The sequence below is a fragment of the Acinetobacter sp. NIPH1876 genome (assembly GCF_022808535.1).
In the GTDB taxonomy this organism is placed as follows: Bacteria; Pseudomonadota; Gammaproteobacteria; order Pseudomonadales; family Moraxellaceae; genus Acinetobacter; species Acinetobacter higginsii.
The window spans coordinates 1-57,671 of record NZ_JALGBR010000014.1 but is presented as its reverse complement, the minus strand read 5'-3'; the positions used below and the strand labels follow the sequence as shown (position 1 = coordinate 57,671).

Sequence of the window (57,671 nt, the reverse complement as noted above, 5' to 3'; positions counted from 1 at the left end):
ATGTCTTGCAAGATATTGGCTATGCAACACCCAAAATCGATGTGCGTGCTGTTGTCTTTAAGGACAATAAACTGCTATTAGCCAAAGAGACACAGGATGGCTTATGGTCTATTCCTGGAGGTTGGGCAGATGTTGGCTATTCCGCTGCTGAAAATGCTGAAAAAGAAGTCCTTGAGGAAACAGGATTAGTGGTGAAGGCGGTTAAACTCCTCGCACTCACAGATCGTAGAAAACACCCTCACCCCGCCATGTTCTTGCACGTATATAAAGCCTTTTTTTGGTGTGAACTGATTGGTGGTGAACTCAAGCCAAGCATCGAAACCTCTGAGGTGGGTTTCTTTGGCAAGGATGAATTACCTCCAATTTCGACGGCGCGTGTTACAGAAGCACAAATCCACCAATTTTTTGAGTTATTACAAGGACTACCCGAGAATACCTATTTTGACTAAGCCCTAACTCAATAAGCTTATAAAAAAAACAAAAACTTAAAAATGACACTTGTATCATCTAAAGATGAGCAAATACCAGTCATCTCCCATCTTTAAATTTGACATGACAAATTGTCAAAATTGCAGCACTATACAGATTCTTGCAATCCCACTAAGAAATAGCATAACTGGAGTACAGGAAGTGAAAATACTGATTACAGGTGCCAATACAGGCATTGGTTTTGCCACAGCAGAACAGTTGGTTAAACAAGGGCAACACGTCATTCTAGCCTGCCGAAATCCACAGAAAGCGCAACAAGCACAAAACAAATTACGTGCACTCGATCAAGGTCAAGTTGACCTCATCTCCCTCGACCTCAACAGCCTTGAACTCACCCGAAAAGCCGCAGATGAAATTGCAGATCGTTATGGCAATCTGGATGTGTTGATCAACAATGCAGGCTTATTTGCCAAAACCAAACAACTGACTGCGGATGGTTTTGAGCAACAGTTTGGCGTCAATTATTTGGGTCATTTTTTATTAACCCAAAAATTACTTCCTGTTTTAAAACAATCGCCTCAAGCACGTATTGTCCATTTGGCTTCGATTGCACATTGGGTAGGTTCAATCAAACCCAATAAATTCCGCGCAGAAGGCTTTTACAATCCGTTGTTTTATTATGGACAATCCAAGCTTGCCAATTTACTGCTCAGCAATGCATTGGCAGAACAACTCGCTGATAGCTCAATCACCAATAATGCCCTACACCCTGGGGGTGTCGCTTCGGATATTTATCGCGATCTGCCTAAGCCTGTCTATGCGGCAATGAAACTAGGTCTCGTCCCAACCTCTGTTCCTGCAAACCTGATTACCCAAATGGCAATTGGAGACGAATGGAAAAATCGCAACGGAAAATATGTCAGCGCCCATATGCCTGACTGGAAATCTTCGCATGCCAAAAATCAGCAATTGGCACGGGATCTATATCAACAATCTATGCAATTGGTTGAAAAGTTTATTTAAAACAAATCACCCCAAATAAAAAAGCCACCCAAGGGTGGCTTTTACAATCTTAAGTAGGGTCAGATTAGTGACCACCACCATTGATTGCTTTAGTCATATCTTCCACAACTTTCTTAGCATCACCAAAGATCATCATGGTTTTTTCATTGTAGAACAAGTCATTGTCTAAGCCAGCATAACCTGTCGCCATAGAGCGCTTGATCACCATGATCGTACGTGCTTTATGCGCCTCAAGAATCGGCATACCATAAATCGGTGAGGTCGGATCATCTTTCGCCGCAGGGTTCACCACGTCGTTTGCACCAATCACCAGTACCACATCTGTTGCAGGGAAATCTGAGTTAATCTCATCCATTTCCAAGATGTCTTCATAGGCAACATCTGCTTCTGCTAACAATACGTTCATGTGACCAGGCATACGACCAGCAACTGGGTGAATTGCAAAGCGAACTTTTACGCCCTGCTCTTTCAAGATTTCACACAATTCTTTCACCGCATTCTGTGCACGGCCTTGCGCCATACCATAACCCGGTACAATCACAACGCTGTCTGCATTTGACATCAGGAAGCCTGCGTCATCTGCTGAACCAGAACGATGGTTACGTTGAACTTGCTCACCCTTATCTGCCGATGCAACTGCTGCACCACCCATTGCACCACCAAACAAAACGTTGATGATTGAACGGTTCATCGCCTTACACATGATGTAAGACAGAATCGCACCAGAAGAACCTACAAGCGAACCTGCAACGATCAACATATTGTTTTCAAGTGTGAAACCAATACCTGCCGCAGCCCAACCAGAGAATGAGTTCAAAAGTGATACCACAACTGGCATATCACCACCACCGACTGGTGCAATCCATACCCAGCCAAATGCAAGTGCAAGTGCTGTCATTGCCCAGAATGCAGTCATATTATTCGTTAAGAAGAACATGATGCCTGCTGCAAGCATTGCAATAAAGATAAGCGCTTGAACAGGTTTAACCCATGCACCAGAAATGGTTTTTGCCCATTTCTTCGCAGCTAATTTACCGTAAGCAAATACAGATGCAGTAAATGTGATCGCACCCACGAAGCAGCCAACAAACAATTCAAATAAATGAACCTTACTCATATGAGCATGTTGTACGCCAGCAGCAGTTAAAGCAGCTTCATTTTCAGCAAATAATGCCGTCAATTGGTTGTTATGCAAAATTGCAGCAATTGCAATTAATACCGCAGCCAAACCGACCAATGAGTGCATCAATGCAACTGTTTCAGGCATTTGCGTCATTGGAACTGTTCTCGCACGAGCGATACCAACAATACCACCTAACACCATTGCACCAACGATCATCCAAACGACAGGATGTTCTGCAACAAAGAACGTTGTTGCTACAGCAATCGCCATAGCGATCATACCGTAACGGTTACCTGCAATCGCAGTCTTAGGACCTGACAAACCACGTAAGGTTAAGATAAAAAGGACGGCACCGATCAGGTAGAACCATTCCGCATAGTCTCGAATAAATTCCATCGATTAGCCCTCTTTTTTCTTTTGCTTTGGCTTGAACATTTCAAGCATACGCGCAGTTACAGCAAAGCCACCAAAGATATTGATACTTGCCAAGAACACAGCAATCGCACCAAGGACACTGACTACGTTTACGCTTTGAAATGCAACATTTGCATCTAATCCAATCACTGGCATACCCACAGTTTGGATCATTGCTCCAACAACAATAATTGAAGACAACGCATTGGTTACTGCCATAAGTGGTGTATGTAACGCAGGTGTTACACCCCAAACCACGTAATAACCCACGAAGATGGCAAGGACGAAAATTGTAATCGTTTCAACCATGAGAACTCTCCCTTAACCGCGCTTGAGCAGTACTTGACCGCCATGTGTCACAAGTAACGCTTTTTGGATTTCTTCTTCTTGATTGATCGCAAAAGCTTTATCTTTGTCGAATAATGTCTCAAGGAAGTTAAAAACGTTACGTGCATACAATGCAGATGCTTCAGTTGCAACTGTGCCTGGAATATTTGGAATACCCAAAATCTTCACGCCATTTTCAGTTGTGACTGTTTCGCCTTCTTTAGAACCTTCAACGTTACCGCCCGTTTCAACTGCCATATCTAAAATGACAGAACCCGGTTTCATTTTGGCAACGGTTTCAGCTTTAATTAAACGCGGAGCATTACGACCTGGAATCAATGCAGTGGTGATTACGATGTCAGCATTTGATACCGCTTTATCTACAATCGCAGCTTGATCTTTAATGTATTGCTCACCCGGCTGCCAACCATAGCCGCTTTTCGCAGCTTCAGCAGCACGTTGTTTTTCTTCATCGGACATTGGCACATCAAGCCATTTACCGCCTAAAGACTCAACCTGCTCTTTAGCTGTTGGACGTAAGTCAGTTGCTTCAACCACTGCACCCAAACGTTTTGCAGTCGCAATCGCTTGAAGACCCGCAACACCAACACCCATAATCACAACACGCGCAGGTTTCACAGTACCTGCAGCCGTCATTAACATTGGGAACATACGTTGATATTCAGCCGCAGCTAACAATACAGACTTATAACCCGCCAAGTTTGCTTGAGAAGAAAGTACGTCCATGTTTTGTGCGCGTGATAGCGTACGTGGCAGTAATTCCAACGCAAAAGCAGACACTTGCTGAGTTGCAAACTGGTCTAATTCTGGATTGCGGTAAGGGTCAAACATTGCAATTACAGTCGTATTTGCCGCAAGCTTTTGAATTTCATCGCCTTTAGGGGCACGTACCTTCAAAATAATTTGGCTGCCTGTATAAGCATCGTCCGTAATGGTTGCGCCAACTTGTTCATAAGCACTGTCAATGTACGCAGCTTTAACACCAGCACCACGTTGAATGACAATACTATGACCTGCGTTAATCAACTTCTTAACTGTCTCTGGTGTTGCCGCTACGCGACTTTCACCGAGGATAGTTTCGGTTGGGATTCCGATCTGCATGAGCGTTCCTCAAGCTAGTTTTTCTTAAGTAAACATCGCCAAGAGCAATGTTTCCCCCAGGAGTATTCTTTGTAGAAATTTGGATTCTAATGGAACTTTTTTAAATTTCCACCCAATATTTATTTAATAAATACCTATATTTTGAACTGATGATTCACATTTATATTTAGAGCTTGTATGATCCGCAGGTTTGCCTTTTGATCGAACAAGGCAGATCTTTCATCTCTTCTTCACATACAAATCTAACCGCTTACGCACTGAATCGGTTCATTTCTATACTGTACCCTTCCTGATTTGGACGGTCACAGGGGTATCTATTCAACCTATCTACTTCTCATCCGGATCATCAGGAGCGTTTAACCAAATCCATTTTCATCAACATTGGTTATTTTTTGACGCTCTACCGATGTATTGGTTGAATCGGCATCATAATCATGCCGTTGTAGCGAGGGATTGGCTTCTCTGAACTTTTATTGGTCTTTTCGGCGAGTTTTTATCTAACAATTTATAACAAAGCATCAAAGAGCGAGAATGAAAGATGATTTTTGTTTATCAGTAAATCTGAATTAGATGAAGTTAGTTGCTCAGAAAAATTTAAAAGAATGAAAAAAACTTAAATAGGCATTTTTTCAAGTGATATTTGTATGGTTTTGTCTAGCAAAAGCCGCTTTATTGCACAATATTGGTGCAAATATTAAACACTCACTCAATTCACCGCTTCAATTTAATTTTTAAAAAACCCAAATACGGAAAAATCGCTCATTTATTCTGACTTCTACTGGCTTTAGGTTCAAAATATTCTTGACCTCAAGTTAGATTGAGCTTTGATACTGAGTCATCTCCATCTTCAATGTGATGTGTCACGATGAAACCGACCTTTAAAATGATCAATCCCAGTGAACTTTATGATCCACGCAGTAATGGCTATAGTCATGTGAGCATTGTTCCACCCAATATGCGGATCATTCATATTGCAGGTCAGGGCGGTGAAAATAAAAATGGTGAGCTCTCTAAAGATTTTGACCAACAGGTACAACAAGTCTTCTATAATATTCAACACGCTTTAACTTCAGCCCAAGCACAACTATCAGATATTGCGGTTTTACGTATGCTCGTGGTTGACCATAATGCGGAGAAACTTCAAATCTTGGCTCAAACCATACAACACTTATGGCCGCAGCATGCCTTTCCTGTCTGTACCCTTATTCCTGTATCACACTTGGCATTAACAGGGATGCAAATTGAAGTTGAAGCAACCGCCTATACCGCATAAACCAGTAATAGAGAAAATTATGTCTGCCCCTCAAGATATTAGTCAAAATAAAACCTTACTTTGGTTTATGGCTGCAGCATGTGGTTTATGTGCGGGTGCCAACTATTATAGTCAGCCTTTGATTCACTCGATTCAGCAGTATTTTGCAGTGACTGAAGGTCAAGCGGCACTTACGGTAACTTTTGCGCAAGTCTCTTATGCACTTGGCCTGCTGTTTATTGTCCCAATGGGCGATGTGGTGAACAAAACCAAATTCATTCCGTTACTGATGGTATTTTGTGCTGTAGGTTTATTTATTAGTGCTTTCTCGGTCAACTTACCTATGCTTTGGTTCGGTACTGTCATGGCAGGGCTATTCTCCGTGGCGGCACAGGTATTAATTCCACTTGCCACCATGACCGTGAAACCCGAAAAGACGGGTGAGGTCATTGGTTTCTTGATGAGCGGATTACTGGTGGGTATTTTACTTTCCACCAGTCTTGCTGGCTTGTTTTCTAATCTGTTTCATTGGAAAGTGATTTATGTGGTCAGCGGCGTGCTCATGCTGATCTTGGCCTATGCCCTGAAAAGCCGCTTACCTTATGCCATGCGCATGAAAATGAATTATGGGCAAGTATTTGTCTCCATGGCGCAGTTACTCAAACAAGAGAAACGTTTGCTCTTGCGTGCACTGGCAGGTGGCTTCGCCTTTGCTGCGGTCAGTATCCTATATTCAACAATTGCGCTACTGTTGACCTCGGCCCACCATCTGCAAGATCTGTTGATTGGTATGGTGCCTTTGGTCGGGATCTTTGGTGCCCTCTCTACGCAATATATCGGTAAATATGCAGATCAGGGTTATACCAGCCAATTGACTTGGATAGGTTGTGCTTTATTTATCTTGAGTTGGGTCTGCTTCTATTTTGGGCAAAGCTTTTTATTCAGTTATATCCTCGGCTTTGCCTTGATTCAGTTGGCATTGGCCTTAGTGCATACTAGCAATCAGAGTGTGATTTTCCGTTTACGTCCTGATGCAAAATCCCGTATCAATGCCATTTATATGACCGCCTACTTTACTGGTGGTGCTTGTGGTTCAGCACTCGGTATTTTTGCATGGAATCATGGTGGTTGGAGTATGACTTGTTTATCGGGAATCAGTCTGGTCTTTGCTTGTATGTTGTTTAGTTTCTTCGACTATCTTTTGACGAAGAAATCAACATGATCACCTCCTAGATACTCATCCACATAGTGAAAATTGAAGTGACGGGGATCGGCATTGGTGAATTGATCACAAAACTCGTATAATGCTGCCCTTTCTTTGCTTGTCCACATCCGAGATCTGTTTTATGCAATCACTTGAATCATTACAGCCACGTATTTCCGTCGCACCGATGATGGATGGGACACTTTAAACAAATTTAGTAAATTAAATCAAAAATTTAATGAAATAACATTTTTAGAATGGCGTAAAAATGGCGTAAATTTTCTGTTAAAAATATTTACATTCTTTTTAGTCTATATCTTTGTTTAGGACTTTTAGGCTTATCAGGGATAGTACGTTCAATCAGCTCCGCTTCTATCGCTGGGTTAAGATAATTCTGCTGGAATGTCGGACGATGAGACAAGCCTAGTAAAGACATTAACTCTGTTAAATTATATTCCCTATGTTCCATGACTGAAATCAAACGCTGAACATGATCGCAGTCTTGTACGGTAGCTTGATCGGTATCATGTACGGTGACTTGATCGGTGGTTGATGAGCTTTGAATCGCATCAAAAATCATCTGCAAAATAAATTCTATAAATGGTGCTGAATCAGTCTGATCTGTACTCGCCTGTAAAGCATCGTAATATGCTCTTTGATTTTGATAAATCAAACTTTCAACAGGAATATTGGCAAAAATTGGATTCCACTTGGTCAGGATTAAGGTTTGCCACAGTCGCCCCATCCGACCATTACCATCAGCAAATGGATGTATAAATTCAAACTCATAATGAAATACAGAACTGGTAATTAAAGGATGTTCATCACTTTGCTCTAACCATTGCAATAAATCATTCATCAACCGTACAACTTGGCTTGGTGGTGGAGCTAAATGTGCAACTTGATCACCAGACATCACCCTCAGACCACCTTGACGGTACTGTCCAACCTCATCAATTAATCCAGCCATTAATACTTGGTGAGCCTTTAATAAGTCCTGTTCACTGGCGGGCTGCCATTGCTGAAACTGTTCATAGGCTTTAATTGCGTTACGGACTTCCTGAATTTCTTTAGGAGGTGCAATCACAGGCTTACCATTTAAAATTGCTGTGATCTGTTCTTCGCTAAGGGTATTTCCCTCAATCGCAAGTGAACCCTGAATTGTTCTAATTCGATTGGCTTTTCTAAGTTTGAGCTCATCCTGAATCTGAGCAAGTGCCGTTAAACGTCCTAAAGCTTCACTAATCTGGGCAATCAAGTGAATAATTTTAGAGTTAATCTTGTAAGATGGTTGATATTTCATTTTAGCGAGTACTCACCATCAAGAGATTCATCATATATAACAAAATACGATTATACCTCCTTTTTAACCAACCAATACCCCCGTGTTCCACCCACACGCTCAAGCCAACCAGCATCTTTTAGAACCTCTAAATGCTTTTGTATTGCAGACTTATTAATACCCAATTGATCAATCATTTCACGATAAGATATTTTCGGCTGTTTTTGTATCAATTCTAAAATCTGTATTTGGCGTTCAGTCAAAGTATTGCTTTCAATTATACCACTGATTGTACCACCTAATTCATCTATTGTACCACCTATTATACCACCATCAGAATTCTGATCAGGACGATATAACTTCACATCAAAAAAATCACCAGTTTCCAAAAATTCAGGTGTGGTTAAATGTTCTGCTTCACAGATTTGTTTTATCCGTTGCAGACCACTACCCCAATGCTCAATATAACCTAGCTCTCTAAACACACGAGCCAATACCCGATTACGAATTTCTGAACGTCCTTGCAACAAATCTGCTTCAGTTAAACCATTCGGTAATCCACCTGGAGATACAATATTGATCAAATCATCATAAACAGCAACTTTAATATTGCGTCCAAAATTACTATAGTCCCGATGAACATAAGCATTGACTAAGGCTTCACGGATGGCATTTTCTGGAATTTCCAAATAATCGTAACGCTTTAAGCCACGAATTTCGGCACGTAAAGACAAATGATTTTTAATAAAAATTTCTGTTTGTTCAATTTGTGAAAACAAATCCCCTGTATATTCTTTACGATCTAAAAATACGCTCATGTTCGTACCTTTAAATCTGGCACACTGGGTCATGACATGCTCATATTTACCCAATAAAATCAATAAGCCATGACTAGCATAATGCTGCCCTTGTTCCTCTATAACCAACTTTAGGTTCAGCATTTTTTCTAAGGTAAGTGCCTTATCAGCAGCTTTAAAAGCCGTTTCCAATAATGTTAAATCTAGTTTTTCTAAAGGGTATTGATAGTTTGCTAACGAATCAAAACTAACATTGAGCCGTTGTAATTCCAGTTGTTGAATGTTTTCAGGTGATGCAACACGATTACTTGCACCTAAGCGGATATATGTACCTTGCTCACGCCCCACAGATTTAAGGTGATATGGAAATAAACTTCCACGAGCCACTTCCACAACCAATAATTCTACGCCTGCAATATTTTCAATATAGATTTGTGTTGCCAGTTGAGGGCTACACAACTCATAAATCATTGAGGTAATTTTATCTTGCAGGTCAAAAATATCTTCTTGAATCCCAACTAATTGCCGATCATCCGAAACCCCAACAATCAACTTACCGCCACTACTATTTGCAAAGGCGATTAAAGTCTTGGCGATTTGCTGCCCTTTGGGTAACTGCTGTTTAAATTCTAGCGTCTTGCTTTCGCCTTTTTGAATCTCTAGCAGTAGTGGATGTTCAGCATTCATTAGCTATCTTTGGGTTCTCTTCTGTATGGGTTTTCAATACGACATTACTGGCAATAAATTAAGTAGATACCACAACAAAATTTTACCTGTACCATGATCGCTACTTTACTAGATGAAGCTCATTTTTTACAGCAAACGCCGTAGATAATGTCAGATAAAATCAATTTGGCTTATCCCACTTGCCTGAGTTCCTCACCATTCTGTTCAAAAATAATCTGTAAGACTTGGTACAAATATTCCACAGCAATCACGTTCATAGACTCTATAGGCTGTTTAGGCTGATTCACTTTAGGGATAACTACAGTTTTAAATCCGTTCTTTTGGGCTTCCTTGATACGCTCCTGTGCATTGGGTACAGACCGAATCTCACCAGATAAACCAATTTCACCAAACACAGCCATATTGTGAGGTAAGGGTTGATTTTTTAGGCTCGATACACAAGCCAATAGCACGGCTAAATCTGACGCTGTTTCTGTAATTTTCAATCCACCCACAATATTGACATAGACATTATGTTCAAGAATATCCACGTTGGCTTGTTCTTTCATAATGGTCAACAGCAAAGTAAGGCGATTATGCTCCAGACCTAAAATAAGTTGTCTAGGTGTAGTTTTTGTTTCACTCACTAAAGCCTGTACTTCGACTAAAAATGGTCGTACACCATTTCGACTAACCATGACAACAGACCCTGCGACTGCTTCGCCATAACGATCCAAAAAAATCGTTGCTGGGTTTATAACTTCCCTCAGCCCCTGATCAGTCATCTCAAAAACACTTAATTCATTTACAGCCCCAAAGCGGTTTTTTACAGCTCTCATCATTCGATACTGTAAGTCACCTTGTCCCTCAAAATGCAAGACACAATCAACCATATGCTCAAGTACTTTTGGTCCTGCCAATTCTTTCTCTTTGGTGACGTGCCCAACAATCAGTAAAGATATTCCTGCATGCTTGGCAAATCGGGTTAAAATTGAGGCTGATTCTTTAATTTGTGATGTACTGCCTGATGCAGCAGGAATAGCCTCCGTATATAAGGTTTGAATGGAATCCAAAATCACCATAGATGTTTTTTGTTCCGTTAATATTTCGCAAATGCGTTCTACTTTCGTTTCTGCCATGACATCCAGTCTGTCCATTGGCAAACCTAATCGTTTAGCCCGCATAGCAACTTGTGACAGTGATTCCTCCCCTGTGATATATAAAACCGATTGATTTTTTGCAATATGGGTTGCTGTTTGTAAAAGTAAAGTTGATTTGCCGATGCCAGGATCACCGCCAATCAACACCACTGATCCAGTGACCAGCCCACCACCTAATACACGATCAAATTCTCCTATACCTGTTGAACACCTAAGTTCCTGACTCATCTTCACCATATTTAATTTGGTAATATGATGTTGTTGTCCTGCATAGCCAGAATGACTTAAACCTGCCGTAGCCCGATGTTGAGCCTTTCGTTCAACTGTTGTTTTGCTGAAACTATTGTATGCTCCACATTGAAGACACTGTTTAATCCAAATATCCTCCTCCTTGCCACAATCACGACATACATAAACTGTAATTTTAGCCACTGTAAAAACTCTAGTTTTTAATTACCTAAAGCACCTTATCAAGTTGATTTTTCAATCTCAAGTAAGGCGGTGAAATAAGGGGGAATTAGTTGAAAATGGAGGGGAAATGTTCTTTTAAAAATGAATTGAAGGGTAAATGACTACAAAGAGATTCAAAATGCCGTGATTTGTTCTGTACTTAAAGTATTTCCGTCAATCGCAAGTGAACCTTGAATGGTACAGATACGATTAGCTTTGCGTAGTTTCAGACTATCTTGGATTTCCTCTAAAACAGTTAAACGCCCTATATTCTCACTAATTCGTGCAATCAAATAGATGATTTTAGAAGTGATGGTATAGGGCGGTTGGTATTTCATATTTTCAATTTATCCCATACTTTATTGAACAAAAATTTTCTTCAACATTTGCCCAAGATAAGCTGTACCATTACCCACCATAAATAAGACATTCTTTTCAGCAAACTCTTCTTCAGAAAGAGAGTTATTCAGAATATCTTTCATTGGGGTAATAGACAAAATAAAGCTATTCAAAATCAAGTCAGAATGATCGAGTTTTGCCTCAATACTTTTTATCTCTTTATAGAACTCAATTTTGGCATCATCGTGATTCATGTTTCGAATGCCTTTTGGATCTACCAAAGTTAAATATTGTTGTCCTGTCTCCTTATTCACTAACCATAATAAAAAGTCTGGATAAAAGTTACCTGCCAAAGCAAAACCTAATCCACGATATTTATTATCTGCATTTCGTAATAAGTAAAGTTCATAATCCTTGAGTAATTCAGCAGCAGCTGGAGTATTAATATAACTTTGCAAATCTAGAACAAACTTCACTTCACTACTTTGGGTATGACTAGTGTAGTCAAATAGCATTGGTGACCATGTAAATGGTAAGCTTTCATCCTTCTTATCCAACAACGGATAGAACAAATGACGATCAAACGTAATCGCTCTAAAGCTACCATCTTCTTTCCAAGGTGCTAATTTTTCTACATCACCTTTGGCAACCAAATCTTTCAGTGTTTCCAAACGATCAAATACTTCTTGTGCCTCGTTATTTTGACCGTCTTTAGCAGTAAGGGTATATTGCTCACAAATCTGTACAGGCAAATCCTTATCATCTAAGCTAAATTCTGTCACTGCATAAAACTGCCCTTCATAGGCATTCTTAATCGCATGATAGAACTTATCCATATAGGACTGTAACAACTCAGTTAATATCGCTTGCTGTTTCTTAATTCCACTCACGTCATTGGTTAATTCAGATGAGTCAACTAAAAGCTTGTACCAGTCTTCTGTAGAGGTCTTAATATCTCTTAAGCAAAACTCCTGTAAATCATCAACGTTCAACTGTAAGTTGCTATATCCTCGTTGGAACTTATATTGCTGAAGTTGCAAGTAAATTTCATCAAAATCAAACATACACATGATTTTTGGTGAAATCTCATGCTCTTGACGCTTGTCTTTAACATCTGTTTGACGCTTTGACTTATCGGTATGAAAGGCTTGCAAGCGAGGATACAAATCCAAAACAACAAAAGGTTTTTTGATTTTACCTTCGTATTGTTTTGGAATCTTAAACATCGAAAGCTTTAACTGAGCCTTAAAACCATTAGCTTGATTATCTTTGTAGCCATCTTTTAAGGTCAGTGTTTTTAAGCGAGGCGCTTGAATTTTATTGGTTGGAAAATCCAATGTGACTAAATCCTGATTCAGGATAATGCCTTCATCATTTAGATAATCGCGGAATTTTTCCATGTAGTCAGCACGTAAACCAAAAATATTAATAGTTTGCATCAAATCTAAATGCAGACCTTTATATTCAGCCTTACTATAAATTTCTCTTGGTGTTCGTTTTAAAGAGAAGTTCTCACCTTTTAAACGTACGCCACGACCAAAGAGCTGAATAATCTGAGCACCTTCACCTGAACCCATGTTCAACAAGCCCATGGTCGAGACACGCCAACTACTCCAACCTTCGGTAAATTTACGTGAACCGATTAGAAGATGTGTTTCACTATCATCATTATTTAATGTAGGAAATAATGACTCTGCAAAATCATCGGTACGTGCATTGATGTAATGCGTTTGACTTGAGTTATCACAATTATCGTATAGGCCTTTTTCATCACCCACGTTAATCACTGCAAAAGGAGTATTTTCTCCGACCTGTAAACGTAACTCACCTTTATTCGCTGTAATGCGTACTACGTTCAAACGTTGATTGGTTGTCGCATTGAAAAAACTTTTTAAAATATCTTGGTAAAGCTCAGTTGCATTTTGACCGTATAAAGGTGCAAAACGATTGGCAAAAATATTGTTTCCTTTAGGATCAACCAAACGAGATGTATTAGTAATTAAGTCATGCAGCCAACTGATCACCTTACTCTTACGAGAAGCATCTAAGAAATCCGCCAAGAATTTCACAATGGCTAAAATGTCAGAGTCATCATCATTGACTTTATTTCCGACAAATACCCACAGTGGCTTTTCAATATTAAATTTTGCTAGCTTTGCCTGATTCTTTTTAAATAGATATTGCTGTTGATAGAACGATAGTAAACAAGCTGTAAGATAAAGATTACGCTCATCATCCTCGTGATATTCCTTCATGTTAAGGATATTAACTTCTTTGCCATAACCATCCGCATAGAAATATTTGTACGAATAATCGAACAAAATACTTTTAGCATAGACCTCTCTAAGCGCTTCACGACGGTATTTTTGCTGATCTAAATCATCCAACTGAATATTTTTTTGCTGTTCTTCTGTCAGCTTACCAATCGCTGTCGATCCATATAGCATTTTGGCTTTTTGTTTTTTTGCATCTTCAAAGCGTTTATAAACGTTGTCTGCCTTACTTACAGCTTGACCAAAGGTAGCCGAATATTCAAAACTAAAACCATCTTTAGTAAGAATATCACGACGCTCCATCCAAGCACCTGCGCTACTACTCGTACCACGGTGCCCTTCGTCGATCAGAACAAGGTTTCTACCTTCCAAGCTCATTGTCGCAACGGTTTTATCACCATCCGTATCACTCAGCTTATTCATATCGATGATTTGAATTTCATCTCGATACAAGCTATTACGACTCTTTTGCTTATCAAATAAAGTTGCTTGAAAACCAGAGTCTGTCAGCTCTTGTAAATGCTGTTCACTCAAACCTTCATTCGGTGTAAGTAAAATGATTTGGTCTGGGTAAGTGCTGCCGCCATTTTGATGTTGGAAATAGTCTAAATACTGCAAAATATTGACATGCATAAGCAATGTTTTACCACTGCCCGTCGCATTCCAATAGCCGATTTTATTTAGGTCATCAGGTAAATACTGCTGAAATTGCTCTGCATCACTTTTCTGATCATGGTTATATTGTTCAAGCTCAACATTCAGCTCATTGAGCATGTCCGCTTGATGATTAAAATATTGATCTAAATACAGTTCTGTAAACAGCAATGAAAGGTATTGGAAATATTTTAGATTTAAAACATGCCCTTCTATTTCATTACGTTTTTCAGTGATCTTTTGCCAGTGCTTCACAATGTTTAAGTCATAGCGACGTAGCACATCGATATCAACAACTTGTTTGTTAAACAAAGTATTGCTGATCACACTAAAGAATTTCGTTTGTCCTGCATTATCACCTTCATGCTCGATTCCCTCAAATTGTGGATGATCAAGCTGTTGTTTCATGCCTTCCAAGCGATTTGGATTAAATTTCGACCACAACCATTTATTTAAAATTAATTGCTCGTGGAAATTAACAGTAACCACTTTCGTTTTAGCTTTAGGAGCTTTTGCCACAGTGCATTACTCCTCAAACATATTTTTTAAGAAGGTTTGTTCAATCGAACGAACTTTGAGCTGTTTTTCCTCACCCTCTTTGGTGGTGTATTTGCTTGCCACATTGTGATCACCATTGATATAAATCAACTGGTACTCACCATCGTTTGGATTAATTTTAAGTTTTGCCAGTAATTGATCGAGTTCTGCATAGCCAATCTTTTCACAGTCACGCCATAGAACAGTTGTGTATTCACCTGTACGCAATTTACCTGTGATTTGTACATAGCCTTTGTCTAACTGATAATCTACTTCTTGAACATTCAGCCCAATGAGATAATTAAAAGTTTCAACCAAATCAATATTTTTACGTTCGAACGCACCTGCGCTATCTGTTGTAATATTCATTTGATAGCTAAATGGCTTTAGGAAGTCTTTAACGTTCAGCAATGAATCTTTGCTTTCTAGCTCAAGCATATAGTGCATGAGATAGTCACTATAGGCATTTTGATCATCAGGCTTGGTTGAATTTTGTTGCTCGGCTAAAAGTGTCTGTTGAGCACCTTTACGCACCAATTCTAAGTTATTGAGCGTATCTTCATAACTTTCGAGTTTCATCACTTTTAGACAGTGGCTAATACCAGACTCAGGATTGGTTGGTTTACCATCTCTCCAGTATGCTGAATACACTACTTTTTGAATACGTGGCTTAATTACAGTATCAAAGTATTCACCTTGTTCTATAAGGATATAATTTCGACCAACTTGATCTTCACGATTTAAATCAATTGTTGCATGTGCAGTCGTACCTGAACCAGCAAAAAAATCTAAAACCGTATCCTGGTTACCAACACACACTAAGGAAATACATTTTTTTACTAAGTTTATTGACTTAGGGAAATCAAATGATTTACTTCCAAATAAATCTATAAGTAGAGAGTTCCCATATTTACCTGCATCAAACTCTCCTCCCTGCCAAACTGTTTTCGGAACAGTCTGTTCATGGGTTACAAATAAATCCCATTCTCCATCTATTTTGAGTGCAGTAATACGATCTAAATGTGTAGTTATTGAATCCAAACCAAAGTTCCAACGTCTTTCATTTCCATCCTGATCAATAGGCCAAATTTCTATTTCATTACCCATAGTTATATTCTTGGATAGAGGATGGAAGTCTTCAGAAGGCACATCACCTATTCTTGTAATATTTCCATTTAAATCTAAATAAATCGGATAGAAAGATAAAGGTCTGTCTATTCTTAAAGAGTTCTCTCCCCATCGTCTCATTTTCCTAGGAGTTTTATTTTTTTCAAGTGTTCTTGCAATATGCGATTTTTTATTATCTTTCGTTAAAAAAATTGCATACTCATGCACTCTATTAAAATCTTTTGTTATAGATCCTTTTGGGTTGTGGATCACCGTGACCTTTGAAAACCGATAATCAGTGAAATTGTTCTTCAAAATAATTGATAAATTTGTAACTTCAGAGTCATCAATGGCAACTGTCTGCACGCTATCTTCATTAAGTAAATTTTTACCTAATTGAATTCTATTTTCGATTAAAGTTGCCCAAGATGAGTTTTTATACTCATTCTTATACAAAATTGGAGTAGAATTTGTATTATATGGAGGATCTATATAAATTTGCTTTAATTTCTGTTTATATTTTTTTTGTAATAAGTTTAACGTCTGAAAATTATCGCCATGAAAAATTACACCATCTATTTGATTATCTAAAGCATCAATTTTTTGCAATAATTTTGCTTTAAAAATACTACTAAAAAGACTCGTATCTACCATCAAAGCTTGGTGCTGTTTTAAATAAGCAATAGTTCCCCACCCTGCATCTGTACCTTTAAAACCTAAATCTTCCCATTGTTGCCACTGTGCTGTATTGTCTGCAATTTCATTATATAAAGACTCATCTACACGATCTAAAGTAATGCAGTATTCAGCACTGACGACAAACTTTTTCTTCAACCACAACTTTTTCTGAAAATCTTCTAGTGAAGCTAAGAAACTAATAATCTCTAAACCAATTTGGCGCAAACATTTAATAATACTGAGCTGACGTTCAATTTGAATAAATTGATCGGTACTCACCACATCATCTAAGTGCATCACTTCATTTTTAATATAAAAATCAAGTTCATGACGTAGGAATTTTCCTAAGTCTTTATGAATAAAATAATCTGCTGTATTTTTTTGCGTATATGTACTCAAGTGCTTTTGCAACACTGTACGCTTTGGTTCTTTTTCTGTCGGTGCAAGTTGTACTAAATCATTTAACCAATCAGCCGTTAGAACATCCGCTTCCAAAATTTTATTATGTGATTCAGTATTTAAGGCTTCTTGCTTTGAGCCTTTCGGTAAAGTTGCATATTCAAAAAGAATAGTCAGTTCGTTATTTTGAATAGAAAATGGAACAATCGTTTCTTCAAACTCTTCACCTTCTTCATCTATACGAGTGAAGGTCTTTGGTTCTGTCACAATAATAAAACGACGGTCTTTATCATTATCTTTACGGTTTTCACGAGCTGTGTCTGCACTCACCAAACGAAATAAAACTGAACGCTCATCATTCAGTTTAAAACGATAGTTGCTAAACATCTCACCAGACTTGGTGTAGTACTGGTCTTTGTTTGCCCAGTGCAACATCACTTCCTCACCAGAGTAAGGAATAGCGTAGGTATCACCCTTATAACGACGTTGGCTAATAAAGTCACCATCATCGTAATAACGACTAAAGAACGTGAGCAAATGACTATACACTTGTGACTGATCTGTCATTTCATGTGCATCAGCTTGAGTTAGAGCAATATATTTTTGACCTAGTGCGCTTTCAATTGCTTCCTGATCAATAAGCTCACCTTGCTCATTAAACGCACGTTTACCAAATTCTGCTTTCAGCTCAGCTTCTAATTCTTTTAAAACATTTTCATCAAGACTTGATTTTGCTTCGCCAAGGTATTGTTCTACTTTGGTTTTTAAACGCTTATCCAGAAATTCAGCAATTTCAGTACTGCGTGCGTTTAGAATACGATAAACTCCAAAATCTAAATCAGGACGATTGATTTGAAAAATCTCTTTGAGTTTAGAAACAAGTGCAGAAAACTGAGTACTCATGAATATTTCCTATTTTTCAAAACCTTATGACAAATAGGTTCTGGTGAAGCGAGTTAAAATTGCTTAGGCAAAATTAACCAATAAGCATACTTCAAACTACTTTAAATATAAAAAAAAATTGTAGAAAAAAATAGCAATTGGTATTAAACCAACTGCCACCTCACTACAAATAAATTCTCGGCTTTACTTGAGCGATGTAGTCTTTGCTCCAATGCATCAATCATTGCATCACGCTTATCTGCTATCTCATCTTCAACATCAAAAACCTGTTGTCGCATGCGTCGTTTTTCTTTTTCAGCTTTTTGTATTTCTTCCTGTAGTCGTTTTTCAGTTTCAATATCAGGTGCTTTGCGAGATTCTCGTTTAAGACTGGATATTTTCAACTTTATATCTTCAAGCATTTTCTCCACAGCAAGCAAACTATCCTCAGCCCACTGCTCTAACTTATCGCGTTCCTTTCTGAAAAACTCATCATTCAATTCCAAAGCATGATTTAAAGCAACTTGATATTGCTTATCAATATTTGCCTGAAATAGGTCGGGAATCGTGTCTACCACATCAGACAATACTGTTGCATTGACTTGAAGCAAACGCTCACACAAATCTACATCTAAAACCCTACCATCATCAGTCATTGCTGTGATCACAATATGTTCTTCTTCTTGAAAAGAATCCAAACTCAAGACCGTAATAGATAGCCAACCCTTTTGCCCTTTTAACTCTTCTAGTAGCGTTACCTTTTGACCATACTGGCTATAATCAAACTGAATGAATTGTTTTGGTGTTTGTAAGCCTTTGGCATTATCTAAAACAAATTCACCAAGCGGATGAGTCAAACGATAGATAAAAGTATTTTCAGGAATTCGCTCACCTTTTCGTATAAGCTGATATTTCCCTGAAGGTGCATTCAAAATTGGAGATTTTGTTAAGTCAAAACTTAAATCTTGGTCGTGAAAGTTAGCAAATTTACCAAGAATATATTTTGTAGATAGCCAAAACAAACGACTAATTTTATCTAGCTGTAGTTCAGCTCGTTCTTTTTGTACTTTTAGCAAGTCATGAATATCTGCATCAAAATGCTCAAGTAACAGCTCTTGCGTCCTTTTCATTTTAACGTTGATTTGCTCTTCTAGCTCATCTCTTAATTGCTTAAAGCTTTGTTCTATTTCTTCTGGACTACGACACTGATCATAAATTTCAGAAATCCGTTTTTCAAAATTTATACCACTTTCAACTGTCCCTAAAATGTCATTCGAGGCACCAAAGACACCATCAAATAATTGAAATTTATCTTTAAGTAACTCTAAAACTCGCTGATCGGCTTCATTCCTTTCATTTAAGAAATTAACGACAACAACATCAAACTCCTGCCCATAACGATGGCAACGACCTATTCGTTGTTCCACACGTTGCGGATTCCATGGTAAATCATAGTTAATGACCAAAGAGCAAAATTGTAAATTCACACCTTCTGCTGCTGCTTCTGTCGCAATTAGTATTTCTGCCTCATTCTTAAAAAAATCGATTAAAGCCGTGCGTCGATCAATTGCTGGTGAGCCTGTAACATGTTGAGTCCCTAAATATTTACCCAACCACTTTTGATAAATACCTGTATTCGTTGCAGATGTATTACTACCATTAAATCCTATTACTTTTCCGTTGTATCCTCGTGCTTCCAAGAATGCGATCAAGTATTCCTGAGTACGCTTTGATTCAGTAAAAATAACAGCCTTTCGTTTCGCCCCCATTTCAAACATGCGAGCAAAGCCTTGCTCAATCGCGGAAAGTAAAGCAAAAGTCTTACTATCATCTTTAATTTTATAAGCCTGCTGTATATAACGTTCAATTTCAGCTATTTCAGATTTAATTAAACTAACATCTATTTGTCCATGACCTGCTTCCTCATCAAAATCATCCAGTAGCTCTTCATCCATATCCTCATCAACAATAAAATTACTGAGCCAATCTTCATCTAGACTCTGCTGTTCAAGCAATTTTTTCAGTCGCTGTTGAATAGCTTCTAAAGTTGCAATTACAGCAGGAGTCGAGGATGCCAAAAGTTTTCTTAAAACAATTGAAATTAAATGTTTTTGTTGTTGTGGAAATGCATAACTAACTTCTCGTTGCAAATACTCACTGATTGAGTTGTATAGACTTTGCTCATCATCCGTAGGTGTAAATGGTACGGTTAAAGCATGGCGGTCAGTGTAAGGAACATATTCCAAAACATCTTTACGCAAAGTCCTTTGCATAAATTGTTGGATTCTTTTTTTTAACGATTGAATATCACCATCAACCACATATCTAGAACGAAATGCTTTCTCATCCCCAAATAAGTGCTCATCTATTATCGTACTTAAACCATAAAGCTCCATTAAAGTGTTCTGTAACGGTGTCGCTGTTAATAACAACTTTTTCTTGCCTATCAATGAGCGTTTAAGACTATTCCCAATTTTGTTACTTGAGCGATGAGCATTCCGTAATTTATGTGCTTCATCAATAACAACTAAATCCCATGGAATTTGTGCCAAGGCATATTCCATTCGATTTGCAAAAGGATATGAAATTATAGAAATCTTGCCATTTTTAAATGGATCATAAACACCATCTTTACGTGCCATATTCCAAGTTTTTAAATCTAAAACTTGTGTAGGCAAGTTAAATTTATCCTGTAGTTCTTGTGCCCATTGCTTTCGTAAAGATGCAGGACAAATAATTAATAAATTTCGACGTCTTTCAGCCCAATACTGACATAGCACCAAAGCTGCCTCGATTGTTTTCCCTAATCCCACTTCATCAGCAAGAATGACACCTTTACTTAAAGGATTATTTAAAGCAAAAAGTGCAGCTTCAATTTGGTGAGGATTTACATCGACCTGAGCATCAAACAACGACTGCGACAAACGATCAACGTCTGATGCCGAGCGTTTTTTTGTAATTTCCCATGCAAAATATTTTATTTGGTGGTTAGTGTAGAACATTGTTATAAATTAATTTTTGATGATAATTCAATATAGCAAGCAATCTACATCTGGAGAAGAGAAAAAAATAAGGGAGTTCACACTCCCTACTTTAAAGTGATTAATTAGCTTAGATTTCTTAAATAAACTAGCTATTCAACTAATACAACTAAGCAACTCAGTTCACCACCCTCACACTGCCCTGCAATCCTTTCTGTATATCCTGCACAAAATCCTCACCTTGATTCGACTTATCTTTTACTTTACCTCTCGTCATTGTTAAAGGCTGCGCTTGTTCAATATTAGTCTCTTGATTTTCATCCATATAAAACTCCTCTACTAAATCCAAGCCCTCCTCTGCATTCACCTCAAACCGTGCTATGGCAAAGCATTGTCTCGCCATTTGATCTAATGCTATTTGATTAAAACCCATCGCTTTGCTTTGTTGATCAATCTCTTTAGCTGTCTGAATCGCTTGTTGCAGGCTGACTCCCTCCCTGAGTGTCAAATCTACGTAATACACAGGAGTTCGATAACTTTGCGTGGTGGACTTACCTCTTAGGGTCAGTTGTAACGGTAGACATGACAACAATCCACCTGATGCTGCATGGTAGTAACGAAGCCGTGCTGCCAAAGTACGAATGCTATTAAAGCCTGTGGTTCTAAAGATAAAAGTGCCCAACTCATTTTTTTTAAATTTAACATTTAATAATATTCACAAATTATTTCAATATAGTGAATTATCACTCTCACAACTGAAACATAAACTATTAATTTTATTATTAAAAAAATAAAATACACTTTCTTTTAAATTAATTTTCCGTTATCTTAATTTCTCGTATTAACTACATAAATGATAGTTGAAGTATGGAAAATAATTCTCTTTTGGGAAAGCTTTTACACCTTCTTGAAGCTTACTCGGAAAAATATGATGAAAAGCCTCAAAGAATATTGATGGGTTATAAAGCTTATTATGAATTAATGCGTAATTCACAATTTTCTAACGAGGTAACCGATTCTGCTTTAGATCCAAATAAGAGAAAATTCAAAAAAATCAAAATTAAGATCACTAAAGATGACTTTCAACTCGATTTAGAGTAATTGAAATTATCAACGATGTCATAAAGCCTTAGGGAACTTGGTTTTTAAGAACCAAGTTCCCCTTAATTTGTAGTATTTCCTTAGTTACTTCTTTCCATTAAATATTGTTGAGCAACATATACGTGCTGCCCCTGTTTAGGATGACACTGTATCCAAGTACCATCTGCCTGAAGCTCCCAAGCTCTACGATTGTCTTTAAGATAATTATTCAATCCATCATCTAAAATCAATTTTTTTAATTTTTTATCTTCAATTGGGAAACAAGTTTCAATTCGGGAAAATAGGTTACGCCCCATCCAATCTGCACTTGCACAAAAAAGCTTGGTATCCCCATCATTATGAAAGTAATAGACACGTGTATGTTCTAGATATCGACCAACTATAGAACGTACCTTAATATTTTCCGAAAGCCCTTTTACTTGTGGCCTTAAACAACAAATTGATCTAATAATTAATTCTATTTGAACACCTGCCTGAGAAGCTTGGTAAAGTGCATGAATCAATTGCGGCTCAGTTAAAGCGTTAACTTTAATGATTATTTGAGCTTTTTTACCAGCTTTACTATTGTCAATTTCTTGTTGAATTAACTCAATAAGCTGATTATGTAAAGTGAAAGGAGCATGGAAAAGCTTCTTTAATTTTGCCATTTTGCCCATACCTGTTAACTCTTGAAAGACTTTATGCACGTCTTCGCAAATGTCCTCATCACTGGTTAACAAGCCATAATCCGTATAGATTTTGGCATTTGTAGCGTGATAATTACCAGTACCCAGATGAACATAACGCTTTATCTTGTCATGTTCTCTACGTACTACCAAAATCATCTTTGCATGTGTTTTATAACCTACAATTCCATATACAACAACTGCACCAGCCTCTTGAAGTACATTGGCTACTTCAATATTTGATTCTTCATCAAAACGTGCTCTTAACTCAATGATAGCTGTAACTTCTTTGCCACTCCTAGCGGCTTCAGCAAGGATTTGTACTATCTCAGAATCAGCACCACTTCTATATAATGTCTGTTTAATTGCTAATACACTAGGATCATAGGCTGCATCTCTAAGTAATTTAATTACTGGCGCAAAGCTATCGAATGGATGGTGTAATAGAACATCGCCTGCTTTGAGCACATCAAAAATAGGTTTTTTTGTATATAAAACTTTGGGAATTTTCTGTTGATATGAAGGGAAACGTAATTCAGGTAAATCAAAATTAGAAATAAAACAAGCCAAATTAACAGGTCCATCGACAAAATATAAATGATCTTTTTCTAATTCAAATTGCTCTAATAGGTAATCAGCTATACCCTTTGGACAACTCTTATCAACCTCTAATCTTACCGCACGCCCAAAACGTCTAGAAGACAACTCACCTTTAAGGGCAATAGCTAAATCATCAACATCTTCTGAAACTGTTAAATCTGCATTTCGAGTCACTCGAAATTGATAGCAGCCTGTCGCCTTCATTCCAGGGAACAAATCAGAAATATGTTCTTGGATGATTGCAGATAACAGTATGTAGTGTTCCGAGCTACCTGAAATATGCCTTGGCAATCGCAATAAACGTGGCAATGATCTTGGCGCAGGAACTATTGCCAAATCAATTTCTCGTCCAAATGCATCCTTACCTTCAAGAGTGACAATAAAATTTAAGCTTTTATTCACTAATCGTGGAAATGGGTGTGCTGGGTCTAAGCTAATCGGTGTTACAACTGGCTGTACTTCATTAAAGAAATAATCTTTAATCCACACTTTATGTTTTTCCAAGATATCTGTATGTTGAATATAGTGAACACCATGTCCTTGTAATTGAGGGAGAATTGTAAAATTCAGTATTTTATATTGTTCTTCAACTGCTTCATGCACAATTCTAGAAATTTTCTGTAGTACATCAGACAAGGGCATACCTTCAGGCCCAGTAGCATTTGCAGCAATATGCATTTGCTGTATTAAACTTGCGACACGAATTTCAAAGAACTCATCTAAATTTCTAGAAAATATAGTCAAGAAATTCAAACGTTCCAGCAAAGGATATTCAGTGTCTTTAGCTTGTGCAAGCACACGTTTGTGAAACTCTAATAATGACAACTCTCTATTGATATAAGTTTCCAAATTATGTTCCTTACTATTTTTTAGTGCATGCAATGAAGTCATCGATTACTCATATATAAAATAATTTGTTTTACGTCTTGGACATTAAGATTTTCCAACATTTCATTTTGTTAAAATTGTGTTGCAAATTAATGAAATATATATTTATATCCCCTAATTAATTACACTTAATAAGTTTAAAGTTCAAACTGTGTTGTCTAAAAATACTGTAAATAATTTATCTAAGACACCTTAGTACCATCCAGTAGGGCTAAGGTTTACCTTTAATTCACTACCCTTACACTTTGTTGCAAACCTTTCTGAATATCCAGAACATGCTTTTGCTGATATTGCTCTGGCGTTAGTTCATCATTGTAAAATTCCTCAACAATATCCAACCCTTCTTCACCACCCACTTAAAAATTGGGATTTCCAAAAGGGTTCATAGGTATATGAACGATATAGTATTCGCGGTTCTTCAAAGGGTAAGATGATGTTTTGTTCGTATTGGTTTTTCGCCTTATAACTGACTGTAATGGTCGCATGGATAATTCAAAAGATTGACTAACTCTCACCTCCCGATTATCCTTTCCATGCTGACCCACATGGTCAGTCGGTTTTGACAGACCGTTTAGCTAAGCGCACAACGATACATGTGGTATGTGTTTCTTGTGCGTACCTTTCTCTTTGCACCTCTATGGTGGAACGGGAGGGGGACGCGTTCGCGCGTGCTGATTCTTAGCTATCAGTCTGTCAACCCGCTCTCGTTCTGCCACCATCATTTGACAGTGATATGGCAGGATTTCTTAACTAGCTAAGGAGTCAACCATGACTATTTATATCTCTTCTTTTTCATCAAGTCTCATCCCCATTTCGCTAGCCCTGCGAGCACATTTAATCTGAACTTACCCTAAGTTTTCAGGGACGTTTTTGATTTTAATTAATATCCTGTCAGCAATAAGCATCTGTACGGGAGGGGGTTACATAATGAAAGGTAAAATACTAGATTTCTCCATCCAAACCAATTCAGGCATTATTACTGGAGAAGATAATAAACGATACCAATTTACTGGCAGTGAATGGAAAGAACAAAGTATTCCACAACGTGGTACTGATGTTGATTTCGATCACACAGAAGATGGTAAAGCAACAGGAATCTATCTAATACTTGATAGCCATTTTGTTAGTCAATCCGCAACACCTCTACCAGCTCAATCACAAACTAAGGCTCAGCAACCGCCTATCAAACAGCAATCATCGAATCAAGGTAGAATCGATAAAACAGAAGAACAATATAACCCGTGGGATTGGTATCAAAAATGTTTTATGAACTTTGTCAATTTTGATGGACGTGCTAGACGTAAAGAGTTTTGGTTTTTCCAATTAATTGCTTTTATTGGACTAACAATCATTGCTATGTTTTCTTTTACGTTTGCAAGCATCTTTGCTTTGATTATTACTTTACCCTCAATTGCTGTATCTATCCGCCGTCTCCATGACACTGGTCGATCGGGATGGTGGCTTTTAATTGGAGCTATTCCCATTATTGGTATTTTAATGCTGATCTACTGGTATGCACAGGATGGCGAACCACAGATCAATGCCTTTGGCGCAGCTCCAAAATAAAATAAAATTTATAAAGGAATTTTCATGAAAAAATTAATCATCGCTAGTTTCTTCGCCATTTGTACAGCCCATACTTTTGCAGCCACACCTAGTTTTAAAATTGGTGATGAGTATATTGTCCCAAATCTTGAAACCCCAAAATCTTTAACTGTTAAACTTGGGCAACCAAGCTCTACAAAAGGAAATAAAATGGTTTGGCAAAAAGGGGCTGCAATAATCACTGCCGAATTTAAAAATGCAAAGCTTCAAGAACTAAGTAGTAATTTATTTTCAATACCCCCATATGCCAAGGCTCCTGAACGAAAAGCAGAATTCACATTTATAACAAATGTTCATTTAGCAGCTAATACAGGCGCTTTTAAGAATGAACCTATTCTTAAAGTGGGTAGTTCATTGAAACAAGGTTTCTGTCTAGCGGCTCACTGGATTGATAAAAAGGAACGTACTCTTCGTTATACGGTTAAAAAAGCTGGACCTGATAATGGTAGTTTTTATTGGTCTTCTGATACAACACAAGATGCTGTGGATGAATGGGCACTATACCGTAAAGATACTTACACTCAAGGTATGGGGCTTATTACCCGTGTTGGTTGGGTTAATGAACCTGTCAAATATGACGTAAAGAAGTGTTTTTAAAATTAATTCAATTAAACCTAAAAAAGAAAGAAACCGCTATTAACCAAATGTGTTACTAAAAATAGAAACATGCTCTTTTTTAGACTCTCTTCAAAATAAAATACAGAGTGAATACAGTAATGAAAAAATTAAATCTATGCCTCATCTTATCTTTTGGACTGTTATCTAGCTTCCCTATGCTTGCTCAAGCAAAAGCCAAAGAAGCGATCTGTCAAATTGATGAAGGTGGTCAAACACGTTACAAAGGAAAATGTAATTTTGAGCCTCAAGGTGGTGGTAGCTTCTATATCAGCCATCCGAACATCACTAAAAAGGTAAAAGTCGAAGGGCTCATGGTGATGGTCGAAGGTAAAGATCAAGCTGTTGTCCAAGCCACTAGATTAGGGGGTGGCGGTTCTATGTGGGGTGAAGCTACTCGCTCTCAAAAACAAAAAGCATGTTGGGTCGGTAGTGATTTTGAAGTTTGTGCATGGTAAGTAATCAACCAACATAAATTTCACGTTGTTACAGAAGACCAAACTGTAAAAAAAAATAAGAGATTTTTCTCTTATTTTTTTATGGCTATCGACTTAAAGGACTTCACTAAGATATGAAGTGAATAACCACCTAAAACCTCTACCATTTTAACAAAAACAAAGGAATCATGATTCCCCTATTTTATCTTCGTGCAATCTTGGGCTCCAGCCAATCATCAACCTTCTGCGAAAGCAAACCTATTCCCAGTTTGTGATTGAGAGGGCTTTCTCTCAATACAAACCTGAGTTCTGTATTTTTCTACCAATGACTCAGACCTAATTTACTGCACGTACACTTTGTCTAAGCCCCTGTTTTATATCATTAGCAGTTTGAGCAATTGAGACCGTTGATTCCATATTGGGTTGTACCTCAACCGTATTTTGCTGATCATTATAAAACTCCTCCACTATATCCAGCCCCTCTTCTCCACCCACCTCAAAACTGGCTTTGCCGTAGCCCTGATGTGCCACGAAATCCAATGCCTCCTGATAAAACCCTGCGGCCTTGCTCTGTTCATCCATTTGCTTAGCTGAGCTAATAGCATCTTTCAGATTTGTACCATCCCGTAAAGTTAAGTCCACGTAGTAAATCGGAGTACGGTAGCTTTGAGTCGTACTCTTACCTCTCAACGTCAATTGCAAAGGCAAACATGAAAGTAAGTCGCCCGAAGCGGCATGATAATAACGAAGACGAGCTGCCAGCGTCCGAATACTATTAAAACCCGTTGTTCTGAAGATAAATGTCCCTAACTCGTCCGATTCATCTAAGTTGACGTAGAGTCTGCCATAGGGTTTACAGAGTCCGCCTTGTGCCAGTGGACATAAGTCAGGTGATGGACATGGATGTTGTTCAATACCATTTTGTCCGAGTCGCTGACAGGTTTCTCCATTACCCGAACAAATTAAACGTCCTGTCTGTCGATCAAATAAGCTGTACTCTGCTCTAAGATTAAGCTCAGGATCATTAAAAATCATACGGACTGGAATGATTCTGAGTTTTTGATTCGGTGCTTTGGCACGGAGTTGCTCATCCAGTGGATGTTTCACCCAACCCTCTTTGTTTTGGATTTGGCTGGTAATAGTAAATTGGTCATCCTTTTCAGGAACACGTTTACCATTCTTTTCTATAATTTTACCAATGCTGATACGCCCAAGTACGGGTGGTGTAATTGCTAGACCTGTAATCATGAGATGAATCCTTATTTTGTTAAATATTTACGAAGTCACGATATTTACTGTAAAGCACTACCTCTTCACCTATTTCTTTTCAGCCTGATCAATCACCTCTCTTTATTCATCGGTCACAAGAGATTGAGTGCATCAAAGATTTACGCAAAGCTTCTCCAACGCCCTTTCTCTGTTATTTGGAGGGAGGGCAAGTGGGGCGGCTTTGCGCATTTTTTAGGTTTAAGGAGGAGGGCTAGAGCTGGTTAAGAACTTGAATGAATATTAAATCTGCGACTACCAATACGGGTTTGAGGATACTGATGTAATAATTCGGGCTGTGCTTGGAGTAATGCTTTCTGGTCTAACACCACACTATCCTTCGATTTCTTCCATGTCACACTGCCCTGACTAAATATGGCTTTTTCGGCATCCTTCATTAATATCTGAATACGATGTTTTAGATAGTCATATTTGGTTTGATGGTGTGCTAGATGCTTCTCCTCATTCAGTAGATCAGTAAAAAGTTGATCTACTCCTGATAAAGTAGACAGATCCACAGTTTGTAAAGGTATATGCTGCGGGTATAAGAGTTGCAAAGCTTTAGCTGCTGACTCACTAGCATCGACATGCGGTGGCATATCGTCTTCCACACATGACCAGAAGATTTTTTCTGAAGCAATCAGACGATTAATTACGATCTCGTTGCGTTCAACCTTAAAGATTTTGGCTTCATGTCCACAGATCAAGACACAGATATGCGCTGCCTGTTTGCCTGTGACTGCCAGTTGGTGCTGCACCTGAATAATCACGTATAAAGGCACACCATCACGCCAGAGTTTGGTTCCCCATTCACCGACAGATTTACACTCCAATATCTGTATTTCATCACAGCCTACAACGGCATAGTCCAGATTGGCTAACATAAAGTGTTTGTCAGGATCAGGATGCTGTAGCACCGCATTGACCTTACGCACTTTATGACCTGTCTTGTGTTGGTAATAGTTGGCAATTAAAGGCTCAAGCTGATTACCCCAATATAAGGGGGAATAACTGTTTTGGGTCGGTTGATCAGGCTGGTTCTGCATCCGACCTGTTTTAATCATCCATAACTCTAACATGCTCATGTGAGGATTAAGCCCACAGGCTGCGGCTGCATCACTGCTACCAATGCCTTGTTTGCGTACCTGTAACCATTGTTCACGGCTCATGCCTTTGGTTTTAACAAGGCGTTTGGCACGACTAGGATTAGGTTTAGCTAACGGTAAATGTGGTATGGATTTGCTGCTTTGTGGTTCAACGATATGGTTCATGAGATACTCCATGTCTGTAAAAATTAAAATTGCGGCATAAAAAAAGCCACATCAGGGCGATGTGGAAAAAGGGAGTTTTTGGGTAGAGGGAAACAGATCATTTAAGCAATCGGTATACTGCTTAGGCTAATTTGGCTAGTTGGTTCTAAATTCAATTCAGGTTAGACCACCATTCTGAGTGCCTGTTCCAGTCCTCGCTGTTTCATGGCTGCACCTGTACCAAACCATGCTGAATCCAGTCGGTGATCGGTACTCATGGCTCGACGTTCGTGATCAACAAACTCGGTGATACTACACAGCAAGCCATAGGCTGTATCTTTGGCTGAACTGAGTTCTGCACCTCGTCCCTGACCATTAAACATATCCATGACTTTCGACTTGGCTCGTCCATTCGGTTCGGTTTTATTGGCTGCATTGGCTTCATTTGCCACATTGCGGTAGAACTGGATAATGCTGTCATCCTGTTCAGCAATGCTGAGACTGGTATTGTTAAATACCGCATCAAAATAGGCTGCCGCTTCCTGCTGGGTGACTTTACGCTGACTCAGTTGCTTCATTTCATACATATGCTCATCCCATGCACGAACGGAAATACCCAGTTGCTGTTTGACCTTTTCTGCATCAAAGCGAGTGCTATGTGGAACTTTCACCACACCTGCACTGGTACTGCCATTGCGTAAGGCAATCGCCAAGGTGTTGTTACATACAACCCGAATGGAAGTGAACTGTGCTGTCGTGGCAAGTGTGCCATCACATGCTGTTGCCAGTAAGATATAGCCATTACTGACATCCTTACCTTTCAAGGCTGTACTTTGTCCCGTACGTGCCAAAGCCCAGAACTTTTTACCACCTTTCAATACACCTGCTGTTTCCAGTTCAAAACCTGATTGCTCAGTGAGGTCACGATAGAACTCCAGAATTTCTTTGGGCTGGACTTCCTGAAATCTTTGGCTAACCACAGATAAAGGTGCATGAGTGTCAGAACGATACAAGACACGCTGTTCCTCATAAGGCAGGATGATGCTTTGTCCACGTTCATTTTTTGCCATGTAACTGACATCGGATGATTCAATCCGCCAGTCCATGCCTGCCTGCTGCGCCCAGACTTCAATCGGTTGATGTGGGCTGAGTTGATTACCCAGACCATGCCACGGGGTTTCACCGACATACGCCATTTGTTCAAGTTGATGTGCCATGATGATTTCCTCCCATCCCTAGTTGAAATTGCATTGGCAATTGTTGCAGTGGAAATAAGCGGTAGGCTGCTGTGGCTGTGAGGGTTGAACCAGACTATCAATCAAGCCACCCACCACTGCACCCGCCAGCCCACCGAGTAATGGTGAAAATGGCGTAGGCAAACTTTTGGCAAGGCTTGCACCAATCCCTGCACCTGCCATCGAAGAAAAACTGTTATTGCCTGATGGCTGTGTAGTTGCACGGCTGACATTGGCTGAATAGCAATATGGGCATGTAATATTCATAAGATAATCCTCATTAAATGAAAAAGGCTTACCAATCGGCAAGCCTGTGTTTTTGAATGTAAGGGAAAAAGAAAACATTCAATCTTCATGTTAATGATATATATCTATGATTTTTTGGGATCAACGTTGTGACATACCAAAGGTCTTCATCTTCTTGGTGGCTTTAATCCTGAGATATTGTTCTTTCTTGGGTCGGGCTAAATATAATAAAACCGCACGCATCCTATCCACTTGGTACTTTAAGTTACTGTAAATAATACCAATCCCTACCATTCCATTTTCTTCATATCGCTTTAAATAACGACGATCATGGCAATTAAAGTAACATCCATCCCCATCTGTAATATCTTCCCATAATTCACCCATATCATTCGCAATCTTCCATGCCTCTATACGGTTTCGTTCATTAAGAATAAATACAACATGGTAATGATAACCTTTGCTCTTACTACCTTGTTCTAAAGCCCATACCAGTAGTAATACATCATTTCCATATTTAGAACGATTTACTTTTCTAAGGAAATGCTCCAGATCGTCTTGTACTCTTTGGATATTAACATTGGTGATGTAACTCAACTCGATGCTTACAACCAATAGAGCCTTATAGCTTTCGGTCAATTCTGTTAATCGCCTATCCAGTTTTTCAGCATTCAGACTTTCATTGTAACGATGTTGACGCCTTTCATTTAAATGATCACTTTTCATTTTATTGAAATATCTTTGCCAATCATCAAATGATCTACGCTTTAAACATCTCAACAAATCTATTGGTGAATCCAAATCAAGGTGATACTCATATAATAAATTACAAAATAACTGCAATAAACTTGAATAACTAAAATCGGGATTATAGACTTGATCAAAATCAAGAAGTAATTCACAAAAGTTTTTATAAAAAGATCGAGGCTGTCTTTTTGCATGTAAACTCGATTTAATGAAATCCTCTATCTCAATGGATAGATTTGCTTCACAGATTTCACTTGATGATGTATTTTCAAACTTCATGATCACTTACCTATAGTTTAGAACTATATGAAGTGACAATTATTTTAATAATTAAATTTAAGATTAGATATTATTAAATTAAGTTATTTTAATAAGTAATTTAATAGGTTGATTATATATTTATAAACAAAGTCATTACACATAATTAAAAATCAGATTAAAATATATTAAAAGCACCATTCAAACATAATAATATCAAGGCTTTTAGCATGGTCAACCTTTAAATAAAGCATGATAAATCAAGTTAAAGTTATCCGATGGTAAATATATAAAAACTTTGACATCATGAGCCTAAATTATATATATTTTAAACCTTTGTCATCCATAGAAAAAAAATTAAGTCAATAAAGTATAATGAAGAAAATTATTGATCTATTTTTAATGATTGCTTTGTCTGTCGTTTAGTGGACAACACTTATATAAAGATCAACGACTGGTAGAATCATTGCATCACTGGCTAGATCAACAACGTTTGATTCAGGTCAGTAATGATTGATACCCCTGCAATTTTGTGGTACTCGTCAACCTACCTATACCCTCTACAAAAAACGTTTGGAAAAATAAGGGGAAAACGCCTGAAACAAGGCGGAAAAGTTACTTGAAGCTCTAGCGAATAAATCTAAAATTTAAGAGTAAGTTTTTCGTAAAGAGATGAAGTAATGAGCAACATTGAAGAAATTAACCAGCTTAAATCAGCACTCAAGCAACTAGATGAGGGTGATCTTGTACCTGCATTATTCCTCATGGAAATGGATATTGAATATGGTAGTTTTATAAATTTCCAAGAAAAAATAGATAGAAATTTAATGCGTAATTTCACCCAAAGATTAAATACTATTAAGGAGTTAAGTGAGATTAGAAAAGTTATCCTTGAATATTACTCTAATCTAGACTGGGATTATGTAGATGATTATCTAAGAGAAATTTATACACTTAAATCTCTTTTAAATAATCGTGGTAGAGATCTATCAAAATATCAATCCAACCCAAGATTGTTAGCGTTCGCACTAAACCATTATGAAAAACAATTTAGACGTGGAGATATTATAATTAATGATATAAATAATTATTTTTTTAGATTTTTGTTTATTATTTTTTGTCATCACGATTATAGTAAAAGCACTTTAGACTTGAATATCATTGAGGAGGGCTTTAGTCAGCTTATAAATATTCACCTTATCCATTTCATGAAAAATGATACGATTGATTTTTACAGATGGGCAAAGAACTATATGGATGATCATAATGACAAGTACCATAGTATAGTATACACGCCTATAACAGATGACGAGTATAAAACCACTGTAAATATTATATTTGACACACTCTTTGATGAGAATAAAGATATCTATGTAGCTTTAAAAGATAGGCTATCAAATGCTTGGTATCAGAAAAAATACCGTCAAAAAAATAAAGGGAAAAAGGCTCACCATTATGTTTTACAGAAGAATACCTTAGATGCTCTACATAACCTGGCTTTCAAATGGAAGATGAGTCATGAACAAGTTATTGAAAGATTAATTAATGAGCATTATGTTAAGGAATGCAAAGACGTTTCTGGTGAGTGTTTGTATCAAACAAGCTAAATAATATATTTTTATTCAATCATTTTTTTTGGCTTGTACATTTGCAAGCCATCTATTGCTTGTCTTAATCCTGTTTTATAAATTTCTGGATAACGATCATCATAATAAAGTTGATCTACAAAATTATAATGCCATTTTCTATCTATTGAGACATTATCAAATACAATTCTAATAAATTGATAAAGACTATACAGCCTAACAGAATTATCATAAAATGTTCTTTGATTAAATGTGTAACCATATTCTTTCATTTTATTTCCTGCATACTCTGTACAAACCTTTTTCTCTTCATTATTTAAATTAATTACAGCTTTTTTTCTACAATCATAAGCACCACTAATTGAGATATTATAATCTGGTCTATAATTAACTTGCTTTTTATTGTAATATATATTATTTGCACTTCCCTCGATAAAGAAAAAAGCTCCAGCTAGTGCAGAAACATTCCTAACATCACCATGAAATATCATTTCCTCATGATTTATCTCTTTATTTATTAAAACCAATAAATCTTTGATTATCCTAACATTTCCATTCATGAAGTCATTAAAATCGAATCTCATGAACATATTGCTATAGTTATGAATTATTTGCTTTTTTAATATCTCGAACTCACAAAACATTAATACCCTTAAAAAGACTCTATTCATTTCCTCCTTATGTTTAGGGCTCATCTTATCCTCTTTAAGTCGTCCAGTACTTAATATTTTAAGTTCCAACAATTTATTAAAAAATGACATTGATGCTGAGTCAAAATCAAAATACAAAAATTGAGCCAATAATTTATATTTTACCGTTCCATCCAAACAAGAAATATTGGAGTGTCCACATATATTAAAAATATCTTGCAAATATGTATACACTGGGAAACCACTGCTCTTTACCCTAAGCAATAACTCACCCATAATTCTTTTAAATCTTGACTCAAACACCTGATTTAATTTTAATTCAATCCCACACAACAGATAATGCTTATATACTTCAGCCCTATACTCAGCAAATCCTCTCTGTGAATTTATAGTATCAATCTCATCAGCGACATAGCGATAAAATTCATACTTCAAATCAGAGAAAGTAGACATCGATGCTAGGTCATGTATGAAAATATAGTCCAAAATATTAAATGCCGAAATCTTCCACTCAGTTACTCGAACCACTGCATTCTCTCAAAGATGTACCACTTAACGACATTTTCCTTTTTTTGGTTTTTTTTACAATATCCACATCAAGTCGATTGATGGCAGTTTAGTCAAAAATTCACAATAAACTTGATAAAAATCATTTATTTAATCTTTTAAACTAAAGGTACACCTTATGAAAAATGCAACGATCAAGACTTCAGACTACTTATTTATGCAGTTTAGAACTGCCATGCCAACACTCGACCAAGTCTGTGATATCTATTATCCACACCTAAGTAAAGCCAAGCGACTTGAAAAAGCTCGGAATGTAGAATTTCCTTTCTGCTGTTTTAAGCTTGATACAAGTCAGAAAGCACCATACTTTGTTGATATTATTGACCTAGCTTTTGTACTTGAAGAAAGATATAAAGATCAATTTGATAATTTTAACAAACTTGATTGAACAGTTTTAAAACTTGTTCAACATCCATAATATTTTTCCTGACCTTTACGGATACATACCGCTCCAGACTACTCCACGAATCATGCAGGCTCACTTGCTGGATTTGTGGAATAGTCATTCCTTTCTCGGCCAAACGTGTACAACCCTCATGACGTAAATCATGAAAATGTATGTCATCTATCCCCAACAACTTGCAAGCCTTTCTAAATTCACTCCCCATTGTCCTTGGGCTTAACGGCACGAGTAGGTTTTCATCGTAACCTCGTTTTAACATCCGATTGCGGACATCTCCATCAAGCAATAAATCAATTATTTGCTGACAATCAGCATGGACACTAAACTCTTTGTGGTTGCCTTTAGAGCCATTCGGATTTTTTAAATCCCGAATCTTCCATAATTTATTCGTTTCATCATAGTCATCCAGTTGCATCCGTGTAATCTCTGCTTCCCGTCTGCAAGAGAAAATTGCAAACCACATGATTAAGTGCATAGGGTAGCTGTAAGATGAATGATTCCATTTTCTAACAAAATACTTTGTAAGTCTTTCAAGCTCATCAAAAGTAGGTAGCCTATCTCTTTTTTGACTAGATGATATTTGACGAGTCTTTCTCAATTGGGCAGTGGTTTTATCAAATGTTGGTAAATCTACTTTTAAATTCCACATAATTGAAGCATGGCTTAATACTCCCCTGATGTGCAATAACTCATGCTGTAATGTGCTGGTGGCTATTGGCTGTAAATTCAATTTATCAATTCCTTTTTTCCGTAAAGACACGTGACTAGAGATATGAGTTGAACTTATTTCTGTAACCCTATTCTGGGCAATGGGTAACTTTTGAATTAATTTAAGCGAGTATGTTTTAGTACGCCCATATTGATCGCCAACCTCTGCTAAATACTTGGTAATCGCATCATATAAGGTTAAGTCCACTAAGTTTTCCTGACCAAACAGAATCTCTGGATTTTCATCTATCTCTGCTTCACGTTTACCGATCCACATGCTAGCTAATCGCTTTGTAGAAAATGTCTGGCTTTCTTTAAATGCAGGAAATCCTTTTTTATTGATTCTGATCTCCGCACGATAACGGATTGTTCCATCCTTGAGTTTTCGTTGTGCTATAGTACCCACAAAATTTACGCCATAGAAAAATTTACGCCATTATGGCGTAAAAATGGCGTAAATTCTAATCGAAACGGTGCGAATTAGGCGTGAATGGTTGCAAATAATTTAGTATCAATATCAACATAAATGGATGATTTTTAATGATTAAATCAGACACCCTTGAAAATACTAAAGATTTCAGAATTAGCGTTGCGCCGATGATGGATTGGACAACCAAGGACTATCGTTTCTTTGCCCGTCTTTTTAATCCCAATGTGGTGCTCTATACTGAGATGGTCACAACAGGTGCGATTATTTATGGCGGTGCCAATCGTCATCTCGATTTCAACAAACAAGAACAGCCGATTGTGTTGCAACTCGGCGGCTCCAACCCACAAGAGTTGGCGACCTGTACCAAAATGGCGGAAGACTGGGGTTATAACGAAGTCAATTTAAATGTCGGCTGCCCAAGTGATCGCGTTCAGAATAATAAAATTGGTGCATGTCTCATGGCAGAGCCAAATCTGGTGGCTGAATGTATTCACAGTATGCAAAAAGCAGTTTCGATTCCAGTGACGGTAAAACATCGTATCGGGATTGATGACATGCATTCTTATGAAGAGATGCTGCATTTTGTCGATACAGTTGCTGCCACAGGTTGTACCCATTTTATTGTACATGCACGTATTGCCATCTTGCAGGGCTTATCGCCAAAAGAGAATCGTGAAGTTCCACCATTACGTTATGAAGATGTCTATCGTCTCAAACAAGAACGTCCGCATCTCACCATTGAAATTAATGGTGGCATCAAGACCTTTGATGAAACACAGCAACATTTACAGCATGTCGATGGCGTGATGATTGGTCGCGAAGCCTACCATAACCCGTATCTATTGGCTGAAATGGGACAGCTCTGGAATTTGGAAGCAGTTGATCGTTTTGAGATCATGCAGCAAATGATGCCTTATATTCATCAACGTGTGGCCGAAGGTGCACCGCTTTCAATTATCACCCGTCATATTCTGGGCTTATTTCAAAACCTACCAGGTGCACGTAAATGGCGTCAGGCGCTGAGTGGTGGTAATGCCAAAACCATCGCCGATATTGAACATGCCATTCAAAATATTCAAGCTGCGATGCAACGTACTGAAGATTATTTAAAAGAGCATCAGGACTAATCTGATATGCTAACTAAGCATAACGTTTTTGCAATGGGACATAGCGCAAAAGCCGCTATGTTGCATCAGCATTGAACTTGCTATAAATCCAAACTTCTCATCCCCCTTGAGCTTAACAAATCGCGTTAACCGTTATGCTCAAGCACGGTTTCACAATTTTATCTTACAGAAACAACCGAAGTTGATTTAAGCTTTTTTAGCTAACTGAAACTCTTCATAAGAATCAAAAGGCATCTGCGTTTTTGTATCAATGATTTCAATCTGTTCATCACCTAACATAATCATATTCCGAGTGGGAACACCTTGTAGCTGAATCTTTAACTGATCGTTATCCAGAAACTTAAATTGTCCTGCATAAATTTTAGCTGGGCGATTATCATTATTATTGCTTTGTTCCAATACAAAAGTTTGATCTGCGTTGATTTTAAGATCAATTCCTGTACCCAAACAGCCATCACAACTTGTCACGCATGTCGCACATGGAACTACGCCCGAATAATGCCCGACCCATGCCTTAAGCTCAGGATGATTGACTGAATGTTGCTTATTTGAGTGTAGATCTGGTGTTTGTGCTTGCGCATTACTTTGATTTTTTGCCTCATTCGACTGTGAACATCCCAAACTGATACTGGCAAAAACAAAGGAAGTCAGCAATGTCTTTTTCATATCCAATTTCCCTCAAACTCAATATTTAAAATTCATTGCAGGTTCAATACTACGCGGCGCATCACTATACGTTCAGGCATGCGACCAAAGCAAGTGCTGCGATACTCATGTTAGCTAAAGGGATATTTATAGATCTCGTGCAAAAAACAATACGACTTAATGGCCCTGTTTTTTATTAAAAATAAGGTGATTTATATTGAAGTGTTCACAATCAAGCGTCGCAATATTGAACTGAATATTTTAAAAACGCTTGTATCCAAAACAAAAACTTTGATACATGGCTGAATAAGTTGCACGATCTGATCGAGATCAGAAGATTTTTCCGAACAAAACACTTTCACCGCTTTACTCAATATAATGATATTAAACAAAAACTTAGATAAACATCAAGTATCAAAGCAGATCTAATAGCCCACACCAACATGTCTATTTTTTAATCAAAAATGAAATATAATCTTACAAATCATTTTATCTAAACTAATCAACCAACAACTTACTGATAATGAAAAAGATTCTTAAATAGCAATTCAGCTAAGTGATCTGTACAACAGCTCAAATGTTATATTATTACGTTACATTTCAGTTTTTTTAAGATTTATCGCTTACTATGGGCGCCGTAATAAATTCTGGCACACGTTCAGTTGTTTTGAAAATGCGGTAGAGATGCACAATGATTTATGATGTACCTTCAGTTGATCACAGTATGATTCACCCACCCTCGCAACAGGTGGTTATTCCTTATCGAGAAATGCCGAAGCCTGCATCAGTGCCAGCAATTGATGTTGATAAATTCTCTCAGAAATTGGCAAAGCGTGCCTCTTATCGTAGTTCATCACAGTGCGCTAAATTTGTCAGAATCGCCCTACAATCTGCAGGTGCCAATATTGTTAAGCATCCAGTGGCTGCGTCAGACTGGGGCCGCACTCTACAACAGATTGGTTATCAGCAAATTACACCCGCGTTTAACAATCCACAGCCTGGCGATATCTATATTATCCACCGTACTAAAAAACACCGTTACGGGCATATTGCTGGCTTTACCGGTTCACAATGGGTTTCAGATTTTAAGCAGACCAGTTATGACGTCTATAAAGACCCAAATGTCACCTATACCTATTACCGTTTAACGCCGCAATATCCACAGGCTTAATTTATTGGGGCAATCATTTCAGCCCTGATTTTTTATCCAGTTTCTTTAAGACTTCAGCCACCGCCACCATGGCAAAGCTTGAAGTCACCACCACCGCCGAACCATATCCCCCGCAGCGTAGACCCGCACTTGGGCAAACATCCGCGCTGGAAAATGGGTTATCAATCGAATACACGCAAGTAATGCCAAATTTCTCTTTGGGCTTTTTGCAAATACCCATAGAGCGCAGTTGAGTACGTAACTTTGCCAACATTGGATCTTGTTCGGTTTTGGACAAATCTGCCACCCGAATCTTCAACGGGTCGAGTTTACCTCCTGCTCCACCCGAAACAATCAGCGGGACTTTGTTAAAACGGCAATGCAGCATCAAGGCAAGTTTGGCTTTGACATCGTCAATACAATCTAAAACGATACTTGGAACTGGATTTAAAATTTCTTTGACATTATCAGGCGTCAGATAGTCATCAATCACATTCACTTTCATGCGTGGATTGATCTGGCGACAACGTTCCGCCATCACTTCGATTTTTTCTTGACCTAATGTCGAACTCATCGCTGGCAATTGACGGTTAATATTTGATGCTGCTACCACATCCATATCGACCAAAGTCAATTCACCAATCCCGGTACGTGCCAGTGCCTCAACCGCCCAACTGCCAACACCACCAATCCCAATCACCATGACATGGCTTTGCTCATAATGTGCAAACGCATTTTCTCCATAAATTTTGGCAACACCAGCAAAACGGCGCTCATATTCATCATTTACAGGAACATCAGTCATAACAGGGCGGTCTATAGCTTTCGATTAAAGCTGTATTTTAACGTGTTTAACTGGTTTTAGGTTAGCTCAGTGAAACTTTACTTGATGGTTGATCTCGACGAATTAAAATCACCAACAAGATAAAAACCATCAGGCTCATGCACAAAGCCAATAGGTTTGCATTAATCCATCCCAGGCTACTCAAAATCGGTGCAGGTAAAAATGCCCCTAAGGTCGCAAATAAGGCAATTCCTGTTTCATTAATGCCTTGGACACGATGTTTTTGCTGCTCGTTAAGACCTGCTAACAAGGTTGATGCACCTGAATAAGCAAAATTCCAACCCACACCCAAAACGATCAAGGCAGCATTAATATAGATGCCGACCTGTCCAAACATTGGAATTAAAGACGATAACATCAGCAAAGCAAAACCAACATAAATTGTAGTATGCATTCCCCAGCGTTGAATCAGTTTAGAGACAAAGAAGGACGGGATAAACATCGCCAATACATGTAGCTGAATCGAGATCGAAGCATAATGAAATGAGTGATGCTCCTTGAGATGCAAGGAGGACATAATCATCATCACATTCATAATATAGTAGGCAAATGCACCGCTGATCACCGCAGCAATAATTAAAGTGCTTGGCAGTTTGCTCCGTTGAGTTGGTTCAATCAGCACTTGCTGTATCTGCTGGCGTTGGAATTTTCTGTTCCATAGATACAAGATCGGAGAAAGCAGCAAGGCCAAGACACTAAAAATGAAATAGATCGCAGTAAAATCAGGTAACCCTTGCACCTGTTGAAATTGGATTGCCAACATCGGTGCAATAACCGCAGCAACCACACCACCCGAAATGACCATCGCGGTGGCTTTTGGAATTAAATCAGCGGCCAGCCGATCAGAGGCAGCAAAACGATAAAAATTAGCGGTGGAAATGAATAAACCCAGTGAAAAATGACTCAGACATAATAGATAAAACTGTTGCTGCTGTAGAGCCAAATAACCGAGAACACCTGCCAAGAACAGGCAGACGCAACCAAACTGGAAAACCAAATGCCGTCCGAGCTTTTTCATTAAAAAAGAAAAAATAAAGGTGGTCAGTAACATCGCTAAAAACTGCAAACCATAAGGAACCGTAGCCAAAGCCTGTGTTGGCGCTAACTTTAACCCCACAATTGCAGCCACAGTAACAGACAGAACAGCGGCAATTAAATTAAATGCCTGCGCAGCCAAGAGATAATAAACATAGCGTGGTAACTGATTCAAAACCTTTATCCAATTTAACCGAGCCTGAATACCTTAACGCTGAATGCTTGAAATTCAAACAAAAAAAGATGAAAGACCAGCTTTCATCTTTGATTTAAGTGTGTGTTTCGTTATGCAGCAATCAGATTGCGTAATACATAATGCAAGATACCGCCTGCTTTAAAGTATTCTACCTCATTCAAGGTATCAATGCGGCATAACACTTTGAACTGATCTTGACTGCCATCTTCTCGCTGTACCTGAATATCCAGCGTTTGATGCGGTTGGATATCATCAGATAATCCATGAATCGACAATACTTCACGGCCAGTGAGGTTCAAGGATTGACGGGTTTGCCCATCCACAAACTGTAAGGGCAATACGCCCATGCCTACTAAATTAGAACGGTGTATCCGTTCAAAACTTTCAGCAATGACCGCTTTAACGCCTAAGAGATTAGTCCCTTTTGCAGCCCAATCTCGTGACGAACCTGTGCCATATTCCTTACCTGCAATAATCAGCAACGGTGTTTTCTGTTGCTGGTACAACATTGATGCATCATAGATGGCCTGCTTTTCACCTGTTGGAATGAAAATGGTATTTCCACCTTCTTCACCACCCAGCATTTCATTCTTGATGCGGATATTGGCAAAAGTCCCGCGCATCATCACTTCATGATTACCACGTCGAGAACCGTAGGAGTTGAAATCTTTCGGTTCAACCCCCTGCTGCTGTAAATAACGTCCTGCTGGGCTATCTTTCTTGATATTCCCTGCTGGAGAGATATGATCGGTGGTGACCGAGTCGCCCAATACCGCCAAGATTCGTGCTTGTTCAATATTGCTAATGGCCTTCGGAGGCTGATTAATTTCTTCAAAAAATGGTGGATGGCGAATATAAGTCGAATTATCCTGCCACGCATAAGTTTGGCTTTGTGGAATCTGAATCGCCTGCCAAGTTGCATCCCCATCAAACACTGCTGCATATTCTTTATGGAACATGTCAGTATTCACTTTTTGCAGTACTTGATCAATTTCAAACTGACTTGGCCAAATATCTTTCAAATAAACATCTTGTCCATCTTTGCCTTGCCCAATCGGTTGCGTGGTTAAATCAGTCCGGATATTCCCCGCTAAACCATAAGCCACGACCAAAGGTGGAGACGCCAACCAGTTGGTTTTTACCAATGGATGGACACGTCCCTCAAAGTTACGGTTACCTGAAAGCACAGAAGCAACATTTAAGTCATGGCATTGAATCGCTTCTTCGATGGGTTCAGGTAAAGGCCCTGAGTTACCAATACAGGTGGTACAGCCATAACCAACCAAGTTATAACCCAACTCATCCAAGTACGGCGTTACACCTGCAGCCGCTAAATAATCAGTGACCACTTTAGAACCCGGGGCCAGTGAACTTTTCACCCATGGTTTACGTTGCAGGCCTTTTTCAATGGCTTTTTTAGCCAGCAACCCCGCCGCCAACATCACACTTGGATTCGAGGTATTGGTACATGAGGTAATCGCGGAAATCACCACATCGCCATGATTCAATGGATAAGATTTACCTTCAATGGTGCAAGAGGGTTCTTCATGCGCTAAATTCGCTTTCTTGGCTTCGACAGCCGTACCGCCGCCACCTTCATTCTCTAAACGTTCTTTGGCTTCTTTCGCTGGTTTTAAATTAAGCTCCATCAACGCATTAAATGTTTTCGGAACATCGCCCAACAAAACCCGATCTTGTGGACGCTTTGGTCCTGCCAGACTGGCTTGTACCGTGCTCATATCCAAGCTGAGCGTATCGGTAAAAACTGGCTCATCGCCTGCATGACGCCATAAGCCTTGTTCTTTACTATAAACTTCGACCAAATCAATACGGTCTTGTTTGCGGCCAGTTAGGGCTAAATACCCCAATGTCACCTCATCAATCGGGAAGAAACCACAGGTTGCACCATATTCAGGTGCCATATTGGCAATGGTCGCACGATCAGCCAATGGTAAATCAGCCAAACCATCGCCATAAAACTCAACGAATTTACCCACCACGCCTTTTTGGCGCAGCATTTGGGTAATGGTCAAAACCAAATCGGTCGCAGTAATCCCTTCATTCAACTTACCTGTGAGTTTGAATCCGATCACCTCAGGAATCAACATTGATACAGGTTGCCCGAGCATGGCTGCTTCGGCTTCAATCCCCCCTACACCCCAACCTAAAACCCCCAGTCCATTGATCATGGTGGTATGTGAATCTGTTCCAACTAAGGTATCTGGAAAGGCAAAAACCTGACCTTCATCATCACCTAACCAGACAGCTTGCGCTAAATATTCTAAATTGACTTGGTGGCAAATCCCGGTCCCAGGTGGCACCACACTAAAATTATTAAATGCAGATTGTCCCCAACGAAGGAATTGATAACGCTCACCATTCCGTTGCATTTCAATTTCAACGTTCTCGGCAAAGGCATTTTCATCGGCAAAATGATCGACCATCACCGAATGGTCAATCACCAAATCGACGGGTGACAAAGGATTGATGAGGTTAGGATCACCGCCTGCTTGAGACATGGCGGCACGCATCGCAGCCAGATCAACCACTGCAGGAACACCCGTGAAATCCTGCATTAACACCCGTGCAGGGCGATACTGAATTTCCTGATCAGAACTTTTGGTTTTCTGCCAATCAACCAAGGCCTGAATATGCTCCACTTTTACACTTTTTTGATCTTCGAAACGGAGTAAATTTTCTAGCAAAACCTTTAAAGACTTTGGCAATTTATCAATATTACCAAGTGTTTCAGCTGCTCGCGCTAAACTATAGATTTGATAGGATGTCGAACCGACGCTGAGTGTTTGTAATGCATTGAAACTATTGATTTTGCTATATCTGGCCATAAGGTTACCCTCCCAGTATTGGCTGATGTGTTTATTATCAAATTGTTCTTTTAATGTACCCCTGTTTAGAAAAGCATGTGTTCCCTTTTAGTATCTTATTTTTAACGAGATTATTTGCTTATTCTCTTAAAATTTAAGTCGCAACGCAGCCAATGAATTTTGCCAAAGTTGTGCAGCCAGCTGCAACTCAGGCTGGTCAAGGGTATGAGCCAAACTCTCCAGAACATAAGGTAGGTTGACTGGGGTATTACGGGTGCGATGCTCGGTCGAAGTTTGGCAACACAACGGCGTCATATCTGGACAATCGGTTTCAATCACCAAATGTTCACTGCCTATCGCCTGTACCACTTGATGCAGTTTCTTGGCATTCGGATTGGTGATTTGTCCTGTCACCCCGATTTTAAAGCCCAGTTTAACCAAGGCTTTGGCTTCTTCGACTCCACCACTAAACGCGTGAGCAATGCCACCCAATTTGAATTTTTGTGTTTTTAAAATGGCAATCGTTTCTGCATGTGCTTTACGGATATGCAATAACACGGGCTTTTGATACTGTGTTGCCAATACAAGTTGCTCAATAAAATAATGTTGTTGCTTGGCAAAAAGTTCGGGCTGTTTATGCTGTTTTAAAAAAGTATCTAAACCGATTTCACCTACAGCCACACAGTCATGCTGCTGTAGGACTTGCTCAAGCCGCTGTAAATGTTCTGGCTGATGTTGTTCGATATAAAATGGATGTAAGCCAGGTGCCAGATAAGAAGTCGGCACCTTGTCCCAAGCGTATAATTGTTGATGGGTGTGGATCAGTTCATCGAATCGTGATTCAACAAAACCGATTAATACCAAAGCATCGACCCCAACCTGTTTTGCTTGTTCAGCCAGATGTTGCCGATCATGCTCAAAATCGGCAACATCAAAATGGGTATGGGTATCGAACAGTTGCATTAACTTTGACTTGGCGTACTTGCAGCAGGCGTAGATGCTGCAGGCGTATCAATTTTTGGTAAATATTCAGGTTTTAAAACACCCTGCAATTCACTAAATGGAATCACTAATCGCGGTAAACCGACGACATAAGGACCAATCTCATATTCGCCATATTGCAGAATTAAACCCTGTTCACCCAATAAGAAATTATCGGTGACTTGGAATGGCCAAGCCTGTTCATATTCTTTTGGATCAGTGGCGAGTTTTGAATCGACAATCCACACTTTAAAGGCTTCATGTGCCAGTTTGTCTAAAGTTGCTTTTTGCTTCGGCAATAATAGGTCGTGCAATTGAATCTGTTTTTGGTTCGCTAAATCAAAGTTATAGTAACGTTGTGAGGTTGAACCATGCGCTCCCCCCAAATAACTGCTGCTATTCAACACTACAGTTGCCAGTTGACCTTTCGGTTGTAAAATCTTTGGCTTAACCATCAAGCTGATCTGATGACTACTACTGAGTGCTTTTAACTCATCATCGATTTTAACAAAGGCATTGGCATAGGCTTGTGCCTGAGCATCTAAACCGTTTTTTTGCTCAGTCGTTTTTGGTGCAGATGCTGCTGAAGCATCGGCATCAACGACATCGAGCATTTTACTCAGTTGATCGAGAATCTGCTGATCCAGTAACTGGTCAATAAACGGGAAATTACTTTGTAATCGTTCAACGGTAAAATCTGGGCAGGTATTGCCTTTACACTCAGGTAAAGTCACCTGTAGCTTCACCGTTTCACCACGCAAAATCGGCTCGGCAGTTTGCTGTGCCGCTGGCGGATCTGTCGGTTTATCCTGTGATTCTTTCGGCTCTGATTTCGGTTGGCAAGCAGCAAGTAGAATTGCACAAGCAAGCACGCTGTATTTAGCAATTGTTTTCATTTAAACCCTATCAGCATTGTTATTACACAAGATTTTTAAATGCTATCGAACTTCATACAAAACCGCTAGCAGTGCATGCAATTTCTATACGAATCTCAAAAATCTTGTACTCAATCCGATTAGAACATTTGCTGGTATATTTCAGCTTGTAGCATTTGTTTGCTTTGTTCCGTAGTCAAATAAATATCTAGTTGTGGTGCATCTTTGCTGATTTCATTGGCACGATAATGCACTCCAATTCCTTCTCCATCAAAGAACCAATCCGCTTGTCCCCAATACAATTTTTTCGGCACTTGCTTTTTGACTTCTGCCGATTGCTTGTCTACCCATGTTTGATAATGCGCCTGAATAATCTCGTTCAATGCATTTTGCTGATTCTTCTGGATCACATCCAAAACACTGACACTTTTTTGCAGCTTACGATCCGCCACAAAAAAGTAGAAGCGATCTTTCACCGCAATATCTTCTTGTTGTGTATCCACACCCACTTGCAACAATACATATTGATTTCGTTGCGAGGCAATACGTGTGGTTAGATGCAGTTCATAGGCTTTGTTTTTAGAATATTTATCTTGCCACTCATCTGACTTTTTCACATAGGCATTGATGGCCTGTTGCAAGGTTAGATTTTTATTCAACTCAATCTGCTGTTGAATCACGTTGGCCTGATTTTTCGCAATCCATGCATTGAGCCAATCATCTTGTGTCTTGATGCTTTGAATGTCGACATCAATACAATTTTTCTTTTCACAAAATGGCAAGGCATAATCCGCCTTGGCTTCTTTCATATTTAGATAAGGGAGAACTTCGGCTTTTTCGGCAGTGACTGCTACTTGTTCTTTACTTTGAGCGGCATCAGTCTCATTTTTCTTAGGATGATCACATGCGGTTAAAGCCATCATTCCAATCAATATACTGACAGCAAAAAGTGGTTTTAAAGTGTTCATCACATCATCCTTTATTTTCTGGTTATTCAATTAAAAACAGCCTCTAATTAGAAGCTGTTTTTGTCTATCTTAGTGTTCTCGTGTGTTACGGAACTGAATGTCTGGCCAGCGTTCTTGCATCAACTGCAAGTTTACGCGACTTGGTGCAAGATAAGTTAAGTGGCCGCCGCCATCAACTGAAAGTTGATCATGTGCCTTTTTCTTAAACTCATTCAGGATCTTTTCGTCATCACAATGCACCCAACGAACGGTATGCACACTGACAGGCTCATAAATACAATCCACTTTATATTCTTCTTTTAAGCGATAAGCGACCACATCAAACTGTAACACGCCGACAGCACCGACAATCAGATCATTACTGATTTGTGGCATGAACACTTGGGTTGCACCCTCTTCAGATAACTCTTTCAGACCTTTTTGCAACTGCTTGGATTTCAAAGGATCTTTTAAGCGGACACGGCGGAACATTTCTGGCGCAAAGTGTGGAATCCCAGTGAAATGTAGATCTTCACCGCTGGTAAAGGTATCTCCAATCTGAATGGTGCCATGGTTATGCAAACCAATGATATCACCCGGCCAAGCCTCTTCCAGATGCTCACGCTCACCCGCAAGGAACGTTAATGCATCACTAATACGCACATCTTTACCGATACGCACATGATTCATTTTCAAGCCTTTTTCATATTTACCTGAGCAAATACGCATAAAGGCAATACGGTCACGATGCTTTGGATCCATATTGGCTTGAATCTTGAAGACAAAACCTGTGAAACCTTCTTCATTGGCATCCACAATCCGTTCTTGCGTTGGATGTGCCTTCGGCTCGGGCGCCCAATTAATAAAGGTATCCAAGACATGATCCACTGCAAAGTTACCTAATGCAGTACCGAATAAGACTGGAGTTTGTTTACCTTGCAAGAATAACTCACGGTCGAGTGGCTCATTGGCCATTTGTACCAATTCAAGTGATTCCTCAAAGGATGCCCACGCCAACTCGCCTACTTTTTCACGAATATCAGCATAGTCATAACCATCACGCACTTCGATATCAGTAATGGTTGAACCAAAACCTGCTTTATAGACATAAAGTTTGTTTTCAAGCAGGTTATAGACGCCAGCAAAATCACGTCCCATACCCAAAGGCCATGTAATTGGCACACAACGGATATTCAAGACATTTTCGATTTCGTCAAGTAACTCTAAAGGTTCGCGAATTTCACGGTCCATTTTGTTGACGAATGAAATGATTGGCGTGTCGCGCATACGACACACTTCCATTAATTTAATGGTACGTTCTTCGACACCCTTTGCACCATCAATCACCATCAATGCAGAATCCACTGCGGTTAAAGTCCGGTAGGTATCTTCCGAGAAATCTTCATGTCCCGGGGTATCGAGTAAGTTAATGGTGTGCTTTTTATAAGGGAACTGCATCACCGATGTGGTAATCGAGATGCCACGTTCTTTTTCCATTTCCATCCAGTCTGACGTTGCTGAACGGTCAGACTTACGGCTTTTGACCATCCCTGCAACCTGAATCGCCTTACCCCATAACAACAGTTTTTCTGTCATGGTGGTCTTACCCGCATCCGGGTGGGAAATGATGGCAAAGGTTCTGCGAACCTTTACCTGCTTAGCTAATTCATCTTTAAACATGAGAAAAATCTACAATATGTACACAGTTATGTACACATTTCTAAATATGTACCAAAACTGAAAAAAGTGGGAATTCAAAATTGGCATAATTGTAGCAGATTTAGAGTTATATAGGCATAGTTGGTAATCCAGTGGCTTTTGGTATTGAGCCACCGATTGTCTATCTATGACGCCACTTAGTTTTATACACTCAATCTATACTTTTGCTTCGGACTCTTCGGTTTATCTGGAATTGTACGTTCAATCAAATCCGCTTCTATTGCAGGATTCAAGTAATTCTTTTGGAACGTTGCTCGATGGGTTAATCCGACCAATTGCATCAACTCAGCCAAAGTGTAGTCTTCTTGCTTCATTGCCGAAACCAAACGTTGTACTTGATCGCTCACTTGTACGCCAGCTTGAGCGGTAACATGATCGCTATCTTGAGCGGTATCATTTGAACTCAGGATTGCATCTAAGATCATCTGCAAAATATATTCAATAAATGGTGCTGAATCAGTACGATCGGTACTTGTTTGCAAAGCCTCATAGTAGGCTTTTTGATTTTGATGAATCAAACTCTCAACTGGAATATTAGCAAAGATTGGATTCCATCTGCTTAATATTAAAGTTTGCCATAGCCTTCCCATTCGACCATTACCATCTGCAAATGGATGAATAAATTCAAACTCATAGTGGAAGACTGAGCTTTGAATCAGTGGATGTATATCGCTGTCATTCAACCAATCAAGTAAATCAGCCATCAAACGGTTAATCTGATTCGCAGGTGGAGCCATATGCACCACTCGATCACCTGACATCACACCGACACCACCATGACGATATTGACCAACCTCATCAATCAAGCCTGTCATTAAAATTTGATGCGCTTGTAATAGGTCTTTTTCTTGGCTTGGTTGCCACTGCTGAAAGGCTTCATAAGCTTTAATGGCATTACGTACTTCCTGAACTTCTTTAGGAGGTGCAATTACGGTCTTACCATTTAGAATCGCCGTGATTTGCTCGGTACTTAGAGTGTTTCCTTCAATCGCAAGTGAGCCTTGAATGGTACGAATACGATTAGCCTTCCTTAGCTTAAGACTATTTTGGATTTCTTCTAAAACGGTCAAGCGCCCTATATTCTCACTGATCTGTGCAATCAGATGAATGATTTTGGAAGTGATGGTATAAGGCGGTTGGTATTTCACAATAGGTCTACTCCGCTAGACTTGTTTTAGAATAAATTCTTAATTTGCTCAATCATCTATATAAACTACTTTTTTCTTAAATAAGCTTCTACTTAGGGATAGCTACAATATTTGAAGAGCATTTGATGGTATTATGAAAACCTAACCAATTCGGTTGACTCAGAATTTTAAACACCTTCATCTAGAGCCTCGAATTTATATTTAGAACTTGGATTAATAAGCAAGTTCTGGATTCATATTATAAATTTCTTCCAATCTACTTTGCTCTTTCTGAATATGCTCCTGAATCAAAGGAGCTTCTTTCACTTTATTAAATAGACCCAACATCCTTTTTTCAGAACGTATTATCAGATCTCTATAAAGCATAGGCGTAATTTTTACATTTCCTCGTTCCATTGGATCATTTTCAAAAGGCAAAATACAATCCCCCAAAACAAAGCCTTGTACCGCAGTATTTGCAGTAATAGCTCCTTTTTCTCTTAATTCAATTACATATTTCCAAACCTGATTAACTTCTTTAGTTCCCAATTTTAGATCTGTAGTTTTTAAATCAATAATAATGAGGTGAGAAACGCCATTAACTTCAAATTCATCATTGTAAGCAGGTAAAGAATAAAAACCAACAGTTCCATCAGGTAAAATTAAATAATCTGGTCTATTACGAGAACCCTTAGAATCTGGTTGTTTGAACAAATGTTTTAAAGCATGTGTCATACCTTTATTTGAAGTGTATTCTATACTTTCAAACTGAGGACCAAACATCCATAATGAGTTATTAAATAGAACTTGAAGTTCATGTACTTCATCTATTTCGCTGATATCCATTTTTAATTTAAATTCTGCAATAGTCTTCAAACGACCTTGTATTTCATCTAATACCACCTTTGCCATATCAATACCCCAATCATTGAGAATTGAGTAAAGATTATCCAAATCATGCTCTTTATAGGTGCTCAACTTTTGTAATAAATTAAATTTATTTGAAGACTTTTCTAAATTTATTAGTATATTAGCTAAATGGAATAATGTACTCTCATTTAAACTAGGACAATCTTTTACCACCTCATCAACAAAACTAATCAGCTTTGTCCTTGCAGACGATCCGAGATCTCTACTTTCACTTCTAACTTTGCCTAATACTTTATTTGCTTTTAATTTTGATTCTTTTTCTAAGGGTTCATCCATTAAATCTTTAATAGCAGGGATCATTACATCTTCAAATTCAGACCATAATTCACTTTGAACATCAAATCCTGACCAATCAGGTAAAACTAGATTTAAAGAATGTAGACAATCTGCCTCAATAATTAAATTATACTTTTTTGCTGCTGATTTTCGTTGATCAAAAGCATCAAAGTTTTTTAGAAAACTCCAATTTATTCCACCAACTAATCTTCCATGAACCCACCATGCAACACCTCTTTGCTTTGTAGATATATCAGCTTTATCAGTATCAATAAGTCTCAAAATTACTTTTTTTTCTTTAAAAAATATTTCCTTGCTAATTAAGCAATCTGAGGGAATGTCATTAAAATTTAACTGCTCCTTATTTACAAAAATTTTAAAAGATGGACGTGAAATAAAGCGAGCACTTAGCTCTTTTCTTAATTCCTCAATTTCAACTATATGTTCAATATATTTAATCGGCGTAGAAATTTTAATTCCTGCTTCTTTTTTAGTTTTTTTATGAGCCTCACCAGAAATTTGTAATGGCGATTTATCTGTATTTATGGATCTAGAAACTTGAGCAGAAAACTCATTACCATCTTTTACAGAAACAACTTGATAAAAATCATTGAAACAGAAAGCTGAAAATCGACCTTTTCCATTTTTACCAAACACTTCTCTTTGCTCAATTATTTCTCCATTTGTATCGTATATTGAAACGGTATTACCCTGATTAGAGATACGATCATAGTTTAAAATATTCCAAATACTCTTAAATTCATCTAGTGCCAGCCCCTTTCCATCATCAAGAATTTCAAATTTAGGATTAGCTAAATCTTTAGAGGTTGGCCATGAGATATATACATTTTTAGCTCCCGCATCATAAGCATTTGCAATTAATTCTACAGTAGCAACGATAGGATCTTTTATCATGTTTCCTAGAAACTTATCTAGAAAGCGTTGATCATATTTAGTTTCAAATAAATCCTGTTGTGACATTTCCTTCCCCAAGAAATTAATGAGCATAATGTTGATTGATGACTATTTTGAAGCCTTCTTTTTAGTCCGTGTATAAATATGCTTCGCCAATCGCTTAGCAACCTTTTTACGCAATTCATCCGTACTCATTACCTTATTACAGACTTCCTCATTTCCTGCAAGTCGAACAAGAAACAGATCAATTAACTTTCCTGATAAGTACTCTGTAAAACTGTCTAGAGAATTTGCGTTCACCGCTTGTACTATCTCTTCATTTTCAATAGCTGCTTGCTCAACCTGATCAAAGAACAATTGATCTGCTACTGTAAAATCAGTACCAAATGCCTCATTCAATTCATCAATCAGATGCGATACATTATCTGTAGATTCTGCCTGTCCTGTTCCCACATCCGTTGAACCTTTCAAGGCATTGGCTTCACCATGCCCTAAATCAATACTATTTTCACTTAACTTCTGTAGGCGATAAAATTGAAGTTCCACAATTTTAGATAAATCAACTTCATTTTCCTTTGAGCCTTTAGGCAACTTTTGTAGTAAAGCTTTTAAATACGCATATCGTTGCTCATGTTCTGAATCTGTAAAGTCCATAATTTGCGAGACAAACAGATATAAATTTAAATAGCTTTGCAATTGGCTCTTAAATAACTTTTGTTGCTCTTGTTGATGTACAAGATCATCAGGATGAATTTTCTTATATTTATCAACAGCACGGTCAATAATGCTATTCAACTGCTTATGTTCATGCCCTGTTAGCTTACTTCGATCTTTAAACCAAATATTTGCAAACTCAATTAAATCAGCTTCAAAGTAAAACTTCCATTGATCCAATGTATGACCAAGCTCATTCAACTTTTGCTCATTTGGAATATCACCAAGTTTAGTTAACTCGTAAATTCGCTTTCATCCTCATCGCCATCATCTAAAAACTCTTGAGCAATTGCAGATTCAATCCCATCTTTATTTAGAATTTTACGTAATTCCATGGCAGTTTCGCCACTTTGTGAACTGTGGGCTTCATCGACAATAACAGCAAAATTCTTGCCTTCTGTACTCAAATCAACCTTAATTCCTTTTTCCGCTTGGGTGCGAATAAATCATTATACTTTTCAGCACTTACATTCTGAATCGTAGCTTGGATATTAACGGAACTAATCCAATCCCAATATTGTTTGGATTGAAGAAAATAATTAACAAATTCAGGATTATAATTTCCTTGATCTAATCTAGCACGAATTAAATAACCCGCATAACAGGCAAAACCTACTGATTCAGCTTTGTAAAGATAACTTTTACCAACGGTTGCCCCACTTCTTGCAAGTAAAATATCTAAGTCATCCAATAGATATTCTTGTGCTTTTTCTGACTCTAGAGATTTAAATGTTTCATCCTTCAAATTTCCAGATTCATCAATATCAGTGATTCGTATATATCGTGGATTTTCTTTATCATCTGATTCAGCTGATTCATTTGCTCCATACTTCAATTTTTCAGATAATAGAAATTTAAGCCGTTTAACATTCCATGTATTTGGAATATTACCCAAAAGTACAACATCACTCTCTTTCATCTCCACATCAGGATTTAAGCCCTTAGTCACTGCATGAGAAATCAAAGACACGCGCTGTTCATCCAATTTTTCCAATAAAGTTTCTTGCTTGGTAATTAATGCATCAACTTGGGCAAGGCGTTTATCTAAAAAATCTGTGATTATTTTTTGTTCATCCAAACTTGGATAAACCATTCTAAATGAAGAAATATCATCCCAACTTGCACGAGGCATTTTAGAGCCAAAAGTTGTTCCATTAACTTCATTAATAAAGTCTTGCGATAAGCAGTAATAACTTAAAAACTTTGGATAAATTACCTCAGAAGATCTAAACACCAAAGCTTCGGTAGAAGATAAACCTTCTTCTTGAGCTAAAAAAACTTTAGCTAAATAGGGTCTTAACTTACCAAATAGAACATCATCCTTTTGGAATCTATGACCTATCCCCTCACTTTCAAGCTCTACTGAATCAAGCAATTTACCTGTAAATGATTCAATATTTTCTAAACCAAAATATCTAAGATCAGATTCTTTGGCATCAATTTTATCCCCGACATTAGCGACTACAAATTTCATGCGTTTAACATCCCAATGGCTAGGGATTTCCCCTAACCATTGCACGCCACTATCCTTATAACTTTCGTAACGTGGTAATTGGCTCATGCAGACAAGCCTCCCAACATCTGCATAATCTCTTTCTCAAGCTGAACAATCTCAGACTTAATTTCCTCTAACGGACGTGGTGGCTCATAGACATAGAAATGACGGTTAATTGGAATCTCATAACCCACTTTAGTTTTACTATAATCAACCCACGCATCAGCCACATGCGGTAAAACTTCCGCTTTTAAATAAGCTTCGCAATGCGCTGTAACCAATGGCAATAACTCCGACAAGTCAGGCTCTTTGTCATAATTTACAGGTAAAGGTAAAGTCAAATTGTCAGGGAATGAAACGAGCTCTGTATCACGCAATTGCGTATCTGGCTCAATATTACCTTTACTGTCTTTACACATATCAGCCGTTTGGTCACGTTCAGACAATGCTTCCAAAATCGCTTTCTTCACAGGCGCAGCAAGTTTAAAGCTTAATCCTTTCAAAATTGGATCGAGTACCTTTAAGAACGCATCACGATTCTTCCAGACTTGATCAGAAATTTTTTCAGTAAGAACCTTTTTAATCGCTTCCTGTTGTAAACGACCTGTTTGCTCTTCCTTCGAAATTTCAGCAGTATCTTTTACTTTCTTACTCTTTGCCAAGTTTTCAAATGCAGATTGCTGATCTAACAAGGCAATACGTTCAGCAGAAATCATAAAGTTCAAACGCAATGGACGTTCTACAGTCAGCTTCAAATAACCAAAATCTTGATTATTAAAAATCTTCGAACACACCTTCGCTTCACCTGCATTGTTTTGAATCATTGCACTGGTGTCTTGATCTTTAAATTTCGAATAGAACTTCGTCAGTTCAGCAATATGTGCTTTAGACAATTCATTACGCTTATTGCCTAAGCTCTTCGCCATCTTTTGATAATGCGCAGTACCATCAATGAGCTGTACTTTACCTTTACGCTGTTCAGATTTTTTGTTCGAAATAATCCAAATATAAGTATAGATACCTGTGTTATAGAACATCTGATCAGGCAAAGCGATAATCGCTTCAAGCCAATCATTTTCAATGATCCAACGACGGATATTACTTTCACCACTGCCTGCATCACCTGTAAATAATGGTGAACCATTAAATACCACAGCAATACGTGAACCTTCACCACCATTTTCAGGTGAAGCTTTCATTTTAGAAATCATGTGTTGAGCGAACAATAATGATCCATCATTGATTCGTGGCAAGCCTGCACCAAAGCGACCTGAAAAGCCCTGCTTCTCTTCATCATCAATAAAATCTTTTTGGTTTTTCCATTCCACACCAAAAGGAGGATTTGAGAACATATAGTGAAAGTCTTTGTCTGCATGACCATCATGCGGAACATAACCATCTTTCTCCTTGGCATTTTTCACACCAAGCGTATCGCCATAAACAATGTTTTCAGCTGGCTCATCTTTAATCAACAAATCAGAACAACAGATGGCGTATGACTCAGGGTTATATTCTTGTCCATACATATCAAGGCTAATCTTCTCATTGTATTTTTTGAGAAATTTTTCAGACTCAGACAACATACCACCCGTACCCGCCGTTGGGTCGTAAATACTACGGTGTACCCCTGCTTTAATCAGCTCTTTCTGATCCTCCTCAAAGATCAAATTCACCATCAACTCAATCACTTCACGAGGCGTAAAGTGATCCCCTGCTTCTTCATTTGCCTGTTCATTAAACTTACGAACTAACTCTTCAAATAAGTAACCCATTTGCAGATTACTACTTTTTCAAAAAATTTCCGAGTATCCATATTTAGCTTTAATACAAATTGGTCATTTCCTATAGCGCCTCGTATTAGATATTTGGCGGTAATGCTTTCTTTTTCCACTTTATCAGCAAATAGAGAAATACATTTAAAAAAAATAACCAACGTAGTTAATCGCTGTTGACCATCTACAATATGATATTGATTAGACTGATCTTTAATCTGTGATAAAACAAGTGTACCTGTATAGTGCCTCACGGCTGAAGTATCTAAAAGAAGATGATCAATATCTTTCAATAATTCATCAATCTGCTTTTCATCCCAAGCATATCCTCTTTGATAATCAGGGATGCAAAAATAACTTCCCTCAAAAATTTCTGGTAATGTCCGAAGCTGATGTACAAAGTTATTTTTCATTAGGTGCTCAATAAGTGATTTTTTGATTATGAACTAGAGTGACCAATTATATTTCAAATTCATTTATAACAATCTCAATTTAATCAATTTATTAAAAATAAGGGGCTTGCACCCCTTGCTATCCAGTACTGTGACATTGTTAAAGTCAACGTCATCTTTGGTTGCTACGTTATAGATGTCTTGACCATCAGCACCTATGGTTTTAGTCACTGTGACGTTCTTGCCTTCGGTCACTTCAGTTTTCGCTGCCGCTGCTTCGCCTTGGATCGCATCGGCTACTGTGTCATAGCCTTTGTCATTAACAGTAAATGGACCATTCAGCTTACCGCCTTCATTAGTCACGCCACCACCCAAGATATCGCCTGTAGAAGCAACGCTATCATTCAGTTGACCACCATTGACTGCATCTTTAGAACCTGCTGCAATCGTGCCGTCTGCGACACCACTGATCTTACCTGTGGTTCCATCAATGTTGACGTCACCCACTTGCACTGAATCAAAATCCACATCACGTGCAGTCGCAACTTCATAGTTGGTGCTGCCATCGGCATTAGTCGACTCAGTTACAACGATATTGTCGCCTTCGGTGACCGTGGTTTTCGCTGTCACTGCATTTTTACGCACTGAATCAATTGCATCATGGATGTTACCTTCACCTGTGTTCCCCACATTGCTGGTCGTGACTGAACCGTTTGGATTTAAGACTGTTTCACCACCAATTGCGCTTCGGACACTGTCTGCGACACCATGCAATTGACCGCCATTGATCGCTTCGGTTGAACCCGCTGCAATGGTGCCATCAGCTACGCCACTGATTTTGCCTGTGCTGCCATCAATGTTGATATCACCCACTTGCACCGAATCAAAGGAAACATCATCCGCGGTTGCAACTTCATAGATGGTTTGTCCATCGGCACCGGTACGGCTTTCAACGGTCATGTTCTTGCCAGCTTCAACTTCGGTTTTCGCTGCTGCTGCTTCTCCTTGGATCGCATCCGCGACCGTGTCATAGCCTTTGTCATTCACGGTAAATGGTCCGTTGAGGCGACCACCTTCATTGGTCACACCACCACCCAAGATATCGCCTGTAGAGCCGACACTGTCATTCAGCTGACCACCATTGACCGCTTCAGTTGAACCTGCGGCAACCGTACCGTCAGTCACACCGCTGATCTTGCCTGTGGTGCCATCAATATTCACATTACCGACTTGCACCGAATCAAAGGAAACATCATCCGCTGTTGCAACTTCATAAATGCTTTGTCCATTATCACCGATCGTCTCGGTCACACTTATGTTCTTACCTTCGGTCACTTCGGTTTTCGCTGT

The 57,671-nt window shown here is 38.5% G+C and carries 43 protein-coding genes and 4 pseudogenes (1 of these 47 running past the window's edge); 12 read left to right on the top strand and 35 right to left on the bottom strand.

Annotation, left to right across the window (positions count from 1 at the left end; translation table 11 throughout):
- Together MN869_RS15705 and MN869_RS15700 are read left to right on the top strand one after the other, a co-directional pair.
- Positions 1–449 carry the 3' portion of an NUDIX hydrolase N-terminal domain-containing protein gene (locus MN869_RS15705; protein ID WP_243308597.1) on the top strand. Its footprint begins 172 nt before the window's first position, so only the last 449 of its 621 coding nucleotides appear in the window; its start codon lies beyond the left edge, outside the window; the stop codon is at positions 447–449.
- A 181-nt stretch (positions 450–630) separates the two neighbouring features.
- Positions 631–1,452, top strand: coding sequence for an SDR family NAD(P)-dependent oxidoreductase (locus tag MN869_RS15700; protein WP_243308596.1), 822 nt, complete (start codon positions 631–633; stop codon positions 1,450–1,452).
- Between the two features lie 64 nt (positions 1,453–1,516).
- Here MN869_RS15700 and MN869_RS15695 read toward each other — a convergent pair whose 3' ends face one another.
- The 3 genes from MN869_RS15695 to MN869_RS15685 are packed head-to-tail and all read right to left on the bottom strand — an operon-like array spanning position 1,517 to position 4,438.
- Entirely contained in the window at positions 1,517–2,971 is a 1,455-nt protein-coding gene (locus MN869_RS15695; RefSeq protein WP_005291783.1) for an NAD(P)(+) transhydrogenase (Re/Si-specific) subunit beta, read from the bottom strand.
- A 3-nt stretch (positions 2,972–2,974) separates the two neighbouring features.
- Complete coding sequence (locus MN869_RS15690) at positions 2,975–3,298, bottom strand: proton-translocating transhydrogenase family protein (protein ID WP_005051598.1); 324 nt, start codon at positions 3,296–3,298, stop codon at positions 2,975–2,977.
- Positions 3,299–3,310: 12 nt separating this feature from the next.
- On the bottom strand, positions 3,311–4,438 hold the full coding sequence (locus MN869_RS15685; RefSeq protein WP_016542049.1) for a Re/Si-specific NAD(P)(+) transhydrogenase subunit alpha: 1,128 nt from the start codon (positions 4,436–4,438) through the stop codon (positions 3,311–3,313).
- A gap of 865 nt (positions 4,439–5,303) precedes the next feature.
- Here MN869_RS15685 and MN869_RS15680 point away from each other — a divergent pair.
- Both MN869_RS15680 and MN869_RS15675 read left to right on the top strand, forming a co-directional pair.
- Positions 5,304–5,711 carry a Rid family hydrolase gene (locus tag MN869_RS15680; protein WP_243308595.1) on the top strand — a complete coding sequence of 136 codons (408 nt, stop codon included), beginning with the start codon at positions 5,304–5,306 and terminating at the stop codon, positions 5,709–5,711.
- A 19-nt stretch (positions 5,712–5,730) separates the two neighbouring features.
- Entirely contained in the window at positions 5,731–6,912 is a 1,182-nt protein-coding gene (locus MN869_RS15675) for an MFS transporter (protein WP_243308594.1), read from the top strand.
- Positions 6,913–7,189: 277 nt separating this feature from the next.
- Here the strand turns inward: MN869_RS15675 and MN869_RS15670 are convergent, their stop codons facing one another.
- The 8 genes and pseudogenes from MN869_RS15670 to MN869_RS15635 all read right to left on the bottom strand — a co-directional run.
- Complete coding sequence (locus tag MN869_RS15670; protein ID WP_241288800.1) at positions 7,190–8,197, bottom strand: Fic family protein; 1,008 nt, start codon at positions 8,195–8,197, stop codon at positions 7,190–7,192.
- Positions 8,198–8,247: 50 nt separating this feature from the next.
- Positions 8,248–9,660 carry a helix-turn-helix domain-containing protein gene (locus tag MN869_RS15665; protein WP_004906646.1) on the bottom strand — a complete coding sequence of 471 codons (1,413 nt, stop codon included), beginning with the start codon at positions 9,658–9,660 and terminating at the stop codon, positions 8,248–8,250.
- Between the two features lie 170 nt (positions 9,661–9,830).
- The gene (gene radA, locus MN869_RS15660; RefSeq protein WP_004906645.1) at positions 9,831–11,231 is read right to left on the bottom strand and encodes a DNA repair protein RadA; all 1,401 of its coding nucleotides are present in this window, start codon (positions 11,229–11,231) and stop codon (positions 9,831–9,833) included.
- Between the two features lie 158 nt (positions 11,232–11,389).
- Positions 11,390–11,587: pseudogene (locus MN869_RS15655) on the bottom strand (cell filamentation protein Fic); the annotation flags it as partial.
- Positions 11,588–11,608: 21 nt separating this feature from the next.
- Positions 11,609–15,034 carry a DEAD/DEAH box helicase family protein gene (locus tag MN869_RS15650; protein ID WP_241288798.1) on the bottom strand — a complete coding sequence of 1,142 codons (3,426 nt, stop codon included), beginning with the start codon at positions 15,032–15,034 and terminating at the stop codon, positions 11,609–11,611.
- Positions 15,035–15,040: 6 nt separating this feature from the next.
- Positions 15,041–18,139 carry a DNA methyltransferase gene (locus MN869_RS15645; protein WP_241288796.1) on the bottom strand — a complete coding sequence of 1,033 codons (3,099 nt, stop codon included), beginning with the start codon at positions 18,137–18,139 and terminating at the stop codon, positions 15,041–15,043.
- Between the two features lie 143 nt (positions 18,140–18,282).
- Positions 18,283–21,120: an SNF2-related protein gene (locus MN869_RS15640; protein ID WP_241288795.1), complete on the bottom strand. Its 2,838-nt coding sequence runs from the start codon at positions 21,118–21,120 to the stop codon at positions 18,283–18,285.
- A 157-nt stretch (positions 21,121–21,277) separates the two neighbouring features.
- Positions 21,278–21,787, bottom strand: a pseudogene (locus MN869_RS15635) (hydrolase or metal-binding protein); the annotation flags it as partial.
- A gap of 179 nt (positions 21,788–21,966) precedes the next feature.
- On the opposite strand from MN869_RS15635, the gene MN869_RS15630 reads away from it, so the two are divergent.
- Positions 21,967–22,200, top strand: a complete 234-nt coding sequence (locus MN869_RS15630; RefSeq protein ID WP_241288793.1) for a hypothetical protein — start codon at positions 21,967–21,969, stop codon at positions 22,198–22,200.
- 80 nt (positions 22,201–22,280) lie between these two features.
- On the opposite strand, the gene ppk1 is transcribed toward MN869_RS15630, so the two are convergent.
- Positions 22,281–24,356 carry a polyphosphate kinase 1 gene (ppk1, locus tag MN869_RS15625; RefSeq protein ID WP_004914893.1) on the bottom strand — a complete coding sequence of 692 codons (2,076 nt, stop codon included), beginning with the start codon at positions 24,354–24,356 and terminating at the stop codon, positions 22,281–22,283.
- Positions 24,357–25,280: 924 nt separating this feature from the next.
- Between ppk1 and MN869_RS15620 the strand changes: the two genes are divergently transcribed.
- From MN869_RS15620 to MN869_RS15610, 3 genes are all read left to right on the top strand, one after another.
- Positions 25,281–25,919, top strand: coding sequence for a DUF805 domain-containing protein (locus MN869_RS15620; RefSeq protein WP_241288792.1), 639 nt, complete (start codon positions 25,281–25,283; stop codon positions 25,917–25,919).
- 24 nt (positions 25,920–25,943) lie between these two features.
- Entirely contained in the window at positions 25,944–26,555 is a 612-nt protein-coding gene (locus MN869_RS15615) for a hypothetical protein (RefSeq protein ID WP_151812966.1), read from the top strand.
- A 119-nt stretch (positions 26,556–26,674) separates the two neighbouring features.
- Positions 26,675–27,031, top strand: coding sequence for a hypothetical protein (locus MN869_RS15610; protein ID WP_241288789.1), 357 nt, complete (start codon positions 26,675–26,677; stop codon positions 27,029–27,031).
- 315 nt (positions 27,032–27,346) lie between these two features.
- Here MN869_RS15610 and MN869_RS15605 read toward each other — a convergent pair whose 3' ends face one another.
- The 5 genes from MN869_RS15605 to MN869_RS15585 form a co-directional block, all read right to left on the bottom strand.
- A complete protein-coding gene (locus MN869_RS15605; protein ID WP_241288787.1) occupies positions 27,347–28,258 on the bottom strand; it encodes a hydrolase or metal-binding protein in 912 nt (303 codons plus the stop codon).
- Positions 28,259–28,500: 242 nt separating this feature from the next.
- Positions 28,501–29,547 (bottom strand): lambda-exonuclease family protein, encoded by a 1,047-nt coding sequence (locus MN869_RS15600; protein WP_151723388.1) that lies wholly within the window; start codon positions 29,545–29,547, stop codon positions 28,501–28,503.
- Positions 29,548–29,708: 161 nt separating this feature from the next.
- Positions 29,709–30,743 (bottom strand): DUF932 domain-containing protein, encoded by a 1,035-nt coding sequence (locus MN869_RS15595; protein WP_241288785.1) that lies wholly within the window; start codon positions 30,741–30,743, stop codon positions 29,709–29,711.
- A gap of 18 nt (positions 30,744–30,761) precedes the next feature.
- Complete coding sequence (locus tag MN869_RS15590; protein ID WP_033133445.1) at positions 30,762–31,028, bottom strand: hypothetical protein; 267 nt, start codon at positions 31,026–31,028, stop codon at positions 30,762–30,764.
- Positions 31,029–31,148: 120 nt separating this feature from the next.
- Positions 31,149–32,033, bottom strand: a complete 885-nt coding sequence (locus MN869_RS15585) for an inovirus-type Gp2 protein (protein WP_241288783.1) — start codon at positions 32,031–32,033, stop codon at positions 31,149–31,151.
- A 659-nt stretch (positions 32,034–32,692) separates the two neighbouring features.
- Between MN869_RS15585 and MN869_RS15580 the strand changes: the two genes are divergently transcribed.
- Positions 32,693–33,619, top strand: a complete 927-nt coding sequence (locus tag MN869_RS15580) for a hypothetical protein (protein ID WP_241288780.1) — start codon at positions 32,693–32,695, stop codon at positions 33,617–33,619.
- 11 nt (positions 33,620–33,630) lie between these two features.
- Here MN869_RS15580 and MN869_RS15575 read toward each other — a convergent pair whose 3' ends face one another.
- A complete protein-coding gene (locus MN869_RS15575) occupies positions 33,631–34,701 on the bottom strand; it encodes a hypothetical protein (RefSeq protein ID WP_241288779.1) in 1,071 nt (356 codons plus the stop codon).
- Positions 34,702–34,933: 232 nt separating this feature from the next.
- Between MN869_RS15575 and MN869_RS15570 the strand changes: the two genes are divergently transcribed.
- Complete coding sequence (locus tag MN869_RS15570; RefSeq protein ID WP_161419670.1) at positions 34,934–35,203, top strand: pyocin activator PrtN family protein; 270 nt, start codon at positions 34,934–34,936, stop codon at positions 35,201–35,203.
- Here the strand turns inward: MN869_RS15570 and MN869_RS15565 are convergent.
- The gene (locus tag MN869_RS15565; RefSeq protein ID WP_241288777.1) at positions 35,187–36,332 is read right to left on the bottom strand and encodes a tyrosine-type recombinase/integrase; all 1,146 of its coding nucleotides are present in this window, start codon (positions 36,330–36,332) and stop codon (positions 35,187–35,189) included. The two genes, MN869_RS15570 and MN869_RS15565, sit on opposite strands and share 17 nt — an antisense overlap.
- Positions 36,333–36,466: 134 nt before the next feature.
- Here MN869_RS15565 and dusA point away from each other — a divergent pair, with 134 nt between their 5' ends.
- Positions 36,467–37,483 carry a tRNA dihydrouridine(20/20a) synthase DusA gene (dusA, locus tag MN869_RS15560; RefSeq protein ID WP_243308593.1) on the top strand — a complete coding sequence of 339 codons (1,017 nt, stop codon included), beginning with the start codon at positions 36,467–36,469 and terminating at the stop codon, positions 37,481–37,483.
- Between the two features lie 186 nt (positions 37,484–37,669).
- Here the strand turns inward: dusA and MN869_RS15555 are convergent, their stop codons facing one another.
- Positions 37,670–38,149, bottom strand: a complete 480-nt coding sequence (locus MN869_RS15555; protein WP_171553418.1) for a copper resistance protein NlpE N-terminal domain-containing protein — start codon at positions 38,147–38,149, stop codon at positions 37,670–37,672.
- A 670-nt stretch (positions 38,150–38,819) separates the two neighbouring features.
- Between MN869_RS15555 and MN869_RS15550 the strand changes: the two genes are divergently transcribed.
- The gene (locus MN869_RS15550) at positions 38,820–39,299 is read left to right on the top strand and encodes a CHAP domain-containing protein (RefSeq protein WP_243308591.1); all 480 of its coding nucleotides are present in this window, start codon (positions 38,820–38,822) and stop codon (positions 39,297–39,299) included.
- Between the two features lie 13 nt (positions 39,300–39,312).
- Here the strand turns inward: MN869_RS15550 and MN869_RS15545 are convergent, their stop codons facing one another.
- From MN869_RS15545 to MN869_RS15475, 15 genes and pseudogenes are all read right to left on the bottom strand, one after another.
- Complete coding sequence (locus MN869_RS15545) at positions 39,313–40,083, bottom strand: tRNA threonylcarbamoyladenosine dehydratase (RefSeq protein WP_243308589.1); 771 nt, start codon at positions 40,081–40,083, stop codon at positions 39,313–39,315.
- A 61-nt stretch (positions 40,084–40,144) separates the two neighbouring features.
- Complete coding sequence (locus MN869_RS15540; RefSeq protein WP_243308586.1) at positions 40,145–41,332, bottom strand: MFS transporter; 1,188 nt, start codon at positions 41,330–41,332, stop codon at positions 40,145–40,147.
- A 110-nt stretch (positions 41,333–41,442) separates the two neighbouring features.
- Positions 41,443–44,199 (bottom strand): aconitate hydratase AcnA, encoded by a 2,757-nt coding sequence (gene acnA, locus MN869_RS15535; RefSeq protein ID WP_243308584.1) that lies wholly within the window; start codon positions 44,197–44,199, stop codon positions 41,443–41,445.
- 126 nt (positions 44,200–44,325) lie between these two features.
- The gene (locus MN869_RS15530; RefSeq protein WP_243308582.1) at positions 44,326–45,141 is read right to left on the bottom strand and encodes a TatD family hydrolase; all 816 of its coding nucleotides are present in this window, start codon (positions 45,139–45,141) and stop codon (positions 44,326–44,328) included.
- Entirely contained in the window at positions 45,141–46,055 is a 915-nt protein-coding gene (locus MN869_RS15525) for an RsiV family protein (RefSeq protein ID WP_243308580.1), read from the bottom strand. The genes MN869_RS15530 and MN869_RS15525 overlap by 1 nt, the downstream gene beginning before the upstream one ends.
- A gap of 119 nt (positions 46,056–46,174) precedes the next feature.
- A complete protein-coding gene (locus MN869_RS15520) occupies positions 46,175–47,002 on the bottom strand; it encodes a hypothetical protein (protein ID WP_243308577.1) in 828 nt (275 codons plus the stop codon).
- Positions 47,003–47,071: 69 nt separating this feature from the next.
- Positions 47,072–48,661 carry a peptide chain release factor 3 gene (locus MN869_RS15515; protein ID WP_243308576.1) on the bottom strand — a complete coding sequence of 530 codons (1,590 nt, stop codon included), beginning with the start codon at positions 48,659–48,661 and terminating at the stop codon, positions 47,072–47,074.
- A gap of 182 nt (positions 48,662–48,843) precedes the next feature.
- Positions 48,844–49,848: a Fic family protein gene (locus tag MN869_RS15510; RefSeq protein WP_049175456.1), complete on the bottom strand. Its 1,005-nt coding sequence runs from the start codon at positions 49,846–49,848 to the stop codon at positions 48,844–48,846.
- 213 nt (positions 49,849–50,061) lie between these two features.
- Positions 50,062–52,014, bottom strand: coding sequence for an ATP-binding protein (locus MN869_RS15505; RefSeq protein ID WP_243308575.1), 1,953 nt, complete (start codon positions 52,012–52,014; stop codon positions 50,062–50,064).
- Positions 52,015–52,056: 42 nt separating this feature from the next.
- Positions 52,057–52,863 carry a hypothetical protein gene (locus MN869_RS15500; protein ID WP_243308574.1) on the bottom strand — a complete coding sequence of 269 codons (807 nt, stop codon included), beginning with the start codon at positions 52,861–52,863 and terminating at the stop codon, positions 52,057–52,059.
- Between the two features lie 32 nt (positions 52,864–52,895).
- Positions 52,896–53,069 (bottom strand): hypothetical protein, encoded by a 174-nt coding sequence (locus MN869_RS15495; protein ID WP_243308572.1) that lies wholly within the window; start codon positions 53,067–53,069, stop codon positions 52,896–52,898.
- On the bottom strand, positions 53,066–54,223 hold the full coding sequence (locus tag MN869_RS15490) for a restriction endonuclease subunit S (RefSeq protein WP_243308571.1): 1,158 nt from the start codon (positions 54,221–54,223) through the stop codon (positions 53,066–53,068). The genes MN869_RS15495 and MN869_RS15490 overlap by 4 nt, the downstream gene beginning before the upstream one ends.
- Positions 54,220–55,929 carry an N-6 DNA methylase gene (locus MN869_RS15485; protein ID WP_243308569.1) on the bottom strand — a complete coding sequence of 570 codons (1,710 nt, stop codon included), beginning with the start codon at positions 55,927–55,929 and terminating at the stop codon, positions 54,220–54,222. The genes MN869_RS15490 and MN869_RS15485 overlap by 4 nt, the downstream gene beginning before the upstream one ends.
- 5 nt (positions 55,930–55,934) lie before the next feature.
- Positions 55,935–56,342, bottom strand: a pseudogene (locus MN869_RS15480) (DUF262 domain-containing protein); the annotation flags it as partial.
- A 63-nt stretch (positions 56,343–56,405) separates the two neighbouring features.
- Positions 56,406–57,671, bottom strand: a pseudogene (locus tag MN869_RS15475) (hypothetical protein); the annotation flags it as partial.

Coding starts and splice junctions, on each gene's coding strand:
- MN869_RS15530 (WP_243308582.1), bottom strand. CDS start 45,141: ATGCAACTGTTCGATACCCATACCCATTTTGATGTTGCCGATTTTGAG.
- MN869_RS15490 (WP_243308571.1), bottom strand. CDS start 54,223: ATGAGCCAATTACCACGTTACGAAAGTTATAAGGATAGTGGCGTGCAA.
- MN869_RS15505 (WP_243308575.1), bottom strand. CDS start 52,014: ATGTCACAACAGGATTTATTTGAAACTAAATATGATCAACGCTTTCTA.
- MN869_RS15485 (WP_243308569.1), bottom strand. CDS start 55,929: ATGGGTTACTTATTTGAAGAGTTAGTTCGTAAGTTTAATGAACAGGCA.
- acnA (WP_243308584.1), bottom strand. CDS start 44,199: ATGGCCAGATATAGCAAAATCAATAGTTTCAATGCATTACAAACACTC.
- MN869_RS15670 (WP_241288800.1), bottom strand. CDS start 8,197: ATGAAATATCAACCATCTTACAAGATTAACTCTAAAATTATTCACTTG.
- MN869_RS15595 (WP_241288785.1), bottom strand. CDS start 30,743: ATGGCACATCAACTTGAACAAATGGCGTATGTCGGTGAAACCCCGTGG.
- MN869_RS15605 (WP_241288787.1), bottom strand. CDS start 28,258: ATGATTACAGGTCTAGCAATTACACCACCCGTACTTGGGCGTATCAGC.
- MN869_RS15640 (WP_241288795.1), bottom strand. CDS start 21,120: ATGTTCTACACTAACCACCAAATAAAATATTTTGCATGGGAAATTACA.
- MN869_RS15645 (WP_241288796.1), bottom strand. CDS start 18,139: ATGAGTACTCAGTTTTCTGCACTTGTTTCTAAACTCAAAGAGATTTTT.
- MN869_RS15545 (WP_243308589.1), bottom strand. CDS start 40,083: ATGACTGATGTTCCTGTAAATGATGAATATGAGCGCCGTTTTGCTGGT.
- MN869_RS15590 (WP_033133445.1), bottom strand. CDS start 31,028: ATGAATATTACATGCCCATATTGCTATTCAGCCAATGTCAGCCGTGCA.
- MN869_RS15550 (WP_243308591.1), top strand. CDS start 38,820: ATGATTTATGATGTACCTTCAGTTGATCACAGTATGATTCACCCACCC.
- MN869_RS15630 (WP_241288793.1), top strand. CDS start 21,967: ATGGAAAATAATTCTCTTTTGGGAAAGCTTTTACACCTTCTTGAAGCT.
- MN869_RS15520 (WP_243308577.1), bottom strand. CDS start 47,002: ATGAACACTTTAAAACCACTTTTTGCTGTCAGTATATTGATTGGAATG.
- MN869_RS15570 (WP_161419670.1), top strand. CDS start 34,934: ATGAAAAATGCAACGATCAAGACTTCAGACTACTTATTTATGCAGTTT.
- MN869_RS15525 (WP_243308580.1), bottom strand. CDS start 46,055: ATGAAAACAATTGCTAAATACAGCGTGCTTGCTTGTGCAATTCTACTT.
- MN869_RS15690 (WP_005051598.1), bottom strand. CDS start 3,298: ATGGTTGAAACGATTACAATTTTCGTCCTTGCCATCTTCGTGGGTTAT.
- MN869_RS15575 (WP_241288779.1), bottom strand. CDS start 34,701: ATGTCTACTTTCTCTGATTTGAAGTATGAATTTTATCGCTATGTCGCT.
- MN869_RS15685 (WP_016542049.1), bottom strand. CDS start 4,438: ATGCAGATCGGAATCCCAACCGAAACTATCCTCGGTGAAAGTCGCGTA.
- MN869_RS15675 (WP_243308594.1), top strand. CDS start 5,731: ATGTCTGCCCCTCAAGATATTAGTCAAAATAAAACCTTACTTTGGTTT.
- MN869_RS15585 (WP_241288783.1), bottom strand. CDS start 32,033: ATGAAGTTTGAAAATACATCATCAAGTGAAATCTGTGAAGCAAATCTA.
- MN869_RS15620 (WP_241288792.1), top strand. CDS start 25,281: ATGAAAGGTAAAATACTAGATTTCTCCATCCAAACCAATTCAGGCATT.
- MN869_RS15600 (WP_151723388.1), bottom strand. CDS start 29,547: ATGAACCATATCGTTGAACCACAAAGCAGCAAATCCATACCACATTTA.
- dusA (WP_243308593.1), top strand. CDS start 36,467: ATGATTAAATCAGACACCCTTGAAAATACTAAAGATTTCAGAATTAGC.
- MN869_RS15665 (WP_004906646.1), bottom strand. CDS start 9,660: ATGAATGCTGAACATCCACTACTGCTAGAGATTCAAAAAGGCGAAAGC.
- MN869_RS15610 (WP_241288789.1), top strand. CDS start 26,675: ATGAAAAAATTAAATCTATGCCTCATCTTATCTTTTGGACTGTTATCT.
- MN869_RS15515 (WP_243308576.1), bottom strand. CDS start 48,661: ATGTTTAAAGATGAATTAGCTAAGCAGGTAAAGGTTCGCAGAACCTTT.
- MN869_RS15695 (WP_005291783.1), bottom strand. CDS start 2,971: ATGGAATTTATTCGAGACTATGCGGAATGGTTCTACCTGATCGGTGCC.
- MN869_RS15580 (WP_241288780.1), top strand. CDS start 32,693: ATGAGCAACATTGAAGAAATTAACCAGCTTAAATCAGCACTCAAGCAA.
- MN869_RS15555 (WP_171553418.1), bottom strand. CDS start 38,149: ATGAAAAAGACATTGCTGACTTCCTTTGTTTTTGCCAGTATCAGTTTG.
- ppk1 (WP_004914893.1), bottom strand. CDS start 24,356: ATGACTTCATTGCATGCACTAAAAAATAGTAAGGAACATAATTTGGAA.
- MN869_RS15680 (WP_243308595.1), top strand. CDS start 5,304: ATGAAACCGACCTTTAAAATGATCAATCCCAGTGAACTTTATGATCCA.
- MN869_RS15615 (WP_151812966.1), top strand. CDS start 25,944: ATGAAAAAATTAATCATCGCTAGTTTCTTCGCCATTTGTACAGCCCAT.